This is a genomic window from Hymenobacter sp. HSC-4F20 (assembly GCF_019599275.1).
Taxonomy (GTDB): domain Bacteria; phylum Bacteroidota; class Bacteroidia; order Cytophagales; family Hymenobacteraceae; genus Hymenobacter.
On record NZ_JAHZTD010000005.1, the window covers coordinates 1 to 57,671 of the forward strand.

The 57,671-nt window shown below is 59.1% G+C and carries 44 protein-coding genes and 1 tRNA gene (1 of these 45 running past the window's edge); 18 read left to right on the forward strand and 27 right to left on the reverse strand.

The window, feature by feature from the left end; all coding sequences use genetic code 11:
• Window positions 1-446: 446 nt before the first annotated feature.
• The 4 genes from K3G63_RS20740 to K3G63_RS20755 form a co-directional block, all read right to left on the reverse strand.
• Window positions 447-1,718, reverse strand: a complete 1,272-nt coding sequence (locus tag K3G63_RS20740) for an adenylosuccinate synthase (protein ID WP_220616061.1) — start codon at window positions 1,716-1,718, stop codon at window positions 447-449.
• The gene (locus tag K3G63_RS20745; protein WP_220616062.1) at window positions 1,718-2,065 is read right to left on the reverse strand and encodes an STAS domain-containing protein; all 348 of its coding nucleotides are present in this window, start codon (window positions 2,063-2,065) and stop codon (window positions 1,718-1,720) included. Before K3G63_RS20745 ends, K3G63_RS20740 begins: the two co-directional genes overlap by 1 nt.
• The gene (locus K3G63_RS20750) at window positions 2,062-2,553 is read right to left on the reverse strand and encodes a Fur family transcriptional regulator (protein ID WP_188559270.1); all 492 of its coding nucleotides are present in this window, start codon (window positions 2,551-2,553) and stop codon (window positions 2,062-2,064) included. The genes K3G63_RS20745 and K3G63_RS20750 overlap by 4 nt, the downstream gene beginning before the upstream one ends.
• 165 nt (window positions 2,554-2,718) lie before the next feature.
• The gene (locus K3G63_RS20755) at window positions 2,719-4,926 is read right to left on the reverse strand and encodes a bifunctional (p)ppGpp synthetase/guanosine-3',5'-bis(diphosphate) 3'-pyrophosphohydrolase (RefSeq protein ID WP_220616063.1); all 2,208 of its coding nucleotides are present in this window, start codon (window positions 4,924-4,926) and stop codon (window positions 2,719-2,721) included.
• A gap of 321 nt (window positions 4,927-5,247) precedes the next feature.
• On the opposite strand from K3G63_RS20755, the gene K3G63_RS20760 reads away from it, so the two are divergent.
• The 5 genes from K3G63_RS20760 to K3G63_RS20780 all read left to right on the forward strand — a co-directional run bounded on the left by K3G63_RS20760 (window position 5,248) and on the right by K3G63_RS20780 (window position 9,490).
• Window positions 5,248-5,329, forward strand: a tRNA-Leu gene (locus K3G63_RS20760).
• 130 nt (window positions 5,330-5,459) lie between these two features.
• Window positions 5,460-6,788 (forward strand): trigger factor, encoded by a 1,329-nt coding sequence (gene tig, locus K3G63_RS20765; RefSeq protein WP_220616064.1) that lies wholly within the window; start codon window positions 5,460-5,462, stop codon window positions 6,786-6,788.
• Window positions 6,789-6,900: 112 nt separating this feature from the next.
• Window positions 6,901-7,608, forward strand: coding sequence for a ClpP family protease (locus K3G63_RS20770; protein ID WP_259404616.1), 708 nt, complete (start codon window positions 6,901-6,903; stop codon window positions 7,606-7,608).
• A gap of 246 nt (window positions 7,609-7,854) precedes the next feature.
• A complete protein-coding gene (clpX, locus tag K3G63_RS20775; protein WP_220616065.1) occupies window positions 7,855-9,078 on the forward strand; it encodes an ATP-dependent Clp protease ATP-binding subunit ClpX in 1,224 nt (407 codons plus the stop codon).
• Between the two features lie 76 nt (window positions 9,079-9,154).
• Window positions 9,155-9,490: a hypothetical protein gene (locus K3G63_RS20780; RefSeq protein ID WP_220616066.1), complete on the forward strand. Its 336-nt coding sequence runs from the start codon at window positions 9,155-9,157 to the stop codon at window positions 9,488-9,490.
• A 78-nt stretch (window positions 9,491-9,568) separates the two neighbouring features.
• Here K3G63_RS20780 and lpxB read toward each other — a convergent pair whose 3' ends face one another.
• The 4 genes from lpxB to K3G63_RS20800 form a co-directional block, all read right to left on the reverse strand.
• On the reverse strand, window positions 9,569-10,678 hold the full coding sequence (gene lpxB, locus K3G63_RS20785; RefSeq protein WP_220616067.1) for a lipid-A-disaccharide synthase: 1,110 nt from the start codon (window positions 10,676-10,678) through the stop codon (window positions 9,569-9,571).
• A gap of 123 nt (window positions 10,679-10,801) precedes the next feature.
• Window positions 10,802-11,221 carry a 6-carboxytetrahydropterin synthase gene (locus tag K3G63_RS20790; protein ID WP_220616068.1) on the reverse strand — a complete coding sequence of 140 codons (420 nt, stop codon included), beginning with the start codon at window positions 11,219-11,221 and terminating at the stop codon, window positions 10,802-10,804.
• 120 nt (window positions 11,222-11,341) lie between these two features.
• A complete protein-coding gene (locus K3G63_RS20795; RefSeq protein WP_220616069.1) occupies window positions 11,342-12,340 on the reverse strand; it encodes an iron ABC transporter permease in 999 nt (332 codons plus the stop codon).
• A gap of 18 nt (window positions 12,341-12,358) precedes the next feature.
• Window positions 12,359-13,276 carry an ABC transporter substrate-binding protein gene (locus tag K3G63_RS20800; RefSeq protein WP_220616070.1) on the reverse strand — a complete coding sequence of 306 codons (918 nt, stop codon included), beginning with the start codon at window positions 13,274-13,276 and terminating at the stop codon, window positions 12,359-12,361.
• Between the two features lie 188 nt (window positions 13,277-13,464).
• Between K3G63_RS20800 and rfaD the strand changes: the two genes are divergently transcribed.
• Window positions 13,465-14,430 carry an ADP-glyceromanno-heptose 6-epimerase gene (gene rfaD, locus K3G63_RS20805; protein WP_220616071.1) on the forward strand — a complete coding sequence of 322 codons (966 nt, stop codon included), beginning with the start codon at window positions 13,465-13,467 and terminating at the stop codon, window positions 14,428-14,430.
• A gap of 243 nt (window positions 14,431-14,673) precedes the next feature.
• Window positions 14,674-16,077, forward strand: coding sequence for an FAD/NAD(P)-binding protein (locus tag K3G63_RS20810; protein WP_220616072.1), 1,404 nt, complete (start codon window positions 14,674-14,676; stop codon window positions 16,075-16,077).
• Window positions 16,078-16,083: 6 nt separating this feature from the next.
• Here K3G63_RS20810 and K3G63_RS20815 read toward each other — a convergent pair whose 3' ends face one another.
• The gene (locus tag K3G63_RS20815; RefSeq protein ID WP_220616073.1) at window positions 16,084-17,208 is read right to left on the reverse strand and encodes a metallophosphoesterase; all 1,125 of its coding nucleotides are present in this window, start codon (window positions 17,206-17,208) and stop codon (window positions 16,084-16,086) included.
• Between the two features lie 177 nt (window positions 17,209-17,385).
• On the opposite strand from K3G63_RS20815, the gene K3G63_RS20820 reads away from it, so the two are divergent.
• A complete protein-coding gene (locus K3G63_RS20820) occupies window positions 17,386-19,035 on the forward strand; it encodes a CotH kinase family protein (protein ID WP_220616074.1) in 1,650 nt (549 codons plus the stop codon).
• Window positions 19,036-19,123: 88 nt separating this feature from the next.
• Here K3G63_RS20820 and K3G63_RS20825 read toward each other — a convergent pair whose 3' ends face one another.
• The 4 genes from K3G63_RS20825 to K3G63_RS20840 form a co-directional block, all read right to left on the reverse strand.
• On the reverse strand, window positions 19,124-19,405 hold the full coding sequence (locus K3G63_RS20825) for a ribosome-inactivating family protein (RefSeq protein ID WP_220616075.1): 282 nt from the start codon (window positions 19,403-19,405) through the stop codon (window positions 19,124-19,126).
• A gap of 112 nt (window positions 19,406-19,517) precedes the next feature.
• Window positions 19,518-20,522, reverse strand: a complete 1,005-nt coding sequence (locus K3G63_RS20830) for a zinc-binding dehydrogenase (RefSeq protein ID WP_220616076.1) — start codon at window positions 20,520-20,522, stop codon at window positions 19,518-19,520.
• 54 nt (window positions 20,523-20,576) lie between these two features.
• Complete coding sequence (locus tag K3G63_RS20835; RefSeq protein ID WP_220616077.1) at window positions 20,577-20,987, reverse strand: thiol-disulfide oxidoreductase DCC family protein; 411 nt, start codon at window positions 20,985-20,987, stop codon at window positions 20,577-20,579.
• Window positions 20,988-21,040: 53 nt separating this feature from the next.
• Window positions 21,041-21,742 carry a diphthine--ammonia ligase gene (locus tag K3G63_RS20840; RefSeq protein WP_259404617.1) on the reverse strand — a complete coding sequence of 234 codons (702 nt, stop codon included), beginning with the start codon at window positions 21,740-21,742 and terminating at the stop codon, window positions 21,041-21,043.
• Window positions 21,743-21,837: 95 nt separating this feature from the next.
• Between K3G63_RS20840 and K3G63_RS20845 the strand changes: the two genes are divergently transcribed.
• A complete protein-coding gene (locus K3G63_RS20845; RefSeq protein WP_220616078.1) occupies window positions 21,838-22,050 on the forward strand; it encodes a hypothetical protein in 213 nt (70 codons plus the stop codon).
• Between the two features lie 32 nt (window positions 22,051-22,082).
• Window positions 22,083-22,400, forward strand: coding sequence for a hypothetical protein (locus K3G63_RS20850; protein ID WP_220616079.1), 318 nt, complete (start codon window positions 22,083-22,085; stop codon window positions 22,398-22,400).
• Between the two features lie 88 nt (window positions 22,401-22,488).
• On the opposite strand, the gene K3G63_RS20855 is transcribed toward K3G63_RS20850, so the two are convergent.
• From K3G63_RS20855 to K3G63_RS20865, 3 genes are all read right to left on the reverse strand, one after another.
• The gene (locus K3G63_RS20855; protein WP_220616080.1) at window positions 22,489-22,998 is read right to left on the reverse strand and encodes a DUF4126 family protein; all 510 of its coding nucleotides are present in this window, start codon (window positions 22,996-22,998) and stop codon (window positions 22,489-22,491) included.
• A 294-nt stretch (window positions 22,999-23,292) separates the two neighbouring features.
• On the reverse strand, window positions 23,293-25,140 hold the full coding sequence (locus tag K3G63_RS20860; RefSeq protein ID WP_220616081.1) for a DUF885 family protein: 1,848 nt from the start codon (window positions 25,138-25,140) through the stop codon (window positions 23,293-23,295).
• Window positions 25,141-25,308: 168 nt separating this feature from the next.
• Window positions 25,309-26,625 carry a hypothetical protein gene (locus tag K3G63_RS20865; RefSeq protein ID WP_220616082.1) on the reverse strand — a complete coding sequence of 439 codons (1,317 nt, stop codon included), beginning with the start codon at window positions 26,623-26,625 and terminating at the stop codon, window positions 25,309-25,311.
• Window positions 26,626-27,052: 427 nt separating this feature from the next.
• Here K3G63_RS20865 and K3G63_RS20870 point away from each other — a divergent pair, with 427 nt between their 5' ends.
• On the forward strand, window positions 27,053-27,769 hold the full coding sequence (locus tag K3G63_RS20870; RefSeq protein WP_220616083.1) for a 3-ketoacyl-ACP reductase: 717 nt from the start codon (window positions 27,053-27,055) through the stop codon (window positions 27,767-27,769).
• Between the two features lie 115 nt (window positions 27,770-27,884).
• Here the strand turns inward: K3G63_RS20870 and K3G63_RS20875 are convergent, their stop codons facing one another.
• A complete protein-coding gene (locus K3G63_RS20875) occupies window positions 27,885-29,159 on the reverse strand; it encodes a carboxypeptidase-like regulatory domain-containing protein (RefSeq protein ID WP_220616084.1) in 1,275 nt (424 codons plus the stop codon).
• 201 nt (window positions 29,160-29,360) lie between these two features.
• Here K3G63_RS20875 and K3G63_RS20880 point away from each other — a divergent pair, with 201 nt between their 5' ends.
• Window positions 29,361-30,110, forward strand: coding sequence for a superoxide dismutase (locus K3G63_RS20880; protein ID WP_220616085.1), 750 nt, complete (start codon window positions 29,361-29,363; stop codon window positions 30,108-30,110).
• A 281-nt stretch (window positions 30,111-30,391) separates the two neighbouring features.
• Here K3G63_RS20880 and K3G63_RS20885 read toward each other — a convergent pair whose 3' ends face one another.
• The 4 genes from K3G63_RS20885 to K3G63_RS20900 all read right to left on the reverse strand — a co-directional run bounded on the left by K3G63_RS20885 (window position 30,392) and on the right by K3G63_RS20900 (window position 35,602).
• Window positions 30,392-30,835: a hypothetical protein gene (locus tag K3G63_RS20885; RefSeq protein ID WP_220616086.1), complete on the reverse strand. Its 444-nt coding sequence runs from the start codon at window positions 30,833-30,835 to the stop codon at window positions 30,392-30,394.
• Window positions 30,832-32,394 (reverse strand): PepSY domain-containing protein, encoded by a 1,563-nt coding sequence (locus K3G63_RS20890; RefSeq protein WP_220616087.1) that lies wholly within the window; start codon window positions 32,392-32,394, stop codon window positions 30,832-30,834. Before K3G63_RS20890 ends, K3G63_RS20885 begins: the two co-directional genes overlap by 4 nt.
• A gap of 333 nt (window positions 32,395-32,727) precedes the next feature.
• A complete protein-coding gene (locus tag K3G63_RS20895; protein WP_310794617.1) occupies window positions 32,728-35,118 on the reverse strand; it encodes a TonB-dependent receptor in 2,391 nt (796 codons plus the stop codon).
• A gap of 103 nt (window positions 35,119-35,221) precedes the next feature.
• Window positions 35,222-35,602 (reverse strand): hypothetical protein, encoded by a 381-nt coding sequence (locus K3G63_RS20900; RefSeq protein ID WP_220616088.1) that lies wholly within the window; start codon window positions 35,600-35,602, stop codon window positions 35,222-35,224.
• Window positions 35,603-35,797: 195 nt separating this feature from the next.
• Here K3G63_RS20900 and K3G63_RS20905 point away from each other — a divergent pair, with 195 nt between their 5' ends.
• Both K3G63_RS20905 and K3G63_RS20910 read left to right on the forward strand, forming a co-directional pair.
• The gene (locus tag K3G63_RS20905; protein ID WP_259404618.1) at window positions 35,798-36,820 is read left to right on the forward strand and encodes an alkaline phosphatase D family protein; all 1,023 of its coding nucleotides are present in this window, start codon (window positions 35,798-35,800) and stop codon (window positions 36,818-36,820) included.
• A 234-nt stretch (window positions 36,821-37,054) separates the two neighbouring features.
• Window positions 37,055-40,237: a glycoside hydrolase family 3 N-terminal domain-containing protein gene (locus tag K3G63_RS20910; RefSeq protein WP_259404619.1), complete on the forward strand. Its 3,183-nt coding sequence runs from the start codon at window positions 37,055-37,057 to the stop codon at window positions 40,235-40,237.
• Between the two features lie 198 nt (window positions 40,238-40,435).
• Here K3G63_RS20910 and K3G63_RS20915 read toward each other — a convergent pair whose 3' ends face one another.
• Together K3G63_RS20915 and K3G63_RS20920 are read right to left on the reverse strand one after the other, a co-directional pair.
• Entirely contained in the window at window positions 40,436-43,186 is a 2,751-nt protein-coding gene (locus K3G63_RS20915; protein ID WP_220616090.1) for a S8/S53 family peptidase, read from the reverse strand.
• 314 nt (window positions 43,187-43,500) lie between these two features.
• Window positions 43,501-44,712, reverse strand: coding sequence for a TIGR03435 family protein (locus K3G63_RS20920; RefSeq protein WP_220616091.1), 1,212 nt, complete (start codon window positions 44,710-44,712; stop codon window positions 43,501-43,503).
• 96 nt (window positions 44,713-44,808) lie between these two features.
• Here K3G63_RS20920 and K3G63_RS20925 point away from each other — a divergent pair, with 96 nt between their 5' ends.
• The gene (locus K3G63_RS20925; RefSeq protein ID WP_220616092.1) at window positions 44,809-46,431 is read left to right on the forward strand and encodes a 3-(methylthio)propionyl-CoA ligase; all 1,623 of its coding nucleotides are present in this window, start codon (window positions 44,809-44,811) and stop codon (window positions 46,429-46,431) included.
• Between the two features lie 230 nt (window positions 46,432-46,661).
• Here K3G63_RS20925 and K3G63_RS20930 read toward each other — a convergent pair whose 3' ends face one another.
• Window positions 46,662-47,162: a DUF2059 domain-containing protein gene (locus K3G63_RS20930; protein WP_220616093.1), complete on the reverse strand. Its 501-nt coding sequence runs from the start codon at window positions 47,160-47,162 to the stop codon at window positions 46,662-46,664.
• A 197-nt stretch (window positions 47,163-47,359) separates the two neighbouring features.
• The gene (locus K3G63_RS20935) at window positions 47,360-48,538 is read right to left on the reverse strand and encodes an acyltransferase family protein (protein ID WP_220616094.1); all 1,179 of its coding nucleotides are present in this window, start codon (window positions 48,536-48,538) and stop codon (window positions 47,360-47,362) included.
• Window positions 48,539-48,928: 390 nt separating this feature from the next.
• Between K3G63_RS20935 and K3G63_RS20940 the strand changes: the two genes are divergently transcribed.
• The 3 genes from K3G63_RS20940 (at window position 48,929) to K3G63_RS20950 (ending at window position 55,068) form a co-directional block, all read left to right on the forward strand.
• The gene (locus tag K3G63_RS20940) at window positions 48,929-52,051 is read left to right on the forward strand and encodes a SusC/RagA family TonB-linked outer membrane protein (protein WP_220616095.1); all 3,123 of its coding nucleotides are present in this window, start codon (window positions 48,929-48,931) and stop codon (window positions 52,049-52,051) included.
• Window positions 52,052-52,135: 84 nt separating this feature from the next.
• The gene (locus K3G63_RS20945; RefSeq protein WP_220616096.1) at window positions 52,136-53,722 is read left to right on the forward strand and encodes a SusD/RagB family nutrient-binding outer membrane lipoprotein; all 1,587 of its coding nucleotides are present in this window, start codon (window positions 52,136-52,138) and stop codon (window positions 53,720-53,722) included.
• A gap of 62 nt (window positions 53,723-53,784) precedes the next feature.
• On the forward strand, window positions 53,785-55,068 hold the full coding sequence (locus tag K3G63_RS20950) for a hypothetical protein (RefSeq protein ID WP_220616097.1): 1,284 nt from the start codon (window positions 53,785-53,787) through the stop codon (window positions 55,066-55,068).
• A gap of 66 nt (window positions 55,069-55,134) precedes the next feature.
• On the opposite strand, the gene K3G63_RS20955 is transcribed toward K3G63_RS20950, so the two are convergent.
• Both K3G63_RS20955 and K3G63_RS20960 read right to left on the reverse strand, forming a co-directional pair.
• A complete protein-coding gene (locus K3G63_RS20955) occupies window positions 55,135-56,916 on the reverse strand; it encodes a glycoside hydrolase family 10 protein (protein WP_220616098.1) in 1,782 nt (593 codons plus the stop codon).
• Window positions 56,917-57,047: 131 nt separating this feature from the next.
• Window positions 57,048-57,671 carry the 3' portion of a M15 family metallopeptidase gene (locus K3G63_RS20960; protein ID WP_220616099.1) on the reverse strand. It continues 6 nt past the right edge of the window, so only the last 624 of its 630 coding nucleotides appear in the window; its start codon lies off the right edge, out of view; the stop codon is at window positions 57,048-57,050.

Consider the following 57,671-nt stretch of genomic DNA (forward strand, 5'->3'; position numbering starts at 1 on the left):
ATAGCGTTTCTATCGGAAGCGGCGACAAAGGTACTGCTTTTTCCTAGTAGAGCAAGAAAAGCGGCAAACTTTTTTATTGCTCTCTTCTCTTGCTCGCGCTTCCTGTTGAAGCGGGCTGCAAAGATAAGAACGATTTATCTTTATCCAAGCAATACAGCATAATACCTTATAAATCTATCTATACAATTCTAGTTTTTGGTAGGAAGCAAGGTAGCTTGTCGCTCTACTAGCCAACGATTTGGCTCTCTTTAAATCAGTTGAGCCAGCTATCCAAGCTACACAGAGCTAGCTTATGCAACATTAGAGCACTGAGTAAGAGATGCTTACTATAGCATTTGAACTGCTACTTGTTTTCACTACCTGGGCTATATCCTTATTAGCTGTTCCCTGGCTTTTTTGGTAGGAAGCCACCCGTCGGGTGACTTCCTACATTTTGCAGCTTTAATCTAATTCAGATGTAATGTACTTACTCGATCAGGGCCAACGCTAACGATACTTATTGGCACCTCTACGTGCTGCTCCAAGAACTGGACATACTCTTTCAGTTGCTGAGGCAGGGAGTTTATATCAGTTATCGATTGCAGATCAGTACGCCAGCCGGGTAAGCTCACATATACTGGCGTCAGGTTTTGCAGGTCGCCGTAATCCGGCAGATGATCAATCTGTTCGCCGTTGGGTAGACGGTAGTGGGTGCAAACCTGAATGTCATCGAACTCGTCCAGCACATCGGCTTTCATGAGGTGAATTTCCGTTACGCCATTCAGCATGATGCTGTACCGCAGGGCCGGCAGGTCAATCCAGCCGCAGCGACGGGGGCGGCCCGTGGTAGCGCCAAACTCACGCCCGGCAGCTCGGATTCGCTCTCCTACCTCATCGTGCAACTCTGTAGGAAACGGGCCGCTGCCGACGCGCGTACAGTAGGCTTTGCTGATTCCGTATACCTTATTAATATGGCGAGGAGCAATTCCCAAGCCAGTGCAGGCGCCCGCTACAATGGTGCTGGAGGAAGTAACGAAAGGATACGTGCCAAAATCAACATCCAGCATAGAGCCTTGGGCTCCTTCCGCTAATACCTGCTTGCCTTCTTTGAGCAGCTTATTTAACAGATATTCCGTGTCTGCTAGCTGCAGAGTGCGGAGAAACTCTACAGCAGAAAAGAATTCAGCCTCGAATTCTTCGATTTCGAGGCCGCGGCCATGGAATTCAGCCAGAGTAGTGTGGCGGGCAACTGCTTCTTGATAACGCTCCTGAAAATCAGGCAACAGAATATCACCAACCCGCAGGCCCGTACGACCGATCTTATCCTGATACGTAGGGCCGATGCCTTTAAGTGTAGAGCCTATCTTGCTTCCCCCCCGGGCCTCTTCACTGATGCGGTCCAAGGCGCGATGAGATGGTAGAATAAGCTGAGCCTTACGGGAAATATACAGGTTCTGACCCCAGTTTACGCCCCGATCAGTGAGTTTCTGCAGTTCCTGCCGAAATACCACAGGATCTAGCACTACCCCATTGCCTACCACATTAATAATGTGGGGATGGAAAATACCGGAAGGCACCTGGTGCAACACGTGCTTGGCCCCATCGAAGGTGAGGGTGTGGCCCGCATTGGGGCCACCCTGGAAGCGGGCTACTACATCGTAGGTAGGGGCCAGCACATCGACGATTTTGCCTTTGCCTTCATCCCCCCACTGCAATCCTACTAGTACGTCAACGGGCATTAGTTCGCGGCTTTCAACTGTTGAGCGGCCGATTGTTCATCGTCCGCAATGGAAAAAATGGCATTCAGCTTCGTAAGAGCCAGCATCTTGCGGGGGTGGTCGGCGGGGTTGATCAACATCATTTCACCTCCCCGGCTCCGGAACTTGGTCAGCAGCGACACGAGCACGCCAATACCGGTGCTGTTGATGTAGCGGATGCTCGACAAATCGACGGTGCAGTGGCGAAGCTCGTCGCCTAAATGCTGGTCGACGCTTTGCAGCAGTTGCTGGGTGTCGGGGCTACCGATCAAGTCGCCGGACAGGCGCACGAAAAGGATGCCGTCTTGGACGGTGGTATCAGTTTTCATTCAGCTAAAGAGCGGGCGGCAGCTTTGGCGCGGCAGTCACCGCACACGCCGTAAAGGTTTAAAGAGTGGTGCAAGATATGGAAGTTGAGCAACTCCCCTACCATCGTTTGGATACCATGAATGCGCGGATCACAGAATTCTACTACTTTATGGCACTCCGTGCAAATAACGTGGTCGTGCTGGCGGTAACCATAGCTTTTCTCGTACTGCGCCAGATTGCGCCCGAACTGGTGTTTGCTCACCAAGCCGTGTTCGACCAATAAATCGAGGGTGTTATACACGGTGGCCCGGCTGACCTGCAGGCCCTGCTCTTTCATGCCCGCGTAGAGTTCTTCTACGTCGAAGTGGCCTGTGCGCGAGTAGATTTCTTCCAGAATAGCGTACCGTTCAGAAGTCTTACGCAAGCCTTTGTTTTCGAGGTAAGCCGTGAAAATCTTTTTCACCTCCTCGTACTTCTCTTTATCTAAATGCTTCTCAGTAACAGACATTTCAGAATCCTTTTATAAGGAGAAAACCAACTACCTTCCAGTAGTTTGTGCCAAGCACATACACATGCAGAAAGGAAGCCCCATTCTGGGCAACATCACCACTCGTCCTTCGCGCTTTGTACTCTTTTGTACTTACCCTTTTTCGCAAAACTTTTTAAGACCACATCAGGAGTCGAACCGCTCTACTAGCAGCATGCCGTTCACTTTAGAGAGGCGTTGAATGAGCTTGGTCAAATGGTCGGTGTCGTTCACGAATACCATGATCTGTCCTTCAAACATTCCGTCGTTGGAATCGATGGTAATGGAGCGCATATTTACTTTGAGGCTGTTGCTGATGATGCGAGTAACGTCGTTGACGAGCCCTACTCTATCGGAACCTTTGATGCGGATACCGGCTAGGAAAGCCAGCTCCAGCTGCTCCGTCCATTTGGCCCGCACAATGCGGTTACCGAAGTTTGACATCATCTGCACTGCTTTCGGGCAGGAGGTGCGGTGGATAACAATACCCTGTTCCGTTTCAAAACCAAACACATCATCGCCGGGAATGGGGTTGCAGCAGGGCGCAATGGTGTAGTCGAACTTATCGGTCCGCTCCCCGATAACGAGCATATTGGCGCTAACGCCGCGCACTTTTTGCACCTCATGGTCGAAGGCTCTGGGCTCTAACATGGAGGGTAAGCGCGGCGCTTCCACGGTAGAATCGAACAGGTTTTTCTGAATTTCCCGGCCATCAATCTGCCCAATAGCCACCCGGTAGAAAAATTCCTGCGGATTGCTGGTGTTGAAGTGAGCCAGCAGGCGGTTCACGTTGTCCTGAGAATACTCAACCCCGAGCAGCTCCAGCCGTTTTTCCACAAGAAAGCGGCCATCTTCGGCTTTGCTGCGCTTTTCGTCACGCAGCCAGTCTTTGATGCGGGTACGCGCCTTGGAGGTAGTTACGTACTGCAGCCACTCCTCGGTAGGCTTTTGCTTCTGCGAGGTCAGAATTTCTACCTGGTCGCCGTTGCGCAGTTGGTAGCTGAGGGGCTGCAGCTTCTGGTTAACCTTGGCCCCGAGGCACTGCAACCCGATATGCGAGTGAATTTCAAAGGCGAAATCCAGGGCGGTAGCTTTATCGGGCAGGATAACCAGCTTGCCTTTGGGCGTGAAGGCGTAAACCTCCTTAACGAAGAGGTTCTGGCGGAACTCGTCCATAAACTCCAGGGCGCTGGAATTGTTAGTTTCGAGCATTTCGCGCACTTTATTAATCCACGACTCTAAGGTAGACTCAGATTGGGGCGTGCCAGAATCCTTGTACTTCCAGTGGGCCGCGTAGCCTTTCTCGGCAATATCATCCATGCGGCGGCTGCGAATCTGCACTTCTACCCACTGGCCGGTGCGCGACATTACGGTGGTGTGCAGTGACTCGTAGCCGTTGGCTTTGGGCGTGCTGACCCAGTCGCGCAGGCGGTCGGGGTTCGGCTGGTAGAAGTCCGTGACAATGGAGTATACCTGCCAGCAGGCGGCTTTTTCCTGCTCCGGGGGAACGTCCAGGATTACGCGGATAGCGAACAGGTCATACACCTCATCAAAGGTGATGTTCTGTTTGCGCATCTTTCGCAGGATGGAATAAATGCTCTTTGGCCGTCCCTTCACTTCATAATCGAAGCCCTGAGCTTTCAACTCTTCATCAATGGGCTGTACAAACTCCTTGATAAAGCGGTTGCGCGCCGCGCGGCTCTGCCGCACCCGGTTCACCAGTTCCGTATAAATTTCGGTATCGGTGTACTTCAGGTACAGATCCTCCAGCTCCGTTTTAATGGTGTAGAGGCCCAGCCGGTGGGCCAGCGGCGCATAGAGGTAAATGGTTTCCGAAGCAATTTTTAACTGCTTATGGCGCGGCATCGAGTCCAGCGTCCGCATATTGTGCAGGCGGTCGGCAAGCTTAATTAGAATCACGCGCACGTCGTCGGAGAGGGTGAGCAGCATCTTGCGAAAGTTTTCCGCCTGCTCCGAGGTGCCGTACTCAAATACGCCGGAAATCTTGGTGAGCCCATCCACAATGCGCGCCACCTTGGCGCCGAACTCGCGCTCCACGTCGGCCACTTCCCAAGGCGTATCCTCCACTACGTCGTGGAGCAGCGCGGCAATGATGCTGGTGGTGCCCAGCCCGATTTCCTCCACCACAATCTGAGCCACAGCCAGTGGGTGTAGAATATACGGCTCGCCGGATTTGCGCCGCATTTCCTTGTGGGCTTCCAGCGAGGTGTTGAACGCTTTCTTGATTAGCTTGGCGTCACCCTCTTTTAAGTAAGGCTTGGCGGTGCGCAAAAGGCGGCGGTAGTGGCGCAGAATTTCCTGACGCTCTACTTCGGGGTCGATGACAGTAGGCATGGTACGCGAGCGGCACCGAGGGCGCCGAAAGTATAGAACTGCTAAGGTACGGCTTGCCGGACAAGCTCAGGCGACAAATCCCAGGTTTCCCTTACTCTGCCGCCACTACTACCGCAACACCGCCAGCAATAAGTTGGTGCAGAATAAGGAACTGGCTTTTTATGCCCCACACTTTTCGACGGATAACCTGCTCCAAGGGCTCAGCTGCTACCCTGCCTTGGTAAGCAGAAACCTACCGGCTTCTGTTAATTTTACAGACTCGTCTTGTTTTTATAATTGGCTTTTGTAGTTTTGCGCCCCCGAGGCAGTCGGCCTTGAGACGCGGATGTGGCGAAATTGGTAGACGTGCCAGACTTAGGATCTGGTGCCGCAAGGCGTGTGGGTTCGAGTCCCTCCATCCGCACTTATTTTCTGGTTTTCAACCGAAAACCGCTTCTAAACCCTCAACCCACCCGTTGGGGGTTTCTTTTTATCCGGGTTTTGGCCCGGTGCTGACCCCAACCACTCGTAGTACCCTTAACCGACGACCCGTTTTGGACATTACCCTCGACAAAAAAGACGACCAGCTGAATGCCATCCTGACAGTAAATCTCACGGAGGCTGACTACGCTCCCGCCGTGGAGAGCAAGCTGAAAGAATACAGCAAAAAGGCGCAGATCAAAGGGTTCCGCCCGGGCAAAGTGCCGGTAACGCTGGTGCGCAAGATGTACGGCAAAGGCATTCTGGTAGACGAAATCAACGCCTTGCTGGGCAAGTCGGTAGACGGCTATATTAAGGAGAACAACCTCAAAATCCTGGGCGAGCCCCTACCAATTCCTACAGACGTCGACTTCGACAACCAGAAAGACTACTCCTTCCAGTTTGAGCTGGGTCTGCTGCCCGACTTCGAATTACCCGCTGATCAGTCGGTTAGCATTGATCGTCACAAGGTTGACCTCGATGAAAACACGTTGAAGGAAACCTACGAGCAGTTAGAGCGCCAATTCGGCGAAACCTCGGAGCCCGAAACTGCTGAAGCCGGCGACTACATTTCCGGTAAGCTGAAGAAGGTAGGCGAAGAAGGCGAAGGCCGTGTGGTGCTGCTGCCGACCAACAAGCTGAAAAACGATGCCGATAAGTTCGTAGGGGTTAAGGTAGATGACGAAATCACCTTTGACCTCAAGAACGCATTTGACGGCGACGTAGCGGCCATCCGTAGCTTCTCGGGCCTGAGCAAAGAGGAAGCCGAAGCGGTAGAAGGCGACTATACTTTGACGGTGGGCAAAGTGCAGCGCTCGGTACCGGCTGAGTTCAACCAAGACCTGTTCGACAAAGTATTCGGCAAGGACATTGTAACCTCGAAGGAAGACTTCGACGAGAAGGTTCGCTCGACGGTGCAGGAGAACTACGACCGGGAAGCCGACAACTTGGTAAACCGCCAGATCATCGATAAGATGCTGGAAAACACTACCATTGAGATTCCCAAAGAGTTCTTCAAGAAGTGGCTGCTGCGGGCCAACGAGGGCAAGCTGACACCAGAGCAGATTGAGGAGCACTACGAGGACTACGAGAAGGAGCTGAAATGGTCCCTGATCCGCAACAAAGTAGTAGAAGCGCAGGAACTGAAAGTATCGAACGAGGAAATCGTGGACCGCACGATGCAGAAGATTCTGGGCCAGTTCAACATGGAAATGACCCCGGAACTGGAAGAATCGGTGCGCGGCTTTGCTGACAACTTCCTGCGTCAGGAGAACGGCAAAAACTACGTGAGCGAGTATGAGGCCATTCTGGCAGAGAAAGTGCTGGAAAACCTGCGCGGCAAAGTTGTTGTTAATGACAACCCGATTACGGCCGAGGACTTCCGCAATCAAAATGCTGGCTAAGCGCTAACATTTTCGGTTCTAGAACCAACAAAAAAGCCCTTACTTGTCGTATGGGCTTTTTTGTTGCCCTTGCGGTTTCATTGTGCCACCTTACTTCTCCTAATTTTCTGACATGCTGAATAAAGAAGAGTTCCGCAAGTTTGCCGTAAAAGGCCAGGGCCTCAGCGGCCTGGGCGTTGATCAATACATTCAACACGTAGAGGGCCAGACCCGCAACGGGCTGATACTGCCCACGGGCATGACCCGCTCGGTAATTGAGGAGCGCCCTACCCGCTTCGCGGAGATTGACGTATTCTCGCGCCTGATCATGGACCGCATTGTGTTCCTGGGTACAGCCGTGGATGATTACATTGCCAATATCCTGACGGCGCAGATGCTGTTCCTGGAGTCGGTAGATGCTAAGAAAGATATTCTGCTCTACATCAACTCCCCCGGTGGCTCGGTGTATGCCGGCCTGGGTATCTATGACACGATGCAGTATGTAAACCCCGACGTAGCTACCATCTGCACGGGTCTGGCGGCTTCCATGGGTGCCGTACTGCTGGCTGGTGGTGCTAAAGACAAGCGCTCGGCCCTACCCCACGCCCGCGTGATGATTCACCAGCCGTCGGGTGGCGCGCAAGGCCAATCGTCGGACATCGAAATTACGGCTCGCGAGATTCTGAAACTCAAGAAAGAGCTGTACGACATTCTGGCCCAGCACACCGGCAAGAGCTACCAGGAAATTCATGACAACTCGGACCGTGACTACTGGATGCGGGCCGATGAGGCCAAAGAATACGGCCTGATTGACGAGGTTCTGGAAAAAAAGAAGGACTAATCCATTACGGTCGTCCCTCTTAGTAGTGGTTAGCGCTTGAGCTATCAGGCGCTGACTATCACCCAGATTCGATGTTCCATTGGGAATGCTACTTGTAAAAAGCCCGCTTCGGCGGGCTTTTTCTTTTTAGTAGGGGCCAAGCCCAACGGCACTTTTTTAAGAGTGCGCGGCGTTGGCCTTTTCGTACCTTTGAGGTAGGTTAGCGAAAGTTACCTATCCTCCCCTATCCTGAGAGTTCCCCTGACAATGGCAGATATCACGTGCTCCTTCTGCGGCAAGAGCAAAAAAGACGTTTCGGTGATGATTTCGGGCATCAACGCCCACATCTGCGAACGGTGTGTGGGACAGGCCCAACAAATCCTGAACGAGGAGAATAAGATTCGGGCTAACTCCAAGGCCCCGAAGTTCAACCTCGTGAAGCCGCGCGAGATGAAGGAGTATCTTGATCAGTACGTGGTAGGCCAGGACGAGGCAAAAAAGGTAATGTCGGTGGCGGTGTATAATCACTACAAGCGCCTGATGCAGAAACCAGCCAAGGACGACGTGGTGATTGAGAAATCAAACATCATCATGGTCGGCGAAACCGGTACCGGTAAGACGTTCCTGACCCGGATGCTGGCCAACATTCTGCAAGTACCCTTCTGCATTGCCGACGCCACCGTGCTCACGGAAGCGGGCTACGTAGGCGAAGACGTGGAAAGCATCCTGACCCGCTTGCTGCAAGCCGCCGACTACAACGTGGAGGCGGCCGAGCGCGGCATCGTCTACATCGACGAGATTGACAAGATTGCCCGCAAGAGTGACAACCCCAGCATTACCCGCGACGTGAGTGGCGAGGGCGTGCAGCAGGCCATGCTAAAGTTGCTGGAAGGAACGACGGTAAACGTACCCCCGCACGGCGGCCGCAAGCACCCCGAGCAGAAGATGATTACGGTGAACACCGAGAACATTCTGTTCATCTGCGGTGGCGCCTTCGTGGGTATTGAGCGCATTATCAAGAACCGCCTCAACACCAAGCCGATTGGTTTTGCCAAGACGCAGCTGGAAGAGAAAATTGACACCCAGAACTTCCTGCGCTACGTGACGGCCCAGGACCTGAAGCAATTCGGTTTGATTCCCGAGCTGATCGGCCGCCTACCCGTGCTGACGCACCTGAACCCCCTGGACCACGCTACCCTCCGCAAAATCCTGACGGAGCCGAAGAACTCCATCGTGAAGCAGTACCAGCGTCTCTTCGACATGGAAGGCATTCAGCTAAGTTTCTCCGACGATGCGCTAGAGTACATTGTGGTGAAAGCCGACGAGTACCGCCTGGGGGCCCGCGGCCTGCGCAGCATCTGCGAAGCCATTATGACGGACGCCATGTTCGATATGCCGTCGGAAGAAGGCGTGAAAGAACTGGTAATTGACGAAGAATACGCCCGGAGCAAGTTTGAGCAGACCGCGCTAAAGCAGTTGCGCGCAGCTTAGCTGGAACTAGCTCGTTAGTAATAATAAAGGGACCAGAATGTTATTCTGGTCCCTTTATTATTTAAAACTTGAGATAATGACCGACAAAGCCTACCCATATTTTAGTGATAGTAACGTAGTACGCATCCGCATACTTAAAGAGTACTTCTTCCCTACTTTCGTCTTGACAGTAGATGAATTAATAAGAAGCCCCATTTATCAAACTACTCATACAATCCTACTTGATTTTACTGAGTGCTACTCTGTGCACGGAATTGGAATGAGCTTGGAGACACAGTTATTTTATGAACAAGCCAAAGCACAGGGAAAATCTGTGTATTGGGTTGGTCAACTAGCTATGTATAATATTGTAGCGAGCCTAAATGAAGGTAGTAATACAGGCAGCGAAACTCTGCCTTATAAGGAGTTTTAGTAATACTATTATCCAGCTATAGCTATAGCTACATCCGCGCACGAATTGTTACAGCCTAAATACTACCTTTCCCAAAGCCTACCCCTTCAAATATCCCACCATCAGCTTAGCGGCTTTTTCGGCGGCGCGTTGTTGGCCTAGCTTCTCGCGGATTTCGGCGTAGCCAGTTTTCTGTTTGGCAATGAAATCTTGGTCGTCAGTGATTTTCTTAAGCTCCGTGACGAGGTTGCGGGCATTGAAGTCGCCTTGGATAAGCTCTTTTACTACCTCCCGGCCGGCAATAAGGTTAACCAGGGAAATGTGCGGCACTTTGATAACGGCCTTGCCAATAGCGTAAGACACGGCGCTGGTGCGGTAGCACACTACCTGGGGCACATCGAAGAGGGCGGTTTCGAGGGTGGCGGTGCCGCTGGTAACCAGGGCGGCAGTGGCGTGAGCCAGCAGGTCGTACGTCTGGTCGAAAAGGATGCGGACATTGTTGCGCTCAAAGTGGGCGTAGTAGTTCCGGTCGAGGTTGTCGACGCCGGCCACGATGAATTGGTAATTGAGGAAGGGCGGCAGGATGGCCACCATTTCGTAGAGCATTTCCTCGATTTCCTGCTTGCGCGAGCCGGGTAGCACGGCAATGATAGGGCGCAACGGGTCCAGGTTATTCCGCTCGTAGAAGTCGGCGGACTTGGGGTGCTCGGCCACAGCATCGGCGGTAGGGTTGCCGATGTAGTCTACTTTGTAATCGAAGCGCTGGTAGAATTCCTGCTCGAAGGGTAAGATGACGAACATCTTGTCAACCAGCTCTTTTACCTGATGCACGCGGCCCTGGTTCCAGGCCCAGATTTTAGGTGAGATGTAATAAAACACCTTGATGCCGTTGGCCTTGGCAAACTTGGCAATGCGCAGATTGAAGCCGGCATAATCTACGAGAATAAGCACGTCGGGCTTGTACGCCAGCAGGTCGCGCTGACATTCTTTCAGGTAGCCCCGGAACTTCAGGATGCTGGTGGCCGCTTCCCAAAAGCCCATAATGGCCATTTCCTGGTAGTGGTGCACCAGCTCGCCACCGGCAGCCTGCATCATGTCGCCGCCCCAGCACCGGAACTCCGCTTGGGCGTCCTGCTGGCGCAACTCGCGCATAAGGTTAGCCGCGTGAAAGTCGCCGGAACGCTCGCCAGCTATCAGGTAATATTTCATTTGATGAATTAATAATTAGCAATTAAGAATCAAGAAGTAACAGCAATCAGAATTTGCTTGCCAGGCTTTGCAGTTGAAATAAGCCTGGCAAGCCATTCTTCAGTGCAACCTCTTACGTCTTAATTATTCCTCTCCGAAGTATTCCACGAAGTTGCGTGGGGTTTCGTAGAGCTTAATGCTGTGCAGGCGGGCAGCAGAAATCTGCTCGATTTCAGGCTGCAGAATTTTCCAGAAGGCTATAACCAGGTTTTCGGTACTGGCCAGCTGGCCCTGCATAAACGGCACATCGAGGTTCAGGTTCTTATGGTCAACCTGATCGACTACGTGCGTACGGATAACAGTGCTGAGCTGCTTGAGGTCAATGACAAAGCCAGTTTCAGGGTCGGGTTTGCCTTTAACAGTCACGACGAGGTCGTAGTTGTGCCCGTGCCAGTTGGCATTGGCGCAGGGGCCGAAGACTTCGCGGTTGCGCTCCTCACTCCACTGCGGATTATAGAGCTTGTGGGCCGCGTTGAAATGCTCCTGTCGGCTGATGTATACCATGTGCGGATTGCTTGTTGAAGTTGATTGTTAGGCAAGGCCTTGCCGATGGAAGCAGCAAGGCCCAAAAGGCCCCTCATTACTTGGTTTGTTTAGCCACCATCCACAATGAGCCGGCAACAATCAAGGCTGTTTTCGCAGCAAATATACAAAGAACGGTACGCCGAACAGGGCCGTGACCAGCCCCACGGGCAGGCCCGCGGGGGGATACAGCAGGCGGGCCAGCAGGTCGCAGAGCAACAGGAAATTACCACCAAGCAGGGCGCAAAACAGCAGATTGCCGCGCCCTACCGCGCCCAGCAGCCAACGGGTGATATGCGGAATTACAAGCCCAACAAACCCAATGGGTCCGGCCAGAGCAACTACGCAGCCCGTAAGTCCGGAAGCAATCAGCAGTAGTAGCCAGCGGGTACGGGCCACGGGCAAGCCCAGGGCCGTGGCGCGCTCTTCGCCCAGCAGCAGCAGGGTGAGGCTGTTATGCAGCAGGGCCAGCAGCACCAGCCCTACCCCCAGCGCCGCCGCCGGATACGGCAGCACGGCCCAGCTGGCCTTGTCGAAGCCGCCCAGCGCCCAGAAGGTGATGGTGCGCAGCTTTTCTTCGGTAGCAGCCAGAAAGGTAAGCAGCCCCCCCAGGGAGGTTGTAAGCGAGCCTACTGCTACCCCCGCCAGCAGGAGCTGCGCCGGAATAATACGCCCGCGGCGGCTGCCAATAATGACAACGACCAGCGTAGTACCTAAGGCTCCGGCCAGCGCCGCCAGGGGTGGTAGGTAGACCCCCATTAGGGTTAGGGTAGGAAAAAACGTAAACACGAGGGTGGCCCCCAGGGCTCCGCCCGAGGCTGTGCCCAGCAAATACGGGTCGGCCAGGGAGTTGTTGACCATGGCCTGCATGAGGTAGCCGCTCACAGCCAGCCCGGCCCCGGCCAGCAGCGCCAACAGCAGCCGCGGCAGGCGCAGCTCAATCAGCACCAGTTGGGCGGCATCGTGGGGGTTGTAGTGCAACAGCGCCCGGCCGATGAGCTGGTAGCTGGTTTCGTAGCTGCCTACGCGTAGCCCTATGGCCAGCAACACCACCGTGAGCAGCAGACAAGCCAGAATCCAGGGCAGAGCGGGGCGCGACATACCAGAGCCGACAGGAGCTTACAAACCAGAGACAACCTGCTGCAGCTCCCGCACCCCCTGCACCACCCGCGGGCTGGGCCGCGACATCAGGTCATCGGTGACACGGTAGATGCGGCGGGTCTGGTAGGCGCGGATGCGCTTCAGTTCGGGGTACAGGCGAAAAAAGGTGCTGTCCATTTTCCCGAAAGTGCCGCCGATAATAATATCGGGGTTCAGCTTGAGGATGTATTCACGGGTCAGGGCGGGGTAGGGCTGAGCGAACTTCTCTTGCACCGCATTCTGGCCGCCAGCTAAGGCAATTTTATCCGTGAACAGCGTATTTTGCCCGTACACATAAATGGGGTCTGACCAGGTAATGGCCAGCACCCGGGGCCGGGAGGCGCCAGCAGCCGGGCCGGCTGAAACCTGCCGCAGCTCGGTCCGCAGAGAGTCGGTGAGGCGGCGGGCCTGGGGCTGCCGGCCCAGTAGGCGGCCCAGGTCTTGCAGGCCCCGGAAGATATCCTCTACCCGGGTGTAGCGCTGGTAGTACACTGGAATGCCTAGCTCCTGCAGGCGCTGAGCATCGGTTAGGGAAGTGATGCCTTCGGTAGTAAATACCACCTCCGGTTTGAGGGCCACGAGCCGTTCCAGGTCCAGGGGGTAGCTATTGATAACGGGCTTGCGCAAGGCCGCCGCCGGGTAGTCGCACACTTGGGTACGGGCCACGATGGTAGCTGTATCGGCCACGGCGTAAAGCATTTCCGTCATGGAAGCCGCCAGGGACATGATGCGCCGCGGGCGGGCGGGTAGCGTCAGTTCGCGCCCCAGGTCGTCGCGCACGCGCTGGGGAGCAACGGCTTCAGGTGGAGTGGGCTTATCGGGCTGGCAGGCAGCCGTTAGCAGCAGCAGGGGCAGAAACTTCCGGCCGACGGCGGCGAAACGAAGGAATCGGGGCATAAGACAAAGGTAGCGGAAGCGGCATCGGGTTTCGCTTTGCCTGCGTACTAGGCCAGCCGCTACCCCTACTCAACGCCGCGCAGCCGGGTAGTCAGGGTCGCACCGGCGGCTAATTCAACCGCCGGTTTGAGCCCCTGAGCGCCGTGCTTCCGTTGCATATCACTACTTTTAGCGCAAATTTCTGCCTTATGATCGTCGTTACTGGAGCCGCCGGCTTTATTGCCAGCTGTCTTGTCACCCGCCTCAATGCCGCCAACTTCAACGATATCGTGGTGGTGGACAACTTCACCTCGGAGCGCAAGCTGGCCAACCTCACGGGCAAGCACCTGCGCGAATACGTAGACCGGGAGGAGTTCTTTGAGTGGCTGGAGGCCCACCACGAGCAGGTGGAGTTTATTTTTCACCTCGGCGCCCGCACCGACACCACGGAGCAGAACCGCGACGTGCTCAACGTGCTCAACCTAGAGTACTCCCAGCGCATGTGGCAAGCCTGCTGCCGCTACCAGCTGCCGTTGGTGTATGCTTCCTCAGCGGCCACCTATGGCTCGGGCACGCTAGGTTACTCCGACGACGACGCCCTCCTACCCCTGCTGCGCCCCCTGAACCCCTACGGCGAGTCGAAGAATGACTTCGATAACTGGGCCGTACAGCAACCGGAAAAGCCGTTTTTCTGGGCAGGTCTGAAGTTTTTCAACGTGTACGGCCCCAACGAGTACCACAAGGGCCGCATGGCCTCCGTAATTCTGCACGCTTTCCGCCAGATTCAGGAAACGGGCTCCATGACTCTGTTTCGCTCGCACAACCCTGACTACGCCGACGGCGAGCAGCAGCGCGACTTTGTGTACGTGAAGGACGTAGTGGAGGTGTGCTTCTTTCTGCTGCAGAACCGCCGCAACTCGGGCATTTATAACCTAGGCACTGGCGAGGCTCGCACCTTCCTGGACCTGACCCTGAGCACCTTCGCGGCTTTGGACCGCACCGCTGATATTCATTTCCGCGATACGCCCGAGGATATCCGCGACACGTACCAGTACTTCACGGAGGCTGATATGAGCAAGCTCCGCAGCATCGGCTACGACCGGCCGTTCACGAAGCTGGAAGACGGCATTACGGACTATGTGCGGAATTATCTGGTGCCGGGCCGCTACCTCTAAGCTACTTTATTACTGAAGTTGAGTTACGCGCAGGGCTCCGGAGCGAGAAGGCTGGCTAGCCGAAAGGCAGCCGTTGTTTTCTGCTCCGGAACCCGGGCTGTGCAGGCCCCTACAGTGGAGGCCCGCGCCTGGTATCCCTTCAGATTAGGCGCCAGCAGATAGGCATATAGCAAAAATTAATTTTTATATCATTTTTTCCAGAGTAATTTACCGACCCTAGTTCATCTCATTGCTCGCAGGCTGGTGCAACGAAAAAGCATAACCATTGTGGGAGGTGGATTCTCCGGCTCCATGCTGGCGCTCCAACTAGCCCTACTGTCAAATCAGGAGCCGTTTGCTTGTGATGTCCACCTAATTGAGTCGCGGCCGGTACCGGGGCCAGGCCTGGCATATACGGCCCGCCGGCCCGAGTACCTGCTTAACGTACGCACGGAAGCCCTAAGCGCTTTCCCGGCCCAGCCCGACCACTTCGCCAACTGGCTGCGCGTTACCCAGTCGGAGCCGTGCCAGCACGGGTTTTGCTCGCGGCAAAGCTACGGCCGCTACCTGCAGCAACTGATAGGGCAAGTGCTGGAGTGGCCCTCCACCAACGGTATCCGGTGCCAGTGGCATAATCAGACGGCTACGGGCGTACACGTGGCGCCCGACGGCAAAACGGCCACTGTACGGCTTACTTCCGGCGCCGAAATTCGCAGTGACTACGTGGTATTGGCCTTGGGTAACTTTCCTCCCGCCCCGCCCGCTCACGCCGATTTGCGCTACCTCACCCGCCGCAACTACCATGGCAACCCCTGGGCGCGGGGTGCCTTGCGCGAAATCGGCCTTGGGGACTCGGTGCTGCTGATCGGGACCGGACTGACGGCAATTGATGTGCTGCTGGGGTTGCGGGCCGACGGGCACCACGGCCCGATTACGGTAGTGTCGGGGCATGGGCGCTGGCCAGCGGCGCATTTGCCCGCCGAAGAAGCCTACCCCAGCTTTTACGCTACCCGGCTGGCCCACCTGACCCGGGTAGCAGATGTACTGCGGGCCGTTCGGCAGCAGATACAGGAAGCCGCCCAGCAAGGCATCGGCTGGCGCCCGGTCATTGATTCGCTACGGCCGGACTTGGGGCGCATCTGGGGGGCGTGGTCACTGGCGGAGCAGGGCCGCTTTCTGCGCCACTTAGCCGGTATCTGGTCGGTGGTGCGTCATCGGAGCCCCCCGCAGAATGCAGCGGCGGTGCAGCAGATGCTGGACTCGGGGCTGGTGCGGCTGGAAAAAGGCCGCATTCGGGCCATTGAGCCAGTAGCCGACCAGCTGGTGGTGTCCGTGCAAACGGGTTCCGGGCAGCCTCCACGCCAGCTTACGGCCCGCCACGTGGTTACCTGCACGGGCCCCCTGCTGGATTACAGTCGTATTTCGACGCCGCTGGTAGTGGGGTTGCGCGAGGCCGGGCATCTGGTGCCGGACGCCTTACGGCTGGGCATTCAAACGGATGCCGACGGCGCGCTGCTCAACGCGCAGGGCGAGGTTTCATCCGTGCTGTTTACCATTGGGGCCAGCCGCCGCCCCGCGGGCTTTGAGTCGACGGCCGTACCAGAGCTGCGCAACCAGGCCACAGAGTTGGCCCGGGAGCTAGGCCAGCGGCTACGCATGCAACAGTAATAGAATCTACTCCACCTGCACGGCTACCGTACGGCTCTGCGGCCCGGCCTGTAGCTGAATGTAGTAGATGCCGCTGGCTAGGCTACCCCGCTCCCAGCCAATGGTGTGCCGGCCCGCAGGCAATATCCCCTCCTGCAGGCGCGCTACCTCCTGGCCTTTGCTGTCCAGTACGCGCACCAGCACTGCGGTAGTAACCGGCAGCTCTACCTGCACCCGGGCCGCCTCACTGAACGGGTTGGGCAACACCGATAGCAGCCCCAGCTGAACCGGGCGGCGCAGCGTGTACCGCTCAATGAGCTGCTGGCTACGCGTGATAAACTCAAATTGCAGACTATCCGGGGTAGCCAACACGCGCATAGCTCCGTAGTCGCCGCTGAAGCGGGTTTGGCTGCCGGGCACGGCCACCGGGGTAGCGTAGCGGCTGTGGCCCCCGAGTCCATTCACAAGGTAGGTCAGCCCGTCTATTTCCAGCCGCTCGTACTGGTGGTCGTGGCCAGCCAGCACCACGGAAGCGCCCCACTCCCGGAAAGGCCACTGCAGGGCAATGGTGCTGCCGTGGGGACCCGAGGAGTATGGGGCATGGTGCAGATACACCACCTTCCAGGGTTCCCTGGCCTCGGCCAGCCTCCCTTTCAGCCACTGTGCCTGCGCGGAAGTGCTGGTATTGCCATCGGGCTCTGAGTTGTCGCTGTTGAGGGCGAAGAAATGCACGTTGCCCTGTACAAAATCGTAGTACCGCTCGTTGCCCGGCAGGGTAAAATACTCCAGGTAGGGTTTGCCAGCACCTGTGTATAAGTCGTGGTTGCCCAAGCAGGGGTAGAACCGCTGCGTAGGCGAGCCGGCGCCGTAGCGCCCCTGGTAGTTGAGAATATATTGATGGTAGAACTGCCCGATGTTGGTATCGATGGTGGCGGCCGAGCCCCGTTCGTAGTTGTTGTCGCCCATGGTGAGGATAAACTCCGGGTTCCAGCCGGCTATCAACTGGGCCACGTCTCGCTCACCTACGCTGGCTGACCCATAGTCGCCTACCACGGCAAAGCGCTGCCCCCAGGCTGGACCGCTCCCTATACCCACCAACGCAACTACCGCTACTACACGGCGCATCAGGCTAAACCAACCAGAGTGCATCATCTTGTTTTATTCCGACTAAAGATACCACTTAAACGAGAAAATCAGCAGAGCACCTACCAGGAGTGCAACTTTTGCCTTTCCTTTGCGCTCCGTTTTTTTAAGTTCTGCCTGCTCGCCTATTGCTACGGCCCCCTTACGGGTGCCGCTGGTATCCGTTATCCTTTCCACTTCTGTTATATGAAGCAACTATTACTGTGTCTGCTCCTGGGGAGCAGTTCCTTGCCCGCAGTGGGCCAAGCCATAGCGGTGCCGTTCACGTCGTCGAATCTGCCTATTGTGCTGATTGACACCCAAAACCAGCCCATTCTGGACGATCCTAAAGTCACGGCTCGCCTACGCATCATCGACCACGGACCGGGTCGGCGCAACCTCCTCACTGATACCCCAAATCAGTACAAAGGGTTCATCGGGATTGAACTGCGGGGTGCTTCCTCGCAGATCATGCCCAAGAAAAGCTACGGGTTTGAAACCCGAACGGCTGACGGGGGCGAGCTGGACACTACCCTGCTAGGGATGCCCGCCGAGCACGACTGGGTACTAACGGCCAACTACGCCGATAAAACCCTGCTGCGCAATTCCCTAGCCTATGAGCTGGCCCGCCAGCAGGGGCAGTACGCCAGCCGCAGCCACTACTGCGAGGTAGTGCTCAACGGCGAGTACATGGGCGTGTATGTGCTGGGGGAAAAGGTGAAGCGGGGCAGCCGCCGCGTGAACATCAGCAAGATGAAAAGCACCGACGTCAGCGGCGACGCTGTTACGGGGGGCTACCTCTTCAAGAGCGACCGGCCCGTGGTGAAGCCGGCCAGCGGCTTCACTTCCCGGCACCACAATCCTAGCTTTCCTGACGACGACGGGCAGTTTTTTGAGGTGGAGTACCCTAAGGCCAAAGACCTCTCGCCGGCCCAGCTTGGTTACATCTCGGCGTACGTGGATAGCTTTGAAGTAGCCCTGGACGGCCCCGACTTCGCTAATCCAGACCGGGGCTACCGTCGCTACCTAGACGTACCTTCCTTTATTGACTATTACCTGCTAACGGAGCTGAGTCGCAACGTGGATGGCTTCGCCTCCAGCACCTATTTCTACAAAGACAAGGACAGCAAGGGCGGCAAACTCACGGCGGGCCCCGCCTGGGATTTTGACCTAGCCTGGCACAACGCCGACTACGCCGACGCCTACCTGGCCGAAGGCTGGCAACACGAGTACTCCAACGGCCGCTGGAACACAGGGCCCTTCTGGCGCCGGCGGCTGCTGGACGACACCACGTTTACCAACCAGCTGTATAAGCGCTGGCAGAGCCTGCGCGCTACCGCCTTTCGGGAAGAAAGCCTATACCGCTACATCGACTCGACGGCTGCGGTGCTGGAGGAAGGGCAGCGCCGCAACTTCCAGGCTTGGCCTATTATGGGACAGCACGTATGGCCCAACCCGCTGCCGGTGGCCGCTACCTACGCCGACGAAATCAGCGCCCTTAAGCACTGGATTCAGGAGCGGCTGGCCTGGATGGATGCCAACCTGCCCGGCAACGTAGCCAGCACCATCACGGCCGCCTCCCTTGCCCGCCCGTTTGCCAGCTTCACTAGCTTCCCGGTGCCGTTTGATACGCAACTGCGGGTGCGCTACGAACTGCGGCAGACCGGCCCAGTACACCTAGAACTGCTTTCCCCCGTGGGCACCCTGGTACACCGCCAACAGCTACCCGCACAGGCCGCCGGCATTCACGAGGCAGAAGTAGCCAACCTGGCGGCCGTACCTGCGGGCGTGTACTTTCTGCGCCTGACTTCGAATGGGGGCTGCCAAACTCTTCGGGTACAGAAAACAACTCATTAACTGCGGGGAATTTATTCTGCGGAGAAACACAAACGGCCGCTCCTTTAGTAGGAGCGGCCGTTTGCTTGCAGCAGCTGCCGGAAGAAGCCTACGCTGCCAAATCGGGGTAGAGCGGGCGTACAGGAGTATCGGTAGCTTCTTCGGGGAGGGGTAGTACGGGAACAGCCGGGTACGAGGCCTTCGTGTCGGCAGCATGGCGCCGCAGGGCGCGCATCAGTAAGTATTTGTACTTTTCAGCGTCGGCCAGGGCTTGTTCCACGGCGCGCATGGCATCATTATAAGCCACTACGGGCACCGACTCAGCCGTTTCACCAGTAGGGTAAGTGAGTTCAAAAACCGGACAATCCAGGTATTCAGCAGGAGTTTTCATCGGGCAGCAAGTCTATACTATCAATGTCGGATATGTAACAGGAAGCCCCCCGTATTCATTCCGCAGAAGCAGGATATTTTCGTGATTACCAGTAAACAAATCTACCTGATGATCAGGCTTTTATCTGCAGTACCAGCTTGCCAAACTGCAGCCCTTCGTCCATCCGGCGCAGGGCCTGCTCCCCATCTGCCAGGGCGAATATCTCGTCGATTACGGGGCTGATCTGATGCTGCTCGAAGAAGCGTACCATGGCGTTGAAATCCTGAGCCGTGCCCATGGTAGAGCCCAGTACGGAGAGCTGCTTCCAGAATATTTTGCGGGCTGCTACCTGCGGAATATTCCCATGGGTGGCCCCGTACAATACCAAGCGTCCGCCGGGGGCCGCCGCGTCCAGCAGGTTGCTGAAGCCGGGGCCACCGGCACTATCTACCAGCACATCGAAGCCGCCGCCCGCCTGCTGGATAAGAGTAGCCGGCCAATTTTCGGCGTGGTAGCTGATGCCGCCTTTGGCACCCAGGGCTACGGCCTGGGCAATTTTTTCCTCCGAGCCTGAGGTTACCCACACATCGGCCCCACTAACCACGGCCAGTTGTAAGGCCAGCAGGGCTACTCCCCCCCCTACCCCACTAATCAGCACCCGCTCCCCGGGCTGCAAGCCGGCGCGCGTAAACACGGCCCGGTAAGCCGTAACGCCCCCCAGCGGCAAGGCAGCCGCCTGCTCAAAGCTCAGATGCGCAGGTTTGGCACTCACCTGCTGAGCGGCCACGCACACATACTCGGCAAATGTGCCGTCCTGAGGCAAGCCCAGAATCTGGAAGTCGGCACCTTGGGCGGCGGGGTTGTTGCCCCAGTGCTGGCCAGGATTAATTACTACCTCTTGGCCTAGCAGACTGGCGTCCACGCCTTCGCCCAGCGCCGAAATACTACCGGCACCGTCGGAGCCCAGGATAATCGGGAATTTCAAGCCGGCGTACTGGCCTTTCTGAATCCAGACGTCGCGGTGGTTCAGGGCAGCGGCGTGCAGCTGCACCTGGACCTGGCCGGGACCGGGTTGCGGGGTTGGCACTTCTTGTAGCGTAGCGGGCTGACCGATTCCTGTGAGCACAAGGGCTTGCATAGAGCGGGGTATAGGGTGGAGAAATGGGTGGGTGGCGAACCCGGAGGTTCACATTTACAGAAAGCGGGCTTGCAACTCGGGCGTGGGTAGCCAGCAGGACTCCTGGCGGCCAAACCAGCGGTAGCGGTTGCGGGCCACGAGGCGGTACACGGCGTCGCGCAGAAACCGGGGAAACACCTCGCCTAACGTCCCGACCAGACCCCAGGCACCACTGAGCTGTTTTAGTATACCCAGGGCCGCCGCCGAATGGGTGTAGGCCTGCCCTCCTGCTACCAACACAACCGACTCTGGCTCTGCCTGCAACGGCAGGCCATGAGCCCGCAGCAGTTCCTGACCGGCTACTGACTGCAAGGAGGCAAACCGGAAGCGCCCGGCGGCATCGTGCTCGATGACAAACTGCACGAACCCGTTGCACAGGTTGCAGACTCCATCGAAGAGAATGGTGGCGGAAGGCGCAGGCGACATACAGGTAGGAGTTGAGCGGGGGTAGAGTAGGTACCGCTACCGGCCCTGGTTTGTTACGGCAGCGGCAGCAGGTCGCGGTACCAGAAGCCCGCAGCTTGACCACCGGCGACCGGAGCCGGGTACGAGCGGCGCACCAGTTCGCCTGGCCGGAAAGAAATGGGGTGGCTGAAATACGGAGCATCGAAAACGAAGCTGTGGTACTCGCCATTTTCCCCGCAGGAGTCTACCCCCGGCGGTAAGTCGCGCAGAAACTCCTCGTCGAGGAGGCGGCCGCAGAAGCTGGCATCCAGGTACTGCTCATTGACACACACAACTACGGCCCGAAAGCCCAGGGCGAAAAACTCGCGCAGCAACTCGGCGTTCGGGCGTTGCCACAAAGGAAACAGAGCCTCCATTCCTACCTGGGCCACTTGCTGTTCCCGGTACCGGCGCAAATCTTCCAAATAAATATCTCCGAATACGGAATATCGAATTCCCCGGGCTTGCAAGGGCACCAGGGTAGTGCGTAGCTGCTGCTCATACTGGGCCATGTCAGGGTTTTCGGGCAGGGCTAGCTGGGTCAGGGGCAAGCCTATACGCTCGGTCTGGGCCTGCAGCAGGGCCACGCGCACGCCATGCATGGATACCCGCCCGTAGTGGGCATTGATGCTGGTAAGCAAGTCGGTAACGTGCAGGGCAGGATTGCGCAGGGCGTGGTAGAGAGCCAGCGCCGAATCCTTGCCTCCGCTCCAGTTCATGAGGGTGGGAAAGGCCATACGTCAAAGGTAGAACCAAGACTGGCCGCCGCAAGAGTTAGCGTAACCGCAGGAGGGCCCGGTACGTTTGCCTTTAAACTCTTGTTCTCGTATCCATGACCTCTTTCGCTGCCCGCTGGCCCGCCCTTGCCGTACTCGTAGTAGTTCTCAGCCTGAGTGCCTGCGGAGAAAGAGCGCGCCCCGCTGAAGCCCGCCATAGTGGCAGCCCCTCTTCTGACACCACCGGCACGGCCACCGGCGTACAGCAACAGAGTGTGCAGCACGCCGTGTCGGCCGGGGCAGCCGCGGGTCCCGGACCGGGTAACTAGTTGCCTCCTCCCAACCTTTATCTTTTTCGACCATGAAACGTCTTCTTCTGCTTCTGACCAGTGGCTTACTGGTTTCTTTGACCGCCTGCGACTACAACAATACCCCGGGCAAAGACCCGCAAGTTTCCCAGGACTTCTCTACCTATCGGAAAGCCAGTGCTACAGAAACCAACCGTGACAGCGTGAGCGGAGGCGACGAGGCCTATACGCCCATTGGCACCGGCTCTGCTCAGGATCAGAAAACGTCGACGGATGCGGCCCTGGAAGGCCAGCCCAACAATGCCAACTCACCCGTGGGAGATATGCCGGCTACCAACAACGAGGTAAAAAGTACCACCCGCGAGCAATAGGCACCGCCAGCTTCTGCGCCCCCTACATACAAAAGAGCCCCCGAAGTATTCCGGGGGCTCTTTCTTTTCTACATGCGGGTAGCAGCCACTACAGCACCCACCGGCGCGGGGTTGGCTGCCCGGCGTGGGAGCCTTTGGCCAGGGCTACCCCGGCCCCTATAGTCAACAGATCTTCTAGTCCACCCACTAGGCCGCTAGGCAGCCCTGAGCCCGCCGTTGCCTTTTTGCGCAGGAAAAAGCTGATGTAAGTGGCACCAAGGGCAGCCAGGGCCCCTACCAGTGCACCGGTCAACTGTTTATCATGGTTGATTTTGTAGAGGGTAGCTCCTACCAGCGCGCCGGCCGCAGCCCGCCCGGCCAGCGCAGTTGGAGCAATACGGTCGGGCATTTGGGGCAGCTTGTCGGCGGTCATTTCGCCGGCGGCCAGCACTTTTAAGCCGTGGGCTACCCAGGGCTTCTGCAGCCAGCGCAGCGGGGAGCCGGCCAAGGCATGCGGATGATACGTCAACAGGTTGCTACTCAACAGGGCGGGGGCCGTCATGCTCCGGAAACCGGCAATGGCGCCGAGCCCCACTGTTTGCCACAAGTGTTTGCTCATAAACAGGGAAGTGCAGGTAAATGGTCAGCAGCTGCACTGCTGCCTTTAACGCACCCGGGCGGCTCAAGGTCAGAAAATCTTTCGGGAAGGGCAGGCCGGCGCCAAAGCGGGCTGGCCGACGGGTACCACCAGCACGACCGGTACCACTGGCAGTACCGGCAGTACCGGCACGACGGGTACTACTTCCGGTGGCAGCACTGGCGGCGGCACTACCTAAGCCAGCTTTTCCTACTCTGTCATGCAGCAAAAAGGGCAACTCATGGAGTTGCCCTTTTTGGTTGAGGTAGCGGAGTACTACTTCTGATTTGCCGCCCAGGCATCCATCTTGCGCTCGAGCACGGCCAGGGGCATTACGCCATCTTTGAGCAGTTCGTCGTGGAAGTCGCTGAGGCGGAAGTGGGAGCGGTTTTGGCCCGCGTACTTTTCCCGCAGCTTGTTGGAGTGCGCGCCCAGCTGCTGCTCGTACTTCTGGCGTAGCTCCCGGATTTTCAGGGCCCCAATCTTATAGCTCAGAGCTTGACCTGGGATGGCCATGTAGCGCTCAATTTCGGCAGTGGCCCCCTCTTCGCTGATGGCTTCATTGGCTAGCATGTACTGAATGGCCTGCTCCCGGGTCATATTTTTCGTGTGCATGCCCACGTCTACCACCAGGCGCACGGCGCGGTGCATTTCATCGCCGAGGGCCCCCATGTACTGGTAGGGGTCCTGGTAGAGACCCAGCTCTTTGCCCAGGCTTTCCGTGTATAGAGCCCAACCTTCACCCATGGCGCCGTACCAAGCAAAGCGCCGAAATTTGGGCAGATCCGTGTTTTCCTGCTGCAGCGAAGTCTGGTAGTGGTGGCCCGGAATGGCCTCGTGCAAAAACAGCGACTCCATGCCGGAAGTGACGTTGAACTTGGTAGCGTCCACAATCGGGATGTAGAAGATGCCCGGCCGGGAGCCGTCGGGGCTACCTGGGTTGTACTCGGCCGAAGCGGAGGCTGCCCGGAAGGCTTCCGTCTGGCGAATTTCAAACGGAGTTTTGGGAGTGCGGCCGAACATGGTTTTCAGGTTGGGCTGCATCTTCGCCTGAATAGCCCGGAAAGCTCCTAACACGTCCTCCGGGGTTTTGTAGGGCATGAGCTTGGGGTCGGTTTTGAGGGAGGCAAAGAAGGCTTTTAAATCTCCTGTGAACCCAACCTGAGCTTTTACTTTCTCCATCTCACCCCGAATGCGGGCTACCTCCCGCTGGCCCGTCTGGTAGATTTCCTCCGGCGTTTTGTCGGTGGTCGTCCACGTTTTCACCCAGTACTTATAGAGTGCTGGGCCGCCCGGAATAGCCGCAATGCCTGTGCTGGGCCGCGACTTGGGCAGGTATTCCTTTTCCAGGAAGTCGCCCAGCTTTTTGTAAGTCGGCACCAGCTCCTGCTGAATGGCCTCCCGGTAGGCGGCCGTAATGCGCTGCTTGTCGGCCGCCGATATATCCTGGGGTAGCTTGCTGATAGGGCCGTAAAACAGACTCTTGGTGGGGTCTGAGGTTTCCATGGCCCGCAGCTGCGGAATCATTTTCACGACCAGCGCGTGGGGTAGCACCACCCCGGCCTTCATGCCTTGGCGAAAGTTACTGATAGCCGTATCGGCCCACACGGAGAAGCCGCGCACCCGGCCCAGCCAGTTGTCGTAGTCCTTGGCTGTTTTAAAGGGCTGTACGCCTTCCCCTGACCCGAACTGCCCCAGCGTGATGGGCAGGCCCCAAAACTGCTGGAATGGCATCATCCAGGTGTTGTGCTGGAGGCCCTCCAGCTTGTTTTCCAGGTCGTACTGGAAGATGTCGTAGCTGATTCGGTCGTTGGCCGACAACTCCTCGCGGTTAAACTGGTGCAGGCCGTCGAGGTATTTCTGGTAGAAAGCTTGCAGCTTGCCCCTAAACTCTTTGGTGCCGTCGTTGGGTAGCTGGTCGTTGTAGCGGTTGTCGCCCTGGGCAGTAGCTTCCAGTGGGAACAGCTTGGCGTTTTCCTCCCAATAGGCATTAAATAACGTCGGCAAGTCTTTTACTTCCGACAAGCTCGTTTCGGTAGAGGCCGCTTCGTTCGTTGGTTTTTGCTGATTACAGCCAGCCAGCAGTGCCCCGGCTAGCAGGCCGGTTAGGGCAAGTTTTTTCATTACCTGAAGGGAAATAGTGAGGAAGCGGGAAGGTAAGTAGCCCGGGCCAAATGCCCACTATCCTTCCTGCTTCGCTTACTACCCTACCCCTCTAGGAAACAGCCTGGCTCCCCCTACAGTAGTGCGGAGAAGCCAGGCTGCTTTAGGCCCAAAAACGGCGGCGAGCTACTATTGCACCAGCACGCGGCGGCTTACTACCCCCGTGCTGGTAATAGCCTGCACAATGTACACGCCCCCGGGCGCCGATGGCCCCAGCGTTACCTGGCGGCGGAAGGTGCCGGTTTGGCCAGCGGGCAGCGTTTCGGTGCGCAACACCCGGCCCATACTATCCATAATGCGGACCGCCTCGCATACCCCCGTTAGCTGCATATCAATGGTCAAGGCCGTGGCGGTGCCGTACACCGCCATTTCCTGCTGGGCCAAACCGCCGGTGCTGGCAACTACCGGCACTACCTGCGAAAAAGCTACGGTACCATCCAAATCGGTCTGGCGCAGGCGGTAGTAACGGGTGCCCACCGCTGGAATAGCGTCGGTGGCGGAGTAGGTGCGGGTGGTGGTGCTGGTGCCGGCGGCCTGTAGGGTCGTCACGGGCTGAAAACTCGTACCATCGGCGGAGCGCTCCACCGTAAACGAAGCGGCGTGTAGCTCCGTGGCCGTCGTCCAGTTAAGCTGCACGCCGCTGCCCTGGCTGCGGGCCGTGAAGGAAACCAGTTGCACAGGCAGCGGGCGGGCACAGCCGTTGAGGCTAATCTGCTCGGTGGCGTAGGAGTTGCACTCCAGCCCCTTCACGCCGGTAGCAGCCACGCCGCAGTCGGAGCTTTCTCCGCCAATGCACACGCGCAGGTCAGTGTCGAACAGGTTCCGTACCAGCCCCCGACCGTTACCCTGGGTCATCACGCAGCCGTCAATGCTGAGAGAGGCCGAGGCGCTGGCGTCGGTGGTGATGTAGCTGTTGCCCTGCAGCAACACTAGGTTTCCATCAATGGCCACGTTGCTGTCCACGTTCAGCGTCGATTGGTTGGCGAGGGTAATGCTGCAGGTAGCCTGCAGCGGAGCGTTAATATCGGCGTCAGCTTTATAGAAGCTGAGGGAAGACACGCGCAGCACACCGTTGGTTACTAGGCGGGTTTCATCGGGCTTGTTCTGGCTGCCAAAGCTCAGAGTCCGACCCGGCGCGTCCTCCACCAACGAACCGCCGGCGGCAATCAGGATCTTGCCCTCATCACCGGTAACCGAGTAGTCCTGGTTGAGAATTACGGCCGAGGTAATGACAATGATATCATTCGTAGCGGCCTGGGTGCGCGTGGTAGCCGGCGGGGTAGGTGCCAGCCGGCCGTTGCTGCCATTGGTCACCACCCACGTGTTGGGGTCGCTCCATTTACCGCCCCCGGGCTTGGAGGTAAAGGTAGTTTGGGCGTGCGCACGACCTGCCAAGCCTATGCTGGTGGCCGCAACTAAAGCAAGTGAGAGTATAGAAGTTTTCATGAAGTGTAGCTAAACAACTGGGCATTAGCGCCCAAAACTGCGTCCTATACGACATGATACTTATTTTGATACAATTAAAAATAAATATTGTAACATTCATGCAATTATAACGATATTCGTATTTAGTATAAATTTATTTATTGGTATTTTAACTATTCAACTACAACATGGCCGCTACGCAATGCACCTCACGCTACGACTATGACTATTATTTTATTAAAAATGTACAATATATAATACATATTCTACTAAAATATTCTGTAAAAAATTTACAGCGCTTGGTATAGTAGGTACAGTGTGGATGTCACTCTGGCAGTGGTTTTACTTTGCACTTGCTGGTTTCCGTGCCACGCTATAGCTCTATTCTATAACCGAACCTGCGCAGACGGGTTATACAGCCACATTTCGACATACACAGCAAATACCCATGGAAACACTAGCCGGCAAGAATGCTCTGGTAACAGGCGCAGGCAAAGGAATTGGGCGGGCAGTAGCCCTGGCCCTGGCGCAGGAAGGAGCTACCGTGGCTCTGCTAGCGCGCACGGAACAGCAGCTACGCGAAGTAGCGCAGGAAATTGAAGGGCTCGGCGGCCGGGCCGTGGTAGTCACCGCCGACGTAGCTGACCGCCTGGCGGTAGAGGCCGCTGTTGGGCAGGCCCTGCAGGCGCTAGGCAGCATCGACATCCTGATTAATAACGCTGGCATTGGCACCTTTGCTAAGCTCGTGGACATGGACCCAGCCGAATGGGAAAAGATTATTCAGGTAAATCTGCTGGGCACCTACTACGTAACGCGGGCCGTGCTACCCCAGATGATTGCCCGCGAAACCGGCGACATCATCAACATTGCTTCCACGGCAGGCCAGCGCGGGGCCGCGACTACCAGTGCCTACAGTGCCTCCAAGTTTGCCATCCTGGGCCTCACCGAGTCGCTGATGCAAGAGGTGCGCAAACAGAACATTCGGGTATCGGCCCTCACGCCCAGCACCGTAGCAACGGAGCTGGCCATCAACAACAAGCTCACCGACGGCAACCCCGAGAAGGTGATGCAGCCCGAGGACTTAGCCGAGTTTATCATTTCCCAGCTCAAGCTCAACCGCCGCATCTTCATCAAGGAAGCCGGTATGTGGAGCACCAACCCGTAGAAAAAGGGTAGAAAAGGTGTTTAACGCTACCCAGCCATAAGCGGCAAACACAGTTCTACCACAAAAAAGGCCCGTAACAGCTGTTACGGGCCTTTTTTGTGGAAATTATTTCGGGCTACTGCAGCTTATTGGCGGGTTTTGCAGCGGGCTTCTTTACCATTGTCCCGAAGGCACCTTTCTGCTCGAAGGCGGCAATTACTTCCTCTTCGGCCGGGGTGCGCTTTACCACCGGGTTGTTGGCCCAGAACTCAGGGTCGTAGGACTTGGCCCGGATGGCATCCAGGTCTCGGTCGGTGAGGCTGGCGCGGGCATAGGGCAGACGCACGGGGGTAGTCGACTGGTCGTAGAAGAAGGTAAACGACGACACGTTGATGCTCAGCGGCTTTTTGCCCGGCTCGGTCAGATCGGTGGTTAAATCCATCTTCATCAGCTCCAGCGGGGCCACGCTGGCCTTGCCGCCGGGGTGAAAGGCCATTTCAATGGTCAGCTTGGCGTTGGTGAACTGCTGGCGCAGGTTGTTGGTGGAACCCGTGAAGCTAGGCTGCACCATGCGGTAGCGCACTACCTGGTTGGTTTCAATATCAATCCAGATGGTGCCCTGGGCCCGGTACTTTACCTCGGGGCGGGTTTCAAAGGCTATTTCTGCTACCCCGCCCGTGGAGTCTTCGCCCACAATGCCTTTCAGTTCCAGCAGGTAATTTTTCTCCACGTTGGGGCTGAGCAGGGCCAGGGAGGTAGTGCTGTCCTGCTGGGGGTCGAAGAGGCCAAACTTGCGGGTGTACACCGAGAAGTTGCTCAGATTGATGGGGGCCTGGCGGGCGGCGTAGCGGCCCTGCGCCAGGGTAGTCCCGTCGATGCGGGCCGGGTTCGACTTCACGTTCCAGACTACCTCCTGCAGCTCCGAAGGCTCGTTGTCGATGCGGGTAATCTGGCGGTAGAACGCCTTGCCGTAGTAAGTGCGGCGGTAGTTGCGCTGCAGGTTGCGGAAGGCCCGGTCCACAAGCTGGAACGGGAAGCTGGCCACCTTCACCTCGGGCAGCACCACGGTGGCCTCGGCCAGGGTCACGTTCAGGGGCGCGTCGGTGGTAACGCGCAGGGTGTCTTTTACGTGGTTCAGCTCCGAGAAAAGCAGCGTTACGGGCAGACTTTTCACCACCAGGGTGAATTCGCCTTCTAGGTTGGTGGTTGTCCCGTTGCTGGTCCCGGGCACGGCCACGCTGGCAAAGGGCAGCACCTCCTTGGTTTCTTTGTCGCGCACTACCCCGCGCAGCTGTACCTGGGCCTGACTGAGGTGAGCCAGGCTAAGCAGCAGGGCCAGGAGGATAAAGGCGGCCCGAAACGGCCGCGCGGAGGTGGAAGAAAGAACCGCGGGAAAACGAGCTGGAAGCATGGCAGATGAGCAGCTAAAAAGAAAAAACGGTACGCCGACCAGAATAACGCGGGCCCGACCCAAAACCGTGCCCGCTTCGACAAAAGTAGGCGCTAAACGCAACAGCAAGGGCCTAATGCAGGTAAGTAGTGTACCTTAGGACGCGGCTCCGGCGTTAGCGGGGTCGTTCAGTCCTTCCACATTTCCTTCTCTCCTACTCTCATGCTGAAGCGAGATTTCCTGAAAAACGGCCTGCTAACCGTAGTGGGGGCTTTGGTAAGCCCCGCCGTGCTGGCCGCGGCCCACGAAGAAAAGCTGCTGCGCGAAGCCCGCGCCACGCCCATAGCCGACGGCCCCTTCACGCTGCCGGCCCTGCCCTACGCCTTCAATGCGCTGGAACCCCACATCGACGCCAAGACGATGGAGATTCACCACGATGCGCATCATAAAACCTACGTTTCCAAGCTGAATGAGGCCGTAGCCGGCAAGCCCGAGGAAAAGCTGAGCCTGGCCCAACTGCTGGCCTCGGCCAGCAAGCAGCCCGATGCCATCCGCAACAACGCGGGCGGCCATTGGAACCACTCGTTTTTCTGGCTGCTGCTCGACCCCAAAGGCGGCGGACAGCCCACTGGGGCCCTGGCTGCAGCCATTAATAAGGATTTCGGCTCCTACGAGAAATTCCAGGACGAATTCACCAAGGCCGCTACCGGCCGCTTCGGTTCCGGCTGGGCCTGGCTGATCCACGACAAGAAGTCGGGCAAGCTGGCCGTTACCTCCACGCCCAACCAGGACAACCCCCTGATGGACCTCTCGGGCATTCAGCGCGGCACTCCGCTGCTGGGCCTGGATGTGTGGGAGCATGCCTACTACCTCAAGTACCAGAACAAGCGCCCCGATTACGTGAAGGCCTTCTGGAACGTGATTAACTGGGCCGAAGTGAACCGCCGCTTCGACGAAGCCCGCAAAGGGTAGCCCTTCCCTTTCCGCGCAAAAAGGCCGCTTCTGATGATTCAGAAGCGGCCTTTTTTATGCTGAAAATCTAGAACTGTCATTCCGAGCTGGTCGAGGAATCTCGCGTGCTGACGTCTGCTTACCATTACAACATCAGCACGCGAGATTCCTCGACCAGCTCGGAATGACAGTGCAGGAAGAACAATATTCTGAAGAACTCGGGCAAGCCCAAGCCGAAAGCGGCCCACCAATGACCGTGCAGGAGGAACAATATTTTGCTTTAGAGAATACTAACGGCAACTCTACCGCACGGCCCGGGCGGAATCCAGGGCGGCAGTCATCTGGTGTTCCAGCTCGGTTAGCTCCTGCGCTTCGGCGGCCCAGAAATCCTCGTACTGGTGGGCGGTCAGCTGCACGGTGTCGGGCTCTTTGTACTGGTGCATCCAGTTCATCATGGCGGCATCGGCGCGGCGCAAGCTCCTGATGGTGCGGTGCAGGCGCTCGGCTTTGGCCCGGCCGGAGGAGGTAGCAGAATCCAGACCGACGAGCTGGGCGGCGAGGCGCTGGCGTTCCGATACCAGCCCATCCATGCGGGCCATCAACTCGTCGTGGTGGCGCATCACGGCGGCGCGGGTAGCGGGCGTGTTGCTTTCAGCGGGTTGGTCTTGCTGGGGCTGGCAGGCTACGGCGAGCAGGGAAAGGGCCGCGTAACGCAGCCATACATTCAGCTTCATTGGCGCACTCATTTCATCTTGATAAACAGCCACAAGCCCAGCACCGACACGGCCAATACGCCTGCGGCCGCCAGCATGGTGATGATGTCGCGGATGTTTTTGCCCAGCTCCCCGGCAGCGTGGTACTTGTGCAAAAAGGCAAAGCTGAGGCCTTCGTAGCGGGCCACGTTCTCGACGCGGGCGGCCAGGCGGCCGGTGGCGGGTTCCACGTACAGGGTGGTTTGCTGCGGGGTATCGTAGGCCACTTTCATGACGGGCAGGCGCTTGTTGATGAAGCCGTACTCCCCTTCAAAATGATCCACCAATGCGGGTTTGCCGCTCATGGCAGGGGTAGCACCACCCCCGGCTTGTTGCAGGAAGGTGTTAGCCAGAAACACCGCGTATTGCGTGGCGCCATCGGGCAGCAGCTGGCCGGTAGTGGCATTGTAGTAGGTTACGGGGGTAGCGCGCACCGCCTCCACCGGCTGGCCCGTGCTGGCGCCGGCCGCCGGGCCGGTGGGCTTTTCGGCCGGGAGCTGGAATACCTGGTAGTACACTTGCCCGTTCAGCTCCGCCAGGGTCACTTGTTGCACCGATTCCCAGGCCAGGGGTAGCTCCGTTAGGTCCACGGCCAAGGCGGGGGTAGGTACGGCGGGGGCATGTTGGTAGCGCAGCCGGTCGTCGGGGTGAAGCTTGAGGTAAACGTGGAAGGCGCCGCTGCCCGCGAAGGTGAACGTGACCAAGGCCACGGCCAACCCTACCTGCCGGTGGTACTTGCGCAGCCAGCCCACCTGATCCTGGGCGTTGCGGGGCTTGCGGAATTTCTTCCACATAAAGCCGTAAATCACCAGCCCACTCACGGCCGAGGCGATGATGATGCCCAGCAGCACCAGCATAGTCAGCACCCGGAACGTATTGTTGCCTATCAGCTCCAGCCACGACCAGTTGTGGAACAAGTCGAACACCCGAATGAAGGCGCTGCGGCTGGCATTATTGAACGTAGCCAGCCGGGCCGGCGCGGTTTCCACATACACCACCAGTCCATCGGGCCGGTCGAGGGCGATGCGCCACACGGGCAGCAGCCGGTTCACAAACTTATACTCCTGGTCGAAGCCCGTGATGCGCACGGCGCTGCTCACCTGCGCCGTAGAGTCCTGGGTGAAGTAGCGGGCCAATTGTTCGGCGTACTGCCGGTCGGCGGTGGCGGATAAGGGCTGCCCGGTTTCGGCGCTGAAATAGCGCGGCACGGCCGTAGGTGCTTCGGTGCCTAGCTGCACCTGGTAGGCCGGCTGGCCCTGCCACTGCACTACGCGCACGCCGCGCAGGCTGGCAATCTGATTCTGCGCCAGCACCTGCCGCAACGCCACCTTGGGCTTGTCTACAGGGGTAGGTGCCAAGGCTTCGCGGGCTATTTTCGGCCGCAGCCAGTTGCTCATCAGCGGGTGCGCGAGGCCGCTCAGGGTCCAGAGGATAACCGGCACCACCGTCAGCAGCCCGATGATGCGGTGCCAGCGGTACATGTTGCGCTGCACCGCCCGCTTTACAGGGCCAGCAGCCCGAGCCGCCGGGGCAGCTTGTTGAATTGTTTGCATAGAAAATGTCTGTTGTCAAGGCCGACAGACCTTGTTTGTTCTTTTGTAGAAGGCCATCCGGTATGCTGACGCGACCGGGGGCGAGGTGACGTAGCCAGAGTATCTATCTGTCAGGCTGAGCGGAGCCGAAGCAGCTCTACCGCTTCGTTGTGGTTCACTAGCCCAGGGTTTAAACCCTGAGCTATGGAGCGGTTGACGTACTGGGCCAGCTGGTTAGCCAGAGGTAGAGGTCCTTCGCTCCGCTCAGGATGACAGATCAAACATGACACGTTTTAGGGTTGTCGTTCTACCTTTCTCGTGTCACCATTCACCTTATCACCTCTCCCCTACCCCCTATTTCTTCCCAATGAAATTGTACTGCACTCCTACTGACACGGTGCGGGGGGCGGCGGGGGTGAAAGTGGTGCGGTCGGTGGGGGCGTTGCCGCGGGTGGCGGCGTTGGCGTACAGCTCGTCGGTGAGGTTGATGACGTTCACGAAGACTTCCAGCGTTTCGCGCCAGCTATAGCCGGCCCGGGCGTTGAGCACGCTCACGCCGCGGGCGCCAAACAGGGTCCGGTCATCGTAGCGCACCCGGTTTACCTGGTCCTGGTACCAACTGCTGATGCGCTGATACTCCAGGGAAGCACGCAGGCCGCGCAGCCACTGCGGCTTGTAGGTCAGCTCAGTGTTGGCGACCCAGCGCGGGGCCTGGGGCATCTGCTTGCCGTTCACGTCCTTTACCGCGTCGGTGGCTTTGGTGCTGAGGGCAAACTCCTCGAAGCGGTGCACGGCGTTGGTGCCACCGAAGCGGAAGAACAGCTCGGCGGTAGGCTTCCAGGTCAGGCTGTATTCGATGCCGCGGTGCAGGGTTTTGCCGGCGCTCTGGTAGTCGGTGGAGTTATCGGGCTGGCGGATGCTGAGCAGCTCGTTGCGCCCATCTAGCTGGTACAACGCCACATCCACGTACACTTTGTTGTCTAGCAAGGAAGCCCAGCCCCCGATTTCGCGGTTATAAAAGCGAGCTGGCTGCAGGTTGTAGTAGAACTCGGCGGGTACCACCTCGCCGGTGGGGGTAGCAACGCCGGTGCCGGGCCGCTTCCGGAAAATAGCCGTGAGGCCGGGCGGCGAGAAGCCCTGCGAGTAGTTGGCGTACAGTCCGCGCCCGTGGCCCAGGTCGTAGGTCAGCCCGATTTTGGGGGTAGCCTGCTGGAAGGTTTTCGTGCCGCTCGACTTGTCCAGGTAGTTGTCGTAATCGAAGGACAGGCGGTCAAAGCGCCCGCCCAGGGTTAGCTGCAGCTTGGGCAGTGGGTGAACATCCAGCTGGGCGTACACGGCCGAGTTCAGCAGGTCGGTATCGTAGTCGGCAATAGCCAAGTCGGGGCGGTCGGCCGTGATAGAGTATTTCTCAACTGACTTTTTATCAGCCCGCAACTGGGCTGCCAGGTCAATCTGGTGAGCATCGTACTGGGTAGGCGAATAATCGAAGCTGGCCCCACCAATCAGGCGCGAGTTCAGCCAGTTCCAGCGCACACTGTGCTGAGCAAGCAGGCCATAGCTCTTGAAGCGGTTCTCGTTGACCTCGCCCGTAGCAGTAGTAGCGCCGGCCCGCCACCGGATGCCATACGAAGGGTTCTGGCCGATGCTGTTGTCGCGGAAGAAGCCGGTGAGCGTGGTCTGGTTCTGGGCGTTCCACTGCTGCTCGGCGGTGAGGCGGGCGCGCAAAGCGTAGGTTTTGCGGTACGTGAAATCGGTGGGGCTGCTGTACTCGCGGCGGTAGTAGGCCACGCTGTCCACCGAGCCGCTGGTTTGAGAGTCGTAGTCGTTGTAAGAGGCGGCGGCCGTCAGGTGGGTGCGGGTGCCCAAGGCGTATTCCAGCCGGGCGTTCAAACTGACTTTGTCGTAGTCGGAGCTGGCGAGCCAGGAGTTGCGCTGCCGGGCCACGTAGCCACTCACGAAGCCCCCGAGCTGGGGCGTGAGCATGCCGCCGCCCCCAAATTGCACCCGCCGGTAGCCGTAGTTATCGGCCTGCACGCCCACGCTGGCCGTTGGTACGGCGGTAGGGCGCTTGGTGAGCAGGTTGAGGGCGCCGCCCACGGCCTCGGGACCATAAAGCGAAGAAGCCGGGCCCTTCACCACCTCGATGGAGTTGATGGCCAACGGGTTTGATTCCAGCAACGCATTGTGGTTGAACACGCCCATGGGCCGCAGTGGAATTCCATCTTCCAGATACAGGAAGTAAGCGTTGGTGCCAAAAGGCTGGCGGATGCCCATGGCGTGCTGCTCGTTACCGTAGTTGAGCATCACCACGCCCGGCACCTTATTGATCAGCTCGGCCAGCAGGGTGGGTTTGGTGTCCTGCACCAGGGTAGGCGAAAGTTTGGCAATAGCCACCGGGGCGTCGGTGCGCAATTGGGCCTCGCGGCTGGCGGTTACCACCACCGTTTGCAGGTCCTGCACGGCCGGGTTCAGAGCCACGCGCAGGGGTAGGCCCTCGGCCGGCATGGTTACGGTAAACGGCTCATACCCCACTGCGGACACCACCAGCTCAGTGGCCGAGGTGGTCAGGGAAAACTGCCCGTTCGTGTTGGTGGCGGTGCCTACCTGCCCATCGGGGGTCCGGATGGTGGCTCCAATTAAAGGTTCTTTGGTGGCCGCATCGAAGACGCGTCCGGTTAGGGCACGTTGGGCCCAGGCGGCCTGACTGGCGCACAGGGCCAGAGGCAGCAATACCGTTTTTATCACAGGAAGAAAGGCTGATTGACGGCAGGCCGCGCCGGGCCCCAGCACACGCAGATGCCGGGCCAGGCCGCGCGGGCCCACCAAATTCCGTAAAAACCGGGGTCAATCAGCCCTCTGCGGGCGGGTGGTCGGGGCCGGGCCGGTCCCAGGCGTAGGCCTCTACACGGTACGCCCCGTAGCGGGGGGTAGCCGGAAAGTGAGCCGGCGGTGTGAGGCGCAGGGGCAGGACCGTAGCGCAGAACAGGTTGATATCCTGCACTACCTGCTTGCTGCCGGGCTGCTGCTTTTTCTCGTGCTCGGCCACGGCCTTGAGCTGCTTGCGCAGGTGGCACTTGCCGTTACACTTCAGCTGGGGCTTGTCGCGGTTAATACACAGCACCCGGGCAATGTAGTCCTGATTCAGCCACCAGCTCACCGCAATACCCAGCTGCCCGGTGCAGTGCACTGAGAGCGAGAACAGCAGCAGAATAGCTATGGCCTGACGCACAGGAAACGGATGAGAAGCTACGAATAGTAGTGCAAAGGAACACCCTCCGGCCTCTTGCACCAAGTATTATACGCCATTAGCGGGATTTTATACATCTCAATAACCGGTTTTCGATAGTCCTATTAGGCCTTGAGTTATCTGTTACCATATTGCTACCCCGTGCGGGGCGGCGAAACCTAGATGCATCTTTGCCACATGAAAACAGCCCTGACCTACCTGCTGGCCGCTGGCTCCCTGTTGCTGACCAGCCCGGCGGCTACCGCGCAAAAAGCCGGCACCGACCTGCGCATTGCCTTCGGCTCCTGCAACCGCCATGATTTGCCCCAGCCGCTCTGGGACGATATTGCCAAAGACAAGCCCAACGTTTGGATCTGGCTGGGCGACAATATTTACGGCGACTCCGACGACCCTGCCGTGCTCAAAGCCAAGTACGACGCCCAGCTCCGCCAGCCTGACTACCTTCGCCTGCGCGAGCAAGGTACCGCCGTCATTGGCACCTGGGACGACCACGACTACGGCCGCAACGACGGCGATAAGACCTACCCCTTCAAAGCCCAGAACCAGCAGCTGGCCCTTGACTTTCTGCAGGAGCCCGCCGGTAGCCCGCGCCGCCAGCAGGAAGGCATTTACGCCGCGTACGAGTACAAGGCGGGCAAGAAAAAAGTAAAAGTCATCCTCCTCGACGACCGGTATTTCCAAGACCCACTCACCCGCGACGCCCAACGGGTGTACCAGCCCAACCCCACCGGCGACATCCTGGGTGAGGCGCAGTGGCAGTGGCTACAAACCCAGCTCCAGAACTCCGATGCCGACGCTCACATCATTGCCTCGGGCATTCAATTTTTACCTCAGGAGCACCGCTTCGAGAAGTGGGCCAACTTCCCGGCCGCCCGCCAGCGCCTGTTCAACCTACTGGCTTCCACCAAGGCCAAGGGCGTGCTGCTCATCAGCGGCGACCGGCACATCGGGGAGGTATCAAAAATGACGGTGCCGGGCGTTTCCTACCCCGTGTACGAGGTAACATCCAGCGGCCTCACCCACCCTGCCACCCAAAACACCGGCGAGCCAAACCAATACCGCCTGGGGCCCCTAGTGAACGAGAAGCACTACGCTCTCTTCCAGTTTGAGCCCAAAGGCAAGTGCCTCTTCGTCACGGCCTCGCTGCGGGGCGACGAGGGCAAAGTGTTTTACTCGGAGAAGATAGAGGTAGGCAAGTAGCAGGTAGGCAGAGCAAGCAAGTGGCAGGAAGAGCAAAAGAGTAATTCAGAACGTCATGTCTCGACAAGCTCGACATGACGTTCTGGAGAAGCAGCGAGATTCCTCGGCTCCGCTCGGAATAACGTTCTTAATTCTGGCGGGAATGATGTTTTGCTGTTTCACTGATGCAGTCCATCCATCCTCTTCAATTCCGCTAAATTCGCAGCCTACCCATTCTAACCGCTGCAACTGCCCTTGTCTTTCACTCGCTCCCTCCCGTTTCTGTGGCTGCTGCTGGCGCTGCTGAGCCCCTTCGATGGCTCGGCCCAGCGCCGCAAGAAGAAGTCGTCCGCTACGAAAACTACTGCTACTGCTCGCCGGGCTGCCGCCCCGCAGGCAGCCGGAGCCACCAAACCGCTGGCTGCCAAGAAGCCTACCCCCGCCAAGAGCCGCAACCTGCCGGTGCCGTTTGCCGGGCAGCTGGGCCAGTCGCGGTGGGTTGATTCGGTGATGAAGACCCTGACGCCCGATCAGCGGGTAGCCCAGCTGTTCATGGTGGCCGCGTATTCCAACCGCAAGCGCATTGATGAGGACTCCGTATCGGCGCTGATTCAGCAGTACGGTATTGGGGGGCTGATTTTCTTTCAGGGCGGACCGGTGCGCCAGAGCAAGCTCCTGAACCGCTACCAAAGCCAGAGCAAAGTGCCCCTGCTGGTGGCCATGGACGCCGAGTGGGGCGTGGGCATGCGCCTCGACAGCGTGCAGCGCTTCCCTTACCAGATGAGCATGGGCGGCATCCGCGAAAACCAGCTGGTGTACGACATGGGTACCGAGGTAGCGGCTCAGTTCAAGCGACTGGGCATGCACGTTAACTTCGCCCCGGTGGTCGATGTAAACAACAACGCTCAGAACCCCGTCATTGGGTACCGCAGTTGGGGCGAAAACCGAGAAGGCGTTACGGAGAAAAGCTACCTCTACATGAAGGGTATGCAGGACGCGGGCGTGCTGGCCGTAGCCAAACACTTCCCCGGCCACGGCGACACCGACACCGATTCCCACCTGGCCCTACCCCTGCTGCGCATTGATAAGAAGCGCATTGATACCCTGGAGCTTTATCCCTTCAAAAGCCTGATTAAGCGCGGTATTGGGGGCATGATGGTGGCCCACCTCAACATTCCGGCGCTCGATACGACGGGCCTACCCTCTACCCTTTCCAAACCCATCATCCAGGGCTTGCTGCAGCAGAAGCTGGGCTTCGAGGGCATTATCTTCACCGATGCCATGAACATGAAGGGCGTCATCTCGAAGTATCCGCCCGGCGACGCGGACCTGCGCGCCCTGCTGGCCGGCAACGACATTCTGGAGTTTTCGAAGAACATTCCCCTGGCCCTTCAACTGGTGCGCGAAGCCATCAACAAAGGCCAGCTTAGCCAAGCCGACCTCGACGCCCGCTGCCGCAAGGTGCTGGCTCTGAAAGAGTGGGCCGGCCTAAACAAATACAAGCCCATCGAGCTGCGCAACCTGACCCAGGATTTGAACACGCCCCACGCCCAGTACCTGAGCCAGCGTCTCACGGAGCTGAGCGTGACGGTGCTGCGCAACCAGAAGAGCCTCCTACCCCTGCAGCGCCTCGATACCCTGCGCCTGGCTACCCTCACCATCGGCACCAAGGACACCACCGACTTTCAGCGCATGGCGGCCGACTACGCCCCGGTGCGCCACTTCTGGCTGCCCGCCGCCCCCAGCATGGACGAGCTGACGCGCATGCGCGAAACCCTGAAACCCTACAACCTGGTGCTGGTGGGCCTGAATAACCTGGGGCGCCTGCCCGCCACCAACTTCGGTATTGCGCCGGAAACAAACGTGCTGCTGCGCGAGCTGGGCGGCAAGGGCCAGAAGCTGGTAGTGACGGTGTTTGGCTCGGCGTACGCCGTGGCGAAAGTCCGGGACCTGGACCGCGCTGATGCGGTGGTGCTGGCCTACCAGGAAAGCAAGAACGCCCAGGACGTAGCCGCTGAGGTAATTTTCGGGGGCGTGTCAGCCAGCGGCAAGCTACCCGTTACGGTTTCCGACCGGTACCCATACGGCGCCGGTCTGGCTACCAAGGGCGGTATCCGGCTGCGCTACAGCTTCCCCGAGGCCGTGGGCATGAACAACAACCTGGAAGCCCGCGTGGACTCCATCATGAACGGAGCGGTAGCGGCCCAGGCATTTCCGGGCGGCGAGGTGCTGATTGCCCGCCGGGGGGTAGTAGTGCTGCGCAAAAGCTACGGCACCCACTCCTACCCCTCCGCCGCGGGCCAAGCCGCCCGCCCGGTTCGCAACACCGACCTCTACGACCTGGCTTCCGTGACCAAGGTAGCGGCGGCCCTGCCAGCCCTGATGAAGCTCCAGGACGAAGGCAAGTTCAACCCCGACATGACCCTGGGCCAGCTGTTCCCGGAATTTAAGGCTACCAACAAGGAAAGCCTGAAGCTACGCGACGTACTGACCCACCAAGCCCGCCTGAAGTCCTGGATTCCGTTCTGGAAAGATTACACCAAGCCCCGCGGCCTGTTCAACTCCCTGCTCGGCAAAAGCCCCGACGCGAAAGACGTATCGGCCACGCAGCCCGCCGAGATGAGCCGCCGCTACTTCCGCCCCGATTCCTCGGCCCGCTTCCCGCTGCCGGCCGGCCCCGGCCTATGGGCCCGCCAAGATTTCCCGGAGCGCATCACCAAAGCCATTGCTGAGTCGCCGCTGAACGAGAAGCCGGGGTATGTGTACTCCGATTTGTCGTTTATCATGTACCCGCGCTTCATCAAGGCGGCTTCGGGTAAGACGATTGACCAGTTCGTAACGGATGAACTCTACCGGCCGCTGGGCGCTACTACCCTGGGCTACAACCCTACCCGCCGCTTCCCGCTCAGCCGCATCACCCCCACCGAGTACGACTCCCTGTTCCGCCACGCCCAACTGCACGGTACCGTGCACGACGAAGGCGCGGCCCTACTCGGCGGCCTCTCCGGCCACGCTGGCCTCTTCGGCAACGCCAACGACCTGGCTAAGCTGGTGCAGCTCTACGCCTGGAATGGTAAGTACGGCGGGCAGCAACTGATCAAGCCCGAAACCCTGGCCGAGTACACCAAGTGCCAGTTCTGCCCCGACAACCGCCGCGCCCTGGGCTTCGATAGGCCCGCGGCTAATCCTACGGTGAACTCGGCTAAGAGTGTTTCCCAGCTCAGCTATGGGCACACGGGCTTCACAGGCACCTATTTCTGGGTTGACCCCAAGGAAGAACTTACCTGCATCGTGCTGACCAACCGCGTGAATCCCACCCGCCGCAACAACAAAATCACGGAGCGCAGTGTCCGTTCCGGGGTGCTGCAAGTGGCGCTGGAGAGCATTCAGCAGGCCCGGAAGCAGGCCGTAGAAAGCACCGTACCGCAGGAGCACTAAGAACGAACCTGGGGCACCTCATAGCCTAGTTTAGGGTAGCACGGAAGCGTTGCGGGACCGGGTTCAAGTCAGCAGCTAGGGGGCTCTGCCCTACCCCTTACTAAGCCACAAACCTCTCGACTGAATTCTCACTTGGTTACACAAAAAAGCCCCAACCACACGGTTGGGGCTTTTTTAGTTGGGGAGCTATGAAGAAGACTATTGTAGCACCAGACGCTTCGACGACACCTTGCTGGTGGTGCTTACTTTGAACAGGTAGGTACCGCGGGCAAGGCTGCTGCCATCGAAATCAACTTGGTGTAAGCCTGCTGATTGCGAGCCTTCCACCAGCGTTTTTACCTTCCGACCGAGGGTGTTGTACACCTCCACCGTTACGGGTCCGTCCTGGGTCAGGCTGTAGCTGATGGTGGTAGTGCCCGAGAAAGGATTAGGGAAGGCGGTAGCTTCGGTGTTGAGCAGAGCCATGGCCGGGGTAGCCGAGGCCGACGTAGTGGCTCCGCTGCGGGCCTGAGCCGTAGTAGCAGGCTGCGTAACGGCTTCCCAGTGCGGGAAGGTGCGGCTTACTATTACAGCAAAGTCAGCGCGGGTTACGTTTTGGGCAGGTTTGAAGGTAGCGTGTACCGTGGGCTGTAAGTCGTAGGGGCCTTGGGTTACGCTGTAATAGGCGTTAATCAAGCCCAGCTCCAGCGCTACGCTCACGTAGCCTTCCAGGCCAGCCGGAATGGTAGCGGCATCTTCCAAGGGCACGGTTTGGCCGTTCGCCTGCACCGTTACGGGCTTACCCGTGCGGCTGGTGGCTACTTGCTGCAGGCCCAGGCTTTGCACCAGCGAGTACGCCAGCGAGGCGCGGGTTACTACTTTGCTGGGCGAGAAGGTACCGGTAGCGGTGGGCAGCATCACGCCGTTGTACTGGTGGAACCGGTCACGGAGGGCGGCGCCCTTGGCCGTTACCGACTCCGCCAGCAGCAACTCAGCGGCCGATACATCGGAGAAGCTGCGGCTGCCATTGGTGGGCACAAACTGGCGGGTTGCCTGCCCCATCAGCAGGTAGTCGGCGAGTTGTAGGCGGGTAAGCGGGGCATCAGGCTTGAAGCCGTTGCTCAGTCCATCTACTAGGCGGTTGCTGACGGCAGCCTTAATGGAGGCCTCAGCCGGATGGCCCACAATATCGTTCAGGCCGCTGGTGCCCGAGGTGACAAGTTGCGTAAGCTGAGCCGTCACGGTTTCCGGGAAGGCTACCCCGTTCAGGCCATCCACCTTCAGGGTCCAGTTGCCGGGCGCGGGCGAAGCGACGGCCACGCTACGGTCGGGGTACAAGGCAAAGGCTACCGGAATACCGGCCCGGTACTCCACCCCGTTCGGGTCAATCAGAATCAGGTTCAGGGGGTTGCCCGTGAGGCCCGAGATGCCCCCAGCCGTAATTTTGGCTTCCAGGCTGTTCACCCCGGTTCCCACCGCAAACGACACCTGGTTGCCGGTTGTCAGGGCAGGATTATAGTTTACCGTGAGGTTCTGGGTAGTAGACGAGGCATTTACGCTGCTCTTGAAGGCGCGGCTGGCATTTACGGTAGCCCCAAAGCTGGTACCGCGGAACACCTGATCCACGGCCGCGTAGGCATTTACGTACCCCGATCCTACTTCCCACGACTCGCGGCCGGGCATGTTGGTAGCGGTGCGCTGCAGAATTTGTTTTACCTGATCGGGTGTGAGCGAGGGGTTAGCCTCCAGCATCAGGGCCACAATGCCGGCTACGTGCGGCGTAGCCATAGAGGTGCCACTCATGTGCGTATAAAAGGGCAGCTCGGCGGGGGTCAGGGTCCCAACGTCGGTGGTAATACCCAGGGTAGCCACGGGTCCCAGCACGCGCGTAGACACAATATCGACGCCAGGCGCTACAATCGAGGGCTCGTTTTTGTACGTCCAGGTCTGACCGTCGGCCGTGGTGAAGGTGCCGCCTTCGTTCCGCACCCCGCGCGAGGAGAAATCAGCCAGCTTACCGTCTTTGTCGCCGGCTCCTACCGAAATGGTCCAGGGGGCAATGGCATAGGGGTTGTGGGTATCGGCGCCAGGACCTTCGTTGCCCGCAGCAAATACGACCACCATGCCCCGGTCGTGCACTTTTTTCGTTACCAGGTTTAGCGGGTCGTTCGGGTCGAAGTCGCCGCTGGAGCCGAAGGAGTTGCTTACTACCCGGATGTTGTACTGGTACTGATGGGTCAGGGCGTAGTCGAAGCCGCCAATGGCATCCAGCACCAGCAAGGCCGCACCCGAGCCGTAGCCCAGCAGCGAAGCGCCCGGCGCTACGCCTTCATACTTGCCGCCCGATTTGGCACCATTGCCGCCCACCGTGCCGGCGCAGTGCGTGCCGTGGCCGGAGTTGGTATCGGTGTTGGGCACACCTTCCAGGTAGGTAACGGGTAGCATGGCGTCCAGCGCGTTCAGGTTGGTGCTACCCAGCGTGTTTTGCACCAGGTGCGTGCCAAACTTAATGTCGTCGTGGGTGCCATCTACCCCACTGTCGTTGATGAGCACGCCAATGCCGCGACCCGACACTGGAATGCCTTTGTTGCGGGCCGTCATTTCTTGGTCGGCGCGCAGGCGTTTTACGCCCGTGAGGTTGGTTGCGTCGTAGTTGTAGTACGTTAGCTTCTTGTTGTAGTAGAGAGATTTAACCTGAGGATTCTGGGCCAGCGCATTCACTTGCGCCTGGGTGGCCACAATGCCGGCAATGGGCAGAGCTTGGAATGTAATACCCTTGGTGATACCCAGGGTGCGCAGCAAGCCTACCTGGGAAAGCAACGGGGCTCCTTCACCTTTGAAGGTCACAATTACTTGCGCTACGGGGCTGCTTTTAAAGGCATTCCTCAACTCAGGGTCGATGACGGCCTGCCCGAAGGCGCTTCCGGCCGATACGCTGGCGAAAGCAAAAACCACTAAAAGTTTCTTCATGTGTGTTGTGGAAAAGAGGTTGGAAAAGAGAGAAGCGTACAGGCCCCTTTCTGACGACGGGTTTCCTGAAGCACTAGGGGTAGTACATAGCCATACCAAGCCCCCGCATGCTCACCTGTATTTACGAGCAGCCTCCCTTTTTCGGATTTCACTACACAATGATTATTGTAAACTTTAAGATGTTTTTATGCAAAAATGATTTCTTTCAACTCGATTACTTACGATTAATTCAACAAAACAGCATTTACCTTGAAAGCACTATTCATAACTCTAGCCTTCTGAAACTGACGAAGTTACCGACAACAACACCTTGGTTAGCGGCGGGCAGTGGAAGCTGCCGGGCTCAGATGAAGCACGTCAATCTTCCGGGTAGTTTCCTGCAACTCCAGGCCAAGTTGCTGTAGGGAGGCTAACACGTCTGCTCTGCTGGCTTCCGGCTGCAGCTCCAGTTTTATGTCGTAGCGCCCGGTCAGGCCCGTTTCATCCACCACGGGCTTGCTCGACATATTTTCCAGAAACTCGCGCAGCATTTCTATCCGACTTCCTTCTAGGTCAACTCCTTTGCCCGACCACATGCCGTTTTCCGGTTTCTTGGATCCCGGCCACGGCTTCCGCGACTTGCTCTGCCGCAATACATACACCGGCTTCGTTTCGGGCACTAGCCGAGCCTGCACCGGAAAATGCCGCGGCAACTCATCCCGCAGATGCTGCAGCAAGCGCGGCGCTTCCGGGGGCGGCACCACCAAATCAAAGCACACCAGGTTGGCCGGTTCTCGGCTGGTTTGCAAAGCAGGCAGCTCATTTTTCAGCCGCAGGTGCGACACGCCATAGGCCTGCCGAAAAAGCGTTTCGATGGGCATGTTAATAGCCGTCAGGCGCCGCCCGCGCAGGCCCGGCGTCTGGTCGCGGCGAAGTTGGCTACCCTGCCCCTGCAGGTAAGGCCGCACGCTTACGGCAAATTGCGTAGCCGTGTCGGCCGGGAAGAACACCAGCGGATCTTTTACAACTACATCGTGCTTGGTTTGCAAAGCCGCGGGTTTGCCTGCCAGAATGTCCCGCAGGGCAGTAGCCGTGAGCTGCTCCGGCCGGGTAATGGCTAGCACCCGCTGGTCTTTCCCAATGACTACCGTATGCGGCACTGTGTTGTGCGGAAAATAGCGGTAAATAGCCTCCGTATGGGTAGGAGCGGCGGCCAGGGGTAGCTGCACCGGCCGACGGGCCAGAAACGTCCGCACGCGCTGCTCCGAGTCGTCGGCAACGCCTACTACCTGTAATTCCTGCGGAAAGGCTCGTTGCAACGAATCAAGGTGGAGCAACGGCGGAATGCAGGGGCCGCACCACGTGCCCCAGAACTCTACCACCAGCACCTTGCCTTTGGCCTCGGTGGAAGTGAAGCTTCCGGTGCTACGGTTCACCACCTGCGACAAGGTGAAATCCGGCACTATGTCGCCCTCGTGCAGGGCTTGGCTAAATGCCAGGGCGGGGCAGGCCCAGAGGCCGCCGAGTAGGAATAAGCGAGGATACATAACAGGGGTAGTGGATAGAACACTGTAAACTACTCTTTTATCAGTAGCTTGTCCGTTGCCTCGCTTCCTTTTTCCTGCCCACTCCCACCGCTTGTTATGCTAGGTTTAATGATGAACGAGCCCCTGCGCGTTGCGGGGCTGTTGGAACACGCCGCCAAGTGGCACCGTGATACCGAAATAGTGTCGCGCTTGCCCGAGGGTGGCTTGCACCGCTATACCTACGCAGCTGCCCATGAGCGCAGTAAGCAGCTGGCCAACGCCCTGACGGAGCTTGGCATCCAGAATGACGACCGGGTAGGAACGCTGGCCTGGAATACGCACCGGCACTTCGAGCTGTATTATGGTATTTCGGGTATGGGTGCCGTGTGCCACACCATCAATCCGCGCTTGTTTGCCGAGCAGCTCGTGTACATCATCAACCACGCCCAAGACCGCCTGCTGTTCTTTGACCTCACCTTTTTGCCCCTGGTAGAAAAGCTGGCCCCGCTCTGCCCTACCGTGGAAAGCTGGGTGCTGATGACGGGCCGGGCCCACATGCCCGAGACTACCACCCTCCCCGACCTGCGCTGCTACGAAGACCTGCTCGTGGCCCAGCCCGCCGACTATGAGTGGCCCGTGTTCGACGAAAACACGGCCTCTTCCCTGTGCTACACCTCGGGCACTACCGACCAGCCCAAGGGCGTGCTCTACTCCCACCGCTCCACGCTGCTGCACTCCTACGCCGCTTCCCTGCCCGACTGTTTTAACTGCTCGGCCCGCGACGTGGTGCTGCCGGTAGTACCCATGTTCCACGTCAATGCCTGGGGCATTCCGTACATGGCACCCCTAAACGGGTGCAAGCTGGTAATGCCTGGCCCCGGCCTCGATGCAGCCAGTCTCTACGAGCTGTTCGAGCAGGAAGGGGTAACGTTTTCGGCGGGGGTTCCCACCATCTGGTTCGGGCTGCTGACATTCATGCGGGAGAAAAAGCTGCGTTTCTCCACGCTCCGGCAGATGATTGTGGGTGGGGCTTCGTGTCCGCCAGCATTGCTCAAAGCCTTCGACGAAGAGTTGGGGGTAGTGATTCGCCACGCGTGGGGCATGACGGAAACCTCGCCCCTGGGCACCGTGTGCACCCTCAAGCCCCAGCAGCTTAGCCTGAGCCCCGATGAGCAGTTCGCCATCCAGACCAAGCAGGGCCGGGTCATTTTCGGGGTGGATATGAAGATTGTGGACGACGAGGGCCAGGACTTACCCCACGATGGCGTGGCTTTCGGCGACCTGTTGGTGCGCGGTCCGTTCATTGTGGGCGAGTACTTCGGGGCGGAGCAGCCCGGCGGCCTCACGGCCAGCGGCTGGTTCCGCACCGGCGACGTCGCCACCATTGACCCCACCGGCTTCATGCAGATTACCGACCGCTCGAAGGATGTCATTAAATCGGGCGGGGAGTGGATTTCGAGCATCGAGTTGGAAAACCTGGCTGTGGGCCACCCCGAAGTAGCTGAAGCGGCTGTTATCGGGGTGCCGCACCCGAAGTGGAGCGAGCGGCCGTTGCTGGTAGTAGTGTGCAAACCCGGGGCCACCGTCAGCAAGGAAGAGTTGCGGGCCTACTATAATGGGAAAGTGGCCCGCTGGTGGGTGCCCGAAGCGGTGGAGTTTGTGGACCACCTACCCCACACCGCTACTGGTAAGCTCCTCAAAACCAAGCTCCGCCAGGATTTCGCCGGGTACGAGTGGTGAGGTGGTGAAATTGTGAAGTGGTGAACTGGTGAGTTGTCATGGCGAGGAGGCACGACGAAGCCATCCTTCCTCTCTTTTGCTCAAAGCCTGATAAACAGACAAGCCCTTGACGCTAGGCACAGTCGTCAAGGGCTTGTCACATTTCAGGGGGTAGCATGTTGGTCAGGACGGATGGCTTCGTCGTGCCTCCTCGCCATGACAACTCACCAGTTCACCACTTCACAATTTCACTATTTTACTGCCGGTTGCTGAGCTTTTAGCTTTTCGGAAATGGCTTGCTGCAGCTCGGGCAGGTGCTCCTGCATACGCTTCTGCCCGATTTCCATGCCGGCCTGCATGAGCTGGGGCATTTTGGTGATGGTTTTGCGGCCCGTGGGCGTCTGGTAAAACTTGGTTAGTTCCTTCAGCTCTTTCTCTGTGAACTCACGGGCGTAGAGCTGCACCATGTCGTCCTTCATCGACTGCCAGCTCATGTACTTGTTGAGGTAGGCGCGCATTTCGGGCTCCACGGCTTTCATACCCGGGTTTTGCTCTATCTGGGCCGCTAGTAACCGGTCGATGGTAGCGGAGAGGTTTTTTTCGGAGTCGGTAGCAGCTAGTAATTCTTCGGCGGCTTTGCGCTGGCCGGCTGAAATAGGCGCGGCCGCACCCGCAGCAGATGCCGTTGACTGGGCCGTGGCGGCCGGGGCTGCGAAGGCAAGCCCCACCGCCAGAATCAGGTATTTCTTCATACTACAGAAGTACGAAATAGAATCGAGAAGGTAGGCCGTTAGCTGTGAAAGGAGCTCCATGCCGCTAGCAGGAGCTACGCCCTACCCCTTGCCGCAGGCCAAAGCTGCTGCCTCTCGTGCTTCCCCCTTTATCGGCTGCGAAACTTGCTACCCTTCCGCAGCAGCGCAACTTCGCTGGCATCCCCTGTCTTCTATCCCTATACCTTAATAATGATGTTGCGCCGATACATCAGCCAGAGTACCACCAGCCAAATCAGTACGCAGACGATGGCCCCGGCCAGGGAAGCATTAATGGGGCTGAAGTAGGGTACGAAAAACGTGCTGTATAGCCAGTCGCGGAGGCCGGTGGGTTGCCCATTGGCGCCCGTAATTTTCACCATGTTGAGCAGCCGCGGAATCAGGCCCGAGAGGAAAAATACGGTTATAGCATTGACGCCGTACACTAGCGGCGCTTTTATCCAGCCTCGGTAGCCTTGCACATCGGTAAGCCAGTACAGGCCCGCCAGCACGGCCAGGGCCAGCCCGCCGGTGTAGAGCACGAAAGAACTGGTCCAGAGGCTTTTATTAATAGGAAACCACCCATTCCAGATCAGCCCCAGCAGCACGCAGCCGCTACCCGCCACAAACAGCCATGCCACGCGGGTGGCAGGCTCTACCTCCTTACGACGCAGCCACTGCCCGGCCAGCAGCCCCAGCAGGCCGGTGCCAACGGCAGGCAGGGTGCTCAGCAGCCCCTCCGGGTCCCAGGTGCGGCTTTGGCTCCAGAGGTGAGCTTCGCCGAGCAGGGTCCGGTCGAGCCAGGCGCCGAGGTTGGTGCTGGCTTCCAGGTTGGCGGGGCCGTAGCCGGGCACAGGCACCAGCTGCATGAGCACATTGTAGAAAACCAAGATAAAAGCCAGCAGCCCCAGTTGCTGGCGGCGCGAGGTTTTCAGAAACAAGATGCCACATATTAGAAACACCACCGCAATGCGGGCCAGCACGCCCGGAATGCGCACCGTGCTGAAATCAAAAGACGGAAACAGGGCCGAAAACAGCCCTAACCCGAACAAGATAGCCGAGCGTTTCAGGATGCGCACCATTGTTCGGCCGTGGGTTTCAGGCTGGCGCCGGGCGCCGTCGAGAGCGTACGTAATGCTGACGCCGACAATGAACAGGAAGAAGGGAAAAATCAGGTCGGTGGGGGTGCAGCCGTGCCAGTGCGCGTGTTCCAGCGGCGCGTAGATGCGGCCCCAGTCGCCGGGGTTGTTCACCAGAATCATGGCCATGACGGTCAGGCCCCGGAACACATCGAGGCTGACGAGGCGCCCGGGCTGCGAGGCCTCGGCCAGGGGCTGGGTGGCGGTAGTGTGGGCAGCGGCCTGAATAGTACTTTGCATGGGAGGAGCCAAAAACAACGCGGACAAAGAAGACGAGCAGATTGGGCCGCACAATTAGGCAGCGGAGCAGGAAATAAGGCCGGATTTGGGCCTGGATTCAAGCCTAAGTTACACCTTCAAAAAATACCATATATAGTTGTTTGCCTAGGCTGCATCCTGTAGTTTTAGCTCCCCTGCTTAGAATAGATTTCTTTTTCGCAAGCAGGTCCCGCCCTTCCTCTCCTTCCCACCCAACTTTGTGCTGCTCGGCCGCGCCGCGGCCAGCCGGATTCCCACCCCATCCGGCCTCCTCTCTGCCCTCTTCCGGCTGTACTGCCCCTGCCCGCTATTGGGGGCGGGGCAGCGGCCGTTTCTTTCTATTTCTCTCACTCTCACCTTCTTGCACTGCGTATGAAAAGACGTTTATGGGCATCTTCATTGGCAGTAAGCCTGCTGCTGACCGCGCCCGCGGCGTGGGCCCAGCAGGCCTCTACACGCACACTACACGGTACTGTTACGGACGCTAGTGGGCAGGCTCCTCTTCCCGGGGTGAACGTATTAGTAAAAGGCACCACCCTTGGTACCCAAACTGACGCCACTGGCAGCTACACCCTGTCTGGTGTGCCAGAGGGTGCAACCTTGGTATTCAGCTTTATTGGCTACACCAGTCTGGAGCGGCCTGCCGCCGACAACCAGAATGTAACCCTGTCGGCTGACACCCGCAAACTGGATGAAGTCGTGGTGACGGCCTTCGGCATCAAGCAGGAGCGCCGCCAGATCAACTACGGCGCCCAGGAAGTGAAGGCCAAGGACCTGATTGACTCGCGCCAGCCCAACATTGTAAATGCCTTGCAGGGCAAAGTGGCGGGGGTGCAGGTAACCAGCTCGGGTGGCGGGGCCGGCGAGGGCGCGTCCATCGTTATCCGGGGTGGCAACTCCCTCGATGCCGACAACCAGCCCCTGTTCGTTATCGACGGGATTATTATGGATAACTCCTCGTTTGCGGAAAGCACAGCGCCCGGCGGCGGCTCGGCCTTCAACGGCCTGCTGGGCCGCTCCGTAGGTAGCACCAACCGCGCCTCCGACATCAACCCCGAGGATATTGAGAGCATGACGGTGCTGAAAGGCCCGGCCGCAGCGGCCCTCTACGGGTTGCGCGCCGCCAACGGGGCCGTCATCATCACCACCAAAAAAGGCAGGGCCGGCCGCACGTCCATTGACTTCCGCACCCAGTTTTCGGTGGATGAGGTGAACCGCCTGCCCAAGCTCCAGGACCAGTACAAGCAGGGCACTGCTGGCATCTTCGACGCTACTACCCGCAACTCCTGGGGCCCCCGGTTCCAGCCCGGCGAAACGGTGTACGACAACCTGGGCGACTTCCACCAGCGGGGCACTACGTTTCAGAACTACCTAACCGCGTCGGGCGGGACGGAGAAAGGCACGTTTCTGATTTCGGCCTCCCGCCTCGATAACAAGGGGGTAGTACCGGAAAGCCAGTACGATAAGTCGACGGTGCGCCTGGCGGGCACGCTGCAGCTTTCGCCCAAGCTGAGTGCTTCGGGCTCGGCGGAGTATCTGAACTCCGGGGCGGAGCGGCCTTTGCAAGGTCCGGGTCTGTTCGGGGGCACGGGCGGCTACCTCATCAGTCTGCTGAACTGGCCCCGCAACGACGATGCCCGGGTGTACCTGAACCCCAACGGCACCAAGCGGCGCCTGCTGCCCGGCAGCCTGGGCACCAACGATGCCGACAACCCGTACTGGACGGTCAAGAACAACCCCCAAACGGACCGTACCAACCGCTTTATCGGCAACACCCAATTTAGCTATGACCCGGCTAAGTGGCTAAAGATCAGCTACAACATCGGCACCGACCTGTACACCGAGAAAACCCGTTCGGTGCGGGCCATTGGCACCTCCCAGCCGGGCAACCAGGACGGTGGACTTTCGGAATCGACTACCCTCAACCGCCTGCTCAACTCCAACCTGCTGGCTATTCTTACCCACCAGTTCAATGAGAATCTGACCGGCGTGCTCACGGTGGGCAATACGGTGGAAGCCAGCAGGCGCGAAACCACGGACGTGCTGGGGCAGGTGTTTCGCACGCCGGGCATCAACTCTCTGAATAACACCGACAACCGCAGCGCGCTAAACACGACGTACGAGCGGCGCCTGATCGGCAACTTTGCCCGCCTGAACCTGGACCTGCTGCAGCAGATTACCCTGGAGCTGAGTGGCCGCTACGACGTATCCTCTACGCTGCCGCGCAACAACAAGAACTTCGGGGGCGGCTTCTTCTACGGCTCCGCCGCGGCCGGCTACGAGTTCAGCCGCACCCTGGGCCTGGACCAGAACCCCATCTTCAACTACGGTAAAATCCGGGCCTCAGTAGCGCAGGTAGGCAAAGACCCCATCCCCTACCGCGTTGATTCGCCCCTGGCCCAGAGCACCTACATCGGTGGCGGCTTCCGGCAAGGATTTTACGGTGGAAACCCAGATCTGATACCGGAACGCACTACCGCCTACGAAGCCGGCCTGGACCTGCAGTTTCTGCAGAACCGCGTCAGTCTAAATGCCGGCTACTACTACCAGGTGACTACTGATCAGCTGATTGCCCCGCGCGTAAGCCAGCCCTCGGGCTATATCTTCCAGTACATCAACGGGGGCACCGTAACCAACCGCGGGGTAGAAATAGCCCTGGCCGGCACGGTGGTGAAGCAAGCCAACGGCCTGCAGTGGGATATTCTGGCCAACTTCTACCGCAACGTAAACGAGGCCACCAAGCTGCCCAGCTTCCTGACGGAAGTCAACCAGTCGGACGCCAACATTATTGATGTAGCGCGGGGTAGTGCCTTTCCCGGCCGTCCCATCAATTCCATTGCCGCCCTGGACTACGTGCGCGTAGCCGATGGACCCTACGCTGGGCAGGTTATCATCGGGGCCAACGGCTACCCCACCACCAACGCCAGCACCTACGTGTACGCCGGCAACCGGGCCCCCGACTTCACCACGCAGATTACCAACACCCTGACCTACAAAGGGCTGGAGCTGACCTTCCTGCTCGATTTCCGGAAGGGCGGCAAGGTAGTAAACGGCAACGACTGGTTTACGACGCGCAACGGCCTGAGCACCCGCACCGAGGACCGCTTTAAGCAGGCTGTGTTTGAGGGGGTAGTGCGGCAGGCCGATGGCAGCTATGCCCCCAACACCCGGCCGGTGGAACTCACCGAGCAGTATTTCCGAACGATTCTGGGCGCGGTGGGTACTCCCTTCATTGAAGATGGCTCCTGGACGCGCCTGCGCTACGTCACGCTCAGCTACTCTTTGCCGGCCGCGTGGCTGGGCAACTCGGTGGTGAAGGGCGCGCAGATTAGCGTAACGGGCCGCAACCTGCTGCTGCTGACCAACTACTCCGGCGCCGACCCTGAAACGGCAGCGGCGGGCGCGGGCGTCCGCGGCGGCGGCTCCGGCGGCTTCGACTATGGTAGCGTGCCGGGAACCCGCGGCGTGGATATGGCATTGCGCTTCAACTTCTAGCCGATGGCGTGAATGAGCCCAGCGGCGCGGTTTCAGAACCTCCCCGCCGGCTGCCTTCCTCTTCATTTCCTACTTCCGACTTTGATGAAAAAATATATTCTGGCCCTCGGGCTCTTATGTAGCAGTGGGCTACTCACGTCCTGCGAGAGTTTCCTCGACGTAAACGACGACCCCAACAACCCGGTAGACGCTACCCCCAACTTCCTGCTACCCGGCGCTATTTCTCAGGCGTTCCAGCAGCAAATGTTTACCGCCCTGACTACGCCCTACATCACGCAGTACATTGTACGGCGCACGCCCCAGTCCAGCACCGACCAGTTCTTCCTGACGACGGGCAATGGCAATAACACCCTGAACTACTTCTACTACTGGTCGGCAGGCAATGCTCGCGAAGCCCTGAAAACGGCTGAGGCCGAAGGCTCGGTGTACTACGTGGGGGCTTCCAAAATCATTACGGCCATGGGCCTGGCCCATGCTACCGATATGCTCGGCGACGTGCCCTATTCCGAGGCCTTCCAGGGCGCCCAGAACTACACGCCCAAATACGACCCCCAGGAGCAGGTGTATCAGAGCATTCAGCAGCTGCTCGATGAAGGCATTACGGAGCTGTCGAAGCCGGCTTCGGCCAACTTCCGCGCCTTTTACAGCACCTCCCCCACCATCAGCGGCGACATCCTCTACCGCGGCAACCCGCAGAAGTGGGTTTGGCTGGCTAAAGCTCTGAAAGCCCGGCAACTGCTGCACCTAAGCAAAAAGGCCAACTTCACCGCGCAGGTGGCGCCCCAGATTTTGAAGCTCGTATCTGAGAGCTTCACGAGCTCAGCCGACGACGCTCAGATTCAGTACCAAGCAGCCGTAGCGCCTCTTACCGGTACTACCAACATCTTCGGGCCTACCCGCGCCAACTTTGCCAATACCACTACCTCGGCCACGTACTCAGCCAACATCATCAAGTATCTGAACGGCAACGCGCCGGGGGCTACCTACCCCGGCGTGGTGGACCCGCGCTTCCCCATTATGGCTACGGCGGGTAGCACTGGTACTGACCCCGGCGTAGCTGGTGGCACGCCCATTTCGGCCGCTACCGGCAACGCCACCGACTTCTACAGCAGCTGGTACGCCCGCGAATTGGGCTACTTCGAGGTAATCACTTACCACGAGGTGAAGTTCATCGAAGCCGAGGTGAGGTTTATTACCGGCGATAAGGCCGGCGCCCTGGCCGCCTACCGGGAGGGCATTAAGGCCCACATGGCCAAAATTGGGGTAGGTGGCAGCAATGCCTCGCCCGCCGTAACCTTTGCCCCCATCACGGCCCAGCAGATTACGGACTACCTCAACAGCGCCGCCGTGGCCCAGACGCCCGATCAGCTGGACCTCAAGCGCATCATGGAGCAGAAGTACATTGCTATGTTTCTGAACCCGGAGTCGTGGTCCGATCTGCGCCGCTACGATTTCGACCCGAACATCTACGTGAACCTGCGCTACCCGGTGGGCGTGAACACCACACTGGCTAACCAGGCCGACTACAAGAACCGCTGGCCCCGCCGCCTGCTGCCCGCCCTCACCGAAACCCAGTACAACCCCCGCAACGTGGCGGCCGCGTACGCCGCCGTGGGCGCTACCAATGATTTCGAGTACATCAACAAGCCCGTGTGGTGGGACCAGCCGTAAGCTGCGCCCACTTTCCAGTTGATTTCTCCTGACCCATGAACGCAACGAGTTGTATGATACCCTTGAACCTTACCCGCCGCTGGCTACTGGCCGCGGCTCCCTTGCTGCTGGCCGCCTGCCACGACGAGCTGGATACCATGTACACGGAGGTTGGCGAACAGATTCCGACCTTTGTAGGTAACGACTTGAGCCTGAACACGAAGTACGCTACCGGCGAGACCTTCACCTTCGAGTTGCGGTACGCCCAGCAAACCTCGCCCCTGCGCGACGTGCGCATTTATCAGCGCATTGAGCCGGCCACCGACTCCACGTTGGTGCAAACTATTCCCTACAAAGCGGCCTTCTCCAAGCGAAAAAACGCCGATACGCTGGTGGTCAATTACACCGTGCCCGCCGGGGTCAACAAGGCCAACGTGCGGGTGTCGGCGGTGGTAACCGCGGAAAATAGCCAGTCCAAGCTGCGCACCTTTTCCTTCCGCCTGGCCGAGCCGACGCCGACCGTAAAAGTGAACAGCGTTACCAACGTAACCGCCCCCGCCGGCAGTACCCTGGTGCCCGGCGACGTGGTGCGCTACAACGTAGTGCTGAATGACGGCGGCATCAATGCCGCTACCAGCCTCACGGCGGCCGGCACGCTCTACAAAGACCTCGACAGCCTGATTACTTACGTGAAGGTAGGCACGGCCCCCGAGCGGCGGGCCCTGCGCCAGCGCCTACCCGCCGCTGGCGCCCAAACCGGAGCCCGCACCGCCGTTGACGTGAACGTAACCCTGCCCGCCGGCTCCAGCGGCCAGGAAGTCACCTACCGCTTCGAGGCCAAGAGCCGGTTTGCCGGCACGCCCAGCGTACGGACCGGCTCGGCTACGGCCGCGCCCCTCACGCCGGGTACCGCCACGGCGCTGGCCGCCGCCCGTACCCTCACGCTCACTTACACCGGCACCACCGGCGGCGACCAGGCCGCCCTGGACCTAACCACGCTGAGCATGGTGCCGGCCACCGGCGACCCGCTGCTCAAGGACCTGGCTATTACCAGCACGGCCAGCAACGCCGTCCGGCTTCAGGCCCTGAACGGCAAGCCGGCAACGGGCACTACCCCCGCCGTGGAGCCCACCCGCTTCGTGAAAACCACGGCCGCCGTGTACACCGCCGCTACCCTCAACAGCATCCGGCAAACCTACCTGAGCGCCGCCACCACGGCCCAGGTAACCACCATCGACAACGCCGTGGTGGGCGACGTGTATGTTGCCCGCCTGCGCAACGCCAACCAGTACGCCATCTTCACCGTGACGGGCCTCAACCGCACCGCCACGGACGTGACGCTGACCCTGGCCGTGAAGGCGCTGTAGACGCTTTTCGTTACGGCACAAAAAAGGGCCTCCCCGGTTTGGGGAGGCCCTTTTTTGTTAGGCCAGTTAACGCCCGCCAAACAGCCGCCGGAAGAAGCCGCCGCGCCGCTTGGGCTTGGTTTTGACTTTTACCTTGGTAGGCGTGCTAACGGTAGTAGGTGGTCGTGGGGTAGCTGGCCGGGGTGTGGGGCGCACGGGTGGCGCAGTGGGCTGGGTGGTGGCCGGGGACGGGGTAGCAACGGGCGGGGTTCCCGGCGCGGGCGGCGCGGCCTGGGCTACCACTACCTCGGCGGCGCGGCCGGTAGTGCGTACGGAAATCGGCCGGCTCTCATTGTGCAGCCTGTCGAAGGCGGTAAGGTAGTAGGCGTAGCCGCGGCCGGCGCGGGCCGTGGTGTCCGTGAACGTGAGGGGGCGGCCGGGCTGGGGCCGGACGAGGGCCAGCAGGTTGCGTGGGTCGTCGGGGGTAGGCGTCTGGTCGTCGGCGAAGCGGTAGAGGGCGTAGTAGGCAGCCTCGTCGCCATCAGCGGCGGCGGGGCCGGGCTGCCAGCTCAGGCGGGTGGCGGCGGCCCCGGTTGCCGCGGTCAGGTTCTGGGCCGGGCGCGGGGGCACGGCATCCAGCCAGGGCATGGTGGGCACCAGCGCGGGGTAGTGAAACTCGTGCTGCCGCAGGGAGTCGGTGGTGTTCAGCACGTTCGCCATCAACGACTTCGAGCTGAAGAATACGCTACCCCCTACTTCCGTCGGGAAGGTGCGGTTCAGGCGCACCTGCCGGGGCAGCTCGCGCGGGTTGCGCCACACCGTATCCGACTTTGTGCTTTCCGACATGCGGTAGGCCCCGTGCCCGATGTAGAGGTGGCGGCCGTTGCTGTTGCGGGCCCACCACTCCACCAGCACCGGGTACTGCGCTACCTTAAAACCGGTGCTCCAGTACAGCTGGGGCAGCACGTAGTCTACCCAGCCCTGGCGCAGCCACTCCAGGGCGTCGGCGTACAGGCCGTCGTAGCCCTGGAAGGCTTTGGTGGCCGAGCCGTTGGGGTCAGAGGTTTGGTTACGCCACACGCCGAAGGGCGAGATGCCGAACTTCACCCAGCGCTTGGTGTGCTGAATAGTATCGTGCAGGTCCCGAATCAGCGTGTTCACGTTCTGCCGGCGCCAGTCGGCCAGCTTGAGGTTATCGGGGTTGAAGCGGGCGAAGGCGTCTTCGTCGTGAATGACCTGCCCGGCCTCGGGGTAGGGATAGAAGTAGTCGTCGAAGTGAACCCCATCAATGTCGTAGCGGCGCACCACGTCCAGGATTACCTCGCTGATGTAGTTGCGCACTTCGGGCAGGCCGGGGTTGTAGAGCAGCTTGCCCGAGTAGCGCAGAAACCACTCGGGATGTTTGCGGTAAGGGTGGTTGGAAGCCAGCCGCCGCGTCACGGTGTCCATGGTGGCGCGGTAGGGGTTAAACCAGGCGTGAAACTCCATGCCGCGGTTGTGGGCTTCCTCAATCAGGAAGGGCAATGGGTCGTAGAAGGGTGCGGGGGCCTTGCCCTGCTGCCCGGTCAGCCACTTGCTCCAGGGCTCCAGGTTGCTCTGGTAAAACGCATCGGAGGCGGGCCGCACCTGCACGAACACGGCATTGATGCCGCTGCGCTGGTGGTCATCGAGCATGCGGCGGTACTCGCGGCGCTGCTGCTCCGGGGTGAGGCCGCGGCTGCTGGGCCAGTCAATATTCTCCACGGTAGCAATCCAGACGCCCCGCAGCTCCCGCTTGGGCGGCACGTCGGCGGCCCGGGCAGCCGTCAGCCAGTGGATACTCAGAACAAAAACAAACAGAAAGCGGCCGGGGGCAAGTAATCGGAACATCACCACGAAGGTACGAACAGGGAGGTGGTGAAAGAGGGGGGCCGTGAAAGAGGCGGTGAGTTGGCTGTTCTCCCGGCATCAGCTGAGTAGGCAGCGCAACCAGAACATCAGACTTCCCCTCTCACTATTTTCTACTCTCCCAGCGCCTCGAAGGGCAGGTCTAGCAAATCGAACTCGTCCCAGCGGTGGTAATCAAAATGCCACCACTCGTGAGGGTAGTTGATAAAGCCCTGCCGTTTCATGGCGGCCAACAGGATGCTGCGGTTCAGGATGATGTGGCTGGGTAACCCGCTGTAGTTAACGTGGGCGGCGGGCGTCAGCTCGTCGAAGTCTGTGGGCAAAGGCAAGGTCCGGCCGGTGGCTTGCTCCACCAGGCCTACATCCACGGAGCAGCCGCGGTTGTGTTTGGAGCCGCGCCAGGGTGGGGCCGCGAAAGTTTCATTTTGCACGTGCTCATAGAAGCGCACCGTGGCACTGTAGGGGCGGTACGCATCGTAAACGCACAACCCCAGCCCCTGCCGGGCCAGCGCGTGCTGTACCCGCTGCAGGGCCTCCGCCACCGGCCGCCGCAGATAGGCCCGGGGCAACGGGTAGAGGGCCTCGCCCAGCAGGTTGCGGGCAGTGGCGTAGCGGATGTCCAGCACTACATCCGGAATCAGCTCGGTAAGGTCCACCAGTTCCTGCTCCGCACGGGCGGCAACATACTGCTGATACTGCTCCACTGAGCTGATGAGGGGAAGCCCGAACGGGTTGGT

Coding starts and splice junctions, on each gene's coding strand:
- K3G63_RS20870 (WP_220616083.1), top strand. CDS start 27,053: ATGGAAACACTAGCCGGCAAGAATGCTCTGGTAACAGGCGCAGGCAAA.
- K3G63_RS20850 (WP_220616079.1), top strand. CDS start 22,083: ATGAAACGTCTTCTTCTGCTTCTGACCAGTGGCTTACTGGTTTCTTTG.
- K3G63_RS20830 (WP_220616076.1), bottom strand. CDS start 20,522: ATGCAAGCCCTTGTGCTCACAGGAATCGGTCAGCCCGCTACGCTACAA.
- K3G63_RS20935 (WP_220616094.1), bottom strand. CDS start 48,538: ATGCAAAGTACTATTCAGGCCGCTGCCCACACTACCGCCACCCAGCCC.
- K3G63_RS20875 (WP_220616084.1), bottom strand. CDS start 29,159: ATGCTTCCAGCTCGTTTTCCCGCGGTTCTTTCTTCCACCTCCGCGCGG.
- K3G63_RS20795 (WP_220616069.1), bottom strand. CDS start 12,340: ATGTCGCGCCCCGCTCTGCCCTGGATTCTGGCTTGTCTGCTGCTCACG.
- clpX (WP_220616065.1), top strand. CDS start 7,855: ATGGCAGATATCACGTGCTCCTTCTGCGGCAAGAGCAAAAAAGACGTT.
- K3G63_RS20860 (WP_220616081.1), bottom strand. CDS start 25,140: ATGAAAAAACTTGCCCTAACCGGCCTGCTAGCCGGGGCACTGCTGGCT.
- K3G63_RS20855 (WP_220616080.1), bottom strand. CDS start 22,998: ATGAGCAAACACTTGTGGCAAACAGTGGGGCTCGGCGCCATTGCCGGT.
- K3G63_RS20820 (WP_220616074.1), top strand. CDS start 17,386: ATGAAGCAACTATTACTGTGTCTGCTCCTGGGGAGCAGTTCCTTGCCC.
- K3G63_RS20740 (WP_220616061.1), bottom strand. CDS start 1,718: ATGCCCGTTGACGTACTAGTAGGATTGCAGTGGGGGGATGAAGGCAAA.
- K3G63_RS20745 (WP_220616062.1), bottom strand. CDS start 2,065: ATGAAAACTGATACCACCGTCCAAGACGGCATCCTTTTCGTGCGCCTG.
- K3G63_RS20840 (WP_259404617.1), bottom strand. CDS start 21,742: ATGGCCTTTCCCACCCTCATGAACTGGAGCGGAGGCAAGGATTCGGCG.
- K3G63_RS20940 (WP_220616095.1), top strand. CDS start 48,929: ATGAAAAGACGTTTATGGGCATCTTCATTGGCAGTAAGCCTGCTGCTG.
- K3G63_RS20790 (WP_220616068.1), bottom strand. CDS start 11,221: ATGGTATACATCAGCCGACAGGAGCATTTCAACGCGGCCCACAAGCTC.
- K3G63_RS20845 (WP_220616078.1), top strand. CDS start 21,838: ATGACCTCTTTCGCTGCCCGCTGGCCCGCCCTTGCCGTACTCGTAGTA.
- K3G63_RS20930 (WP_220616093.1), bottom strand. CDS start 47,162: ATGAAGAAATACCTGATTCTGGCGGTGGGGCTTGCCTTCGCAGCCCCG.
- K3G63_RS20915 (WP_220616090.1), bottom strand. CDS start 43,186: ATGAAGAAACTTTTAGTGGTTTTTGCTTTCGCCAGCGTATCGGCCGGA.
- K3G63_RS20865 (WP_220616082.1), bottom strand. CDS start 26,625: ATGAAAACTTCTATACTCTCACTTGCTTTAGTTGCGGCCACCAGCATA.
- K3G63_RS20825 (WP_220616075.1), bottom strand. CDS start 19,405: ATGAAAACTCCTGCTGAATACCTGGATTGTCCGGTTTTTGAACTCACT.
- K3G63_RS20890 (WP_220616087.1), bottom strand. CDS start 32,394: ATGCAAACAATTCAACAAGCTGCCCCGGCGGCTCGGGCTGCTGGCCCT.
- K3G63_RS20755 (WP_220616063.1), bottom strand. CDS start 4,926: ATGCCTACTGTCATCGACCCCGAAGTAGAGCGTCAGGAAATTCTGCGC.
- rfaD (WP_220616071.1), top strand. CDS start 13,465: ATGATCGTCGTTACTGGAGCCGCCGGCTTTATTGCCAGCTGTCTTGTC.
- K3G63_RS20905 (WP_259404618.1), top strand. CDS start 35,798: ATGAAAACAGCCCTGACCTACCTGCTGGCCGCTGGCTCCCTGTTGCTG.
- K3G63_RS20920 (WP_220616091.1), bottom strand. CDS start 44,712: ATGTATCCTCGCTTATTCCTACTCGGCGGCCTCTGGGCCTGCCCCGCC.
- K3G63_RS20780 (WP_220616066.1), top strand. CDS start 9,155: ATGACCGACAAAGCCTACCCATATTTTAGTGATAGTAACGTAGTACGC.
- K3G63_RS20770 (WP_259404616.1), top strand. CDS start 6,901: ATGCTGAATAAAGAAGAGTTCCGCAAGTTTGCCGTAAAAGGCCAGGGC.
- K3G63_RS20925 (WP_220616092.1), top strand. CDS start 44,809: ATGCTAGGTTTAATGATGAACGAGCCCCTGCGCGTTGCGGGGCTGTTG.
- K3G63_RS20815 (WP_220616073.1), bottom strand. CDS start 17,208: ATGATGCACTCTGGTTGGTTTAGCCTGATGCGCCGTGTAGTAGCGGTA.
- K3G63_RS20880 (WP_220616085.1), top strand. CDS start 29,361: ATGCTGAAGCGAGATTTCCTGAAAAACGGCCTGCTAACCGTAGTGGGG.
- K3G63_RS20885 (WP_220616086.1), bottom strand. CDS start 30,835: ATGAGTGCGCCAATGAAGCTGAATGTATGGCTGCGTTACGCGGCCCTT.
- K3G63_RS20945 (WP_220616096.1), top strand. CDS start 52,136: ATGAAAAAATATATTCTGGCCCTCGGGCTCTTATGTAGCAGTGGGCTA.
- K3G63_RS20955 (WP_220616098.1), bottom strand. CDS start 56,916: ATGTTCCGATTACTTGCCCCCGGCCGCTTTCTGTTTGTTTTTGTTCTG.
- K3G63_RS20800 (WP_220616070.1), bottom strand. CDS start 13,276: ATGCCCCGATTCCTTCGTTTCGCCGCCGTCGGCCGGAAGTTTCTGCCC.
- lpxB (WP_220616067.1), bottom strand. CDS start 10,678: ATGAAATATTACCTGATAGCTGGCGAGCGTTCCGGCGACTTTCACGCG.
- K3G63_RS20835 (WP_220616077.1), bottom strand. CDS start 20,987: ATGTCGCCTGCGCCTTCCGCCACCATTCTCTTCGATGGAGTCTGCAAC.
- K3G63_RS20750 (WP_188559270.1), bottom strand. CDS start 2,553: ATGTCTGTTACTGAGAAGCATTTAGATAAAGAGAAGTACGAGGAGGTG.